This is a genomic window from Streptomyces sp. JLBJ103, assembly GCF_058215575.1.
Genome location: NZ_CM177089.1, coordinates 5,838,083 through 5,893,739, shown reverse-complemented (window position 1 = coordinate 5,893,739; position 55,657 = coordinate 5,838,083). Strand labels below are relative to the sequence as shown.

The 55,657-nt window shown below is 71.5% G+C and carries 54 protein-coding genes and 1 riboswitch (2 of these 55 cut by a window edge); of the genes, 25 read left to right on the top strand and 29 right to left on the bottom strand.

What is annotated here, in order from left to right; all coding sequences use genetic code 11:
• The 4 genes from AC4BEG_RS26050 to rsmH all read right to left on the bottom strand — a co-directional run.
• Positions 1 to 1,220, bottom strand: the 5' portion of a protein-coding gene (locus AC4BEG_RS26050) for a UDP-N-acetylmuramoyl-L-alanyl-D-glutamate--2,6-diaminopimelate ligase (protein ID WP_490702171.1). 541 nt of this gene lie to the left of the window's left edge; 1,220 of the gene's 1,761 nt are visible here — the first part of the coding sequence; its start codon is at positions 1,218 to 1,220; its stop codon lies beyond the left edge, outside the window.
• A gap of 12 nt (positions 1,221 to 1,232) precedes the next feature.
• Entirely contained in the window at positions 1,233 to 3,212 is a 1,980-nt protein-coding gene (locus AC4BEG_RS26045; protein WP_490702170.1) for a peptidoglycan D,D-transpeptidase FtsI family protein, read from the bottom strand.
• Positions 3,213 to 3,324: 112 nt separating this feature from the next.
• Entirely contained in the window at positions 3,325 to 3,810 is a 486-nt protein-coding gene (ftsL, locus tag AC4BEG_RS26040) for a cell division protein FtsL (protein ID WP_490702169.1), read from the bottom strand.
• A 374-nt stretch (positions 3,811 to 4,184) separates the two neighbouring features.
• The gene (rsmH, locus tag AC4BEG_RS26035; RefSeq protein ID WP_490702168.1) at positions 4,185 to 5,144 is read right to left on the bottom strand and encodes a 16S rRNA (cytosine(1402)-N(4))-methyltransferase RsmH; all 960 of its coding nucleotides are present in this window, start codon (positions 5,142 to 5,144) and stop codon (positions 4,185 to 4,187) included.
• Between the two features lie 406 nt (positions 5,145 to 5,550).
• On the opposite strand from rsmH, the gene AC4BEG_RS26030 reads away from it, so the two are divergent.
• The 4 genes from AC4BEG_RS26030 (at position 5,551) to AC4BEG_RS26015 (ending at position 11,291) form a co-directional block, all read left to right on the top strand.
• On the top strand, positions 5,551 to 6,111 hold the full coding sequence (locus tag AC4BEG_RS26030) for a beta-class carbonic anhydrase (protein ID WP_490702167.1): 561 nt from the start codon (positions 5,551 to 5,553) through the stop codon (positions 6,109 to 6,111).
• Between the two features lie 203 nt (positions 6,112 to 6,314).
• On the top strand, positions 6,315 to 7,403 hold the full coding sequence (locus tag AC4BEG_RS26025; RefSeq protein WP_490702166.1) for an AAA family ATPase: 1,089 nt from the start codon (positions 6,315 to 6,317) through the stop codon (positions 7,401 to 7,403).
• Positions 7,403 to 8,788: a DUF58 domain-containing protein gene (locus tag AC4BEG_RS26020; protein ID WP_490702165.1), complete on the top strand. Its 1,386-nt coding sequence runs from the start codon at positions 7,403 to 7,405 to the stop codon at positions 8,786 to 8,788. The genes AC4BEG_RS26025 and AC4BEG_RS26020 overlap by 1 nt, the downstream gene beginning before the upstream one ends.
• Positions 8,789 to 8,873: 85 nt before the next feature.
• Positions 8,874 to 11,291: a transglutaminase TgpA family protein gene (locus AC4BEG_RS26015; RefSeq protein ID WP_490702164.1), complete on the top strand. Its 2,418-nt coding sequence runs from the start codon at positions 8,874 to 8,876 to the stop codon at positions 11,289 to 11,291.
• A gap of 406 nt (positions 11,292 to 11,697) precedes the next feature.
• Here AC4BEG_RS26015 and AC4BEG_RS26010 read toward each other — a convergent pair whose 3' ends face one another.
• The 3 genes from AC4BEG_RS26010 to AC4BEG_RS26000 all read right to left on the bottom strand — a co-directional run bounded on the left by AC4BEG_RS26010 (position 11,698) and on the right by AC4BEG_RS26000 (position 13,831).
• Positions 11,698 to 12,099, bottom strand: coding sequence for an SCO2097 family morphological protein (locus tag AC4BEG_RS26010; RefSeq protein WP_490702163.1), 402 nt, complete (start codon positions 12,097 to 12,099; stop codon positions 11,698 to 11,700).
• A 270-nt stretch (positions 12,100 to 12,369) separates the two neighbouring features.
• Entirely contained in the window at positions 12,370 to 13,128 is a 759-nt protein-coding gene (locus AC4BEG_RS26005) for a methyltransferase (protein ID WP_490702162.1), read from the bottom strand.
• A gap of 190 nt (positions 13,129 to 13,318) precedes the next feature.
• Positions 13,319 to 13,831 (bottom strand): SAV_6107 family HEPN domain-containing protein, encoded by a 513-nt coding sequence (locus tag AC4BEG_RS26000; protein ID WP_490702161.1) that lies wholly within the window; start codon positions 13,829 to 13,831, stop codon positions 13,319 to 13,321.
• A gap of 213 nt (positions 13,832 to 14,044) precedes the next feature.
• Between AC4BEG_RS26000 and AC4BEG_RS25995 the strand changes: the two genes are divergently transcribed.
• The 4 genes from AC4BEG_RS25995 (at position 14,045) to AC4BEG_RS25980 (ending at position 19,667) form a co-directional block, all read left to right on the top strand.
• Positions 14,045 to 14,950 carry an ATP-binding cassette domain-containing protein gene (locus tag AC4BEG_RS25995; RefSeq protein WP_490702160.1) on the top strand — a complete coding sequence of 302 codons (906 nt, stop codon included), beginning with the start codon at positions 14,045 to 14,047 and terminating at the stop codon, positions 14,948 to 14,950.
• On the top strand, positions 14,922 to 17,006 hold the full coding sequence (locus tag AC4BEG_RS25990; RefSeq protein ID WP_490702159.1) for a YhgE/Pip family protein: 2,085 nt from the start codon (positions 14,922 to 14,924) through the stop codon (positions 17,004 to 17,006). Before AC4BEG_RS25995 ends, AC4BEG_RS25990 begins: the two co-directional genes overlap by 29 nt.
• A gap of 35 nt (positions 17,007 to 17,041) precedes the next feature.
• Complete coding sequence (locus AC4BEG_RS25985) at positions 17,042 to 17,677, top strand: TetR/AcrR family transcriptional regulator (RefSeq protein WP_490702158.1); 636 nt, start codon at positions 17,042 to 17,044, stop codon at positions 17,675 to 17,677.
• A 457-nt stretch (positions 17,678 to 18,134) separates the two neighbouring features.
• A complete protein-coding gene (locus AC4BEG_RS25980) occupies positions 18,135 to 19,667 on the top strand; it encodes a phytoene desaturase family protein (protein WP_490702157.1) in 1,533 nt (510 codons plus the stop codon).
• A 149-nt stretch (positions 19,668 to 19,816) separates the two neighbouring features.
• Here AC4BEG_RS25980 and AC4BEG_RS25975 read toward each other — a convergent pair whose 3' ends face one another.
• From AC4BEG_RS25975 to AC4BEG_RS25955, 5 genes are all read right to left on the bottom strand, one after another.
• Positions 19,817 to 20,800 carry a hypothetical protein gene (locus AC4BEG_RS25975; RefSeq protein ID WP_490702156.1) on the bottom strand — a complete coding sequence of 328 codons (984 nt, stop codon included), beginning with the start codon at positions 20,798 to 20,800 and terminating at the stop codon, positions 19,817 to 19,819.
• A gap of 38 nt (positions 20,801 to 20,838) precedes the next feature.
• A complete protein-coding gene (gene metF, locus AC4BEG_RS25970) occupies positions 20,839 to 21,759 on the bottom strand; it encodes a methylenetetrahydrofolate reductase [NAD(P)H] (protein WP_490702155.1) in 921 nt (306 codons plus the stop codon).
• Positions 21,760 to 21,890: 131 nt separating this feature from the next.
• The gene (gene thiE, locus AC4BEG_RS25965; protein ID WP_490702154.1) at positions 21,891 to 22,580 is read right to left on the bottom strand and encodes a thiamine phosphate synthase; all 690 of its coding nucleotides are present in this window, start codon (positions 22,578 to 22,580) and stop codon (positions 21,891 to 21,893) included.
• Positions 22,581 to 22,688: 108 nt separating this feature from the next.
• The gene (locus AC4BEG_RS25960) at positions 22,689 to 23,054 is read right to left on the bottom strand and encodes an Rv2175c family DNA-binding protein (protein ID WP_201874059.1); all 366 of its coding nucleotides are present in this window, start codon (positions 23,052 to 23,054) and stop codon (positions 22,689 to 22,691) included.
• Between the two features lie 123 nt (positions 23,055 to 23,177).
• Positions 23,178 to 24,359, bottom strand: a complete 1,182-nt coding sequence (locus AC4BEG_RS25955; protein ID WP_490707192.1) for an NAD(P)/FAD-dependent oxidoreductase — start codon at positions 24,357 to 24,359, stop codon at positions 23,178 to 23,180.
• 231 nt (positions 24,360 to 24,590) lie between these two features.
• Positions 24,591 to 24,705, top strand: a riboswitch (TPP riboswitch).
• Between AC4BEG_RS25955 and thiO the strand changes: the two genes are divergently transcribed.
• From thiO to AC4BEG_RS25925, 6 genes are all read left to right on the top strand, one after another.
• Complete coding sequence (thiO, locus tag AC4BEG_RS25950; RefSeq protein ID WP_490702153.1) at positions 24,701 to 25,912, top strand: glycine oxidase ThiO; 1,212 nt, start codon at positions 24,701 to 24,703, stop codon at positions 25,910 to 25,912. Its footprint overlaps the riboswitch before it by 5 nt.
• Positions 25,909 to 26,109: a sulfur carrier protein ThiS gene (thiS, locus tag AC4BEG_RS25945; RefSeq protein ID WP_201874056.1), complete on the top strand. Its 201-nt coding sequence runs from the start codon at positions 25,909 to 25,911 to the stop codon at positions 26,107 to 26,109. Before thiO ends, thiS begins: the two co-directional genes overlap by 4 nt.
• Positions 26,110 to 26,223: 114 nt before the next feature.
• The gene (locus AC4BEG_RS25940; protein WP_490707191.1) at positions 26,224 to 26,967 is read left to right on the top strand and encodes a thiazole synthase; all 744 of its coding nucleotides are present in this window, start codon (positions 26,224 to 26,226) and stop codon (positions 26,965 to 26,967) included.
• A gap of 315 nt (positions 26,968 to 27,282) precedes the next feature.
• Positions 27,283 to 27,741, top strand: a complete 459-nt coding sequence (locus AC4BEG_RS25935) for an SRPBCC domain-containing protein (RefSeq protein WP_490702152.1) — start codon at positions 27,283 to 27,285, stop codon at positions 27,739 to 27,741.
• A gap of 89 nt (positions 27,742 to 27,830) precedes the next feature.
• Positions 27,831 to 29,759, top strand: a complete 1,929-nt coding sequence (gene pknB / locus AC4BEG_RS25930) for a Stk1 family PASTA domain-containing Ser/Thr kinase (RefSeq protein WP_490702151.1) — start codon at positions 27,831 to 27,833, stop codon at positions 29,757 to 29,759.
• Between the two features lie 106 nt (positions 29,760 to 29,865).
• Positions 29,866 to 30,735, top strand: a complete 870-nt coding sequence (locus tag AC4BEG_RS25925; protein ID WP_490702150.1) for a deoxyribonuclease IV — start codon at positions 29,866 to 29,868, stop codon at positions 30,733 to 30,735.
• Positions 30,736 to 30,774: 39 nt separating this feature from the next.
• On the opposite strand, the gene AC4BEG_RS25920 is transcribed toward AC4BEG_RS25925, so the two are convergent.
• Positions 30,775 to 31,398: a sulfite oxidase-like oxidoreductase gene (locus tag AC4BEG_RS25920; RefSeq protein ID WP_490702149.1), complete on the bottom strand. Its 624-nt coding sequence runs from the start codon at positions 31,396 to 31,398 to the stop codon at positions 30,775 to 30,777.
• A 159-nt stretch (positions 31,399 to 31,557) separates the two neighbouring features.
• On the opposite strand from AC4BEG_RS25920, the gene bfr reads away from it, so the two are divergent.
• Positions 31,558 to 32,037 carry a bacterioferritin gene (gene bfr / locus AC4BEG_RS25915; protein ID WP_201874047.1) on the top strand — a complete coding sequence of 160 codons (480 nt, stop codon included), beginning with the start codon at positions 31,558 to 31,560 and terminating at the stop codon, positions 32,035 to 32,037.
• Positions 32,038 to 32,062: 25 nt separating this feature from the next.
• On the opposite strand, the gene AC4BEG_RS25910 is transcribed toward bfr, so the two are convergent.
• The 3 genes from AC4BEG_RS25910 to AC4BEG_RS25900 form a co-directional block, all read right to left on the bottom strand.
• Positions 32,063 to 32,308 (bottom strand): (2Fe-2S)-binding protein, encoded by a 246-nt coding sequence (locus AC4BEG_RS25910; RefSeq protein WP_490702148.1) that lies wholly within the window; start codon positions 32,306 to 32,308, stop codon positions 32,063 to 32,065.
• Between the two features lie 164 nt (positions 32,309 to 32,472).
• Positions 32,473 to 33,822, bottom strand: coding sequence for a class II 3-deoxy-7-phosphoheptulonate synthase (locus AC4BEG_RS25905; protein ID WP_490702147.1), 1,350 nt, complete (start codon positions 33,820 to 33,822; stop codon positions 32,473 to 32,475).
• Positions 33,823 to 33,887: 65 nt separating this feature from the next.
• Positions 33,888 to 34,292: an ATP-binding protein gene (locus AC4BEG_RS25900; RefSeq protein ID WP_490702146.1), complete on the bottom strand. Its 405-nt coding sequence runs from the start codon at positions 34,290 to 34,292 to the stop codon at positions 33,888 to 33,890.
• An 89-nt stretch (positions 34,293 to 34,381) separates the two neighbouring features.
• Between AC4BEG_RS25900 and AC4BEG_RS25895 the strand changes: the two genes are divergently transcribed.
• From AC4BEG_RS25895 to AC4BEG_RS25885, 3 genes are read left to right on the top strand one after another with little or no spacing between them, the layout of a single operon-like run.
• The gene (locus AC4BEG_RS25895; protein WP_490702145.1) at positions 34,382 to 35,230 is read left to right on the top strand and encodes a helix-turn-helix domain-containing protein; all 849 of its coding nucleotides are present in this window, start codon (positions 34,382 to 34,384) and stop codon (positions 35,228 to 35,230) included.
• Positions 35,190 to 35,471: a DUF397 domain-containing protein gene (locus AC4BEG_RS25890; protein ID WP_490702144.1), complete on the top strand. Its 282-nt coding sequence runs from the start codon at positions 35,190 to 35,192 to the stop codon at positions 35,469 to 35,471. The genes AC4BEG_RS25895 and AC4BEG_RS25890 overlap by 41 nt, the downstream gene beginning before the upstream one ends.
• A gap of 43 nt (positions 35,472 to 35,514) precedes the next feature.
• A complete protein-coding gene (locus tag AC4BEG_RS25885) occupies positions 35,515 to 36,966 on the top strand; it encodes a hypothetical protein (RefSeq protein ID WP_490702143.1) in 1,452 nt (483 codons plus the stop codon).
• 1 nt (position 36,967) lies between these two features.
• Here AC4BEG_RS25885 and AC4BEG_RS25880 read toward each other — a convergent pair whose 3' ends face one another.
• Positions 36,968 to 37,312 carry an LppU/SCO3897 family protein gene (locus AC4BEG_RS25880; protein ID WP_490702142.1) on the bottom strand — a complete coding sequence of 115 codons (345 nt, stop codon included), beginning with the start codon at positions 37,310 to 37,312 and terminating at the stop codon, positions 36,968 to 36,970.
• Between the two features lie 320 nt (positions 37,313 to 37,632).
• Positions 37,633 to 38,031: a VOC family protein gene (locus AC4BEG_RS25875; protein WP_490702141.1), complete on the bottom strand. Its 399-nt coding sequence runs from the start codon at positions 38,029 to 38,031 to the stop codon at positions 37,633 to 37,635.
• A 93-nt stretch (positions 38,032 to 38,124) separates the two neighbouring features.
• Between AC4BEG_RS25875 and AC4BEG_RS25870 the strand changes: the two genes are divergently transcribed.
• From AC4BEG_RS25870 to AC4BEG_RS25855, 4 genes are all read left to right on the top strand, one after another.
• Complete coding sequence (locus AC4BEG_RS25870; protein WP_490702140.1) at positions 38,125 to 39,114, top strand: helix-turn-helix transcriptional regulator; 990 nt, start codon at positions 38,125 to 38,127, stop codon at positions 39,112 to 39,114.
• Positions 39,115 to 39,395: 281 nt separating this feature from the next.
• Entirely contained in the window at positions 39,396 to 39,734 is a 339-nt protein-coding gene (locus AC4BEG_RS25865) for a Uma2 family endonuclease (protein WP_490707190.1), read from the top strand.
• A gap of 10 nt (positions 39,735 to 39,744) precedes the next feature.
• Positions 39,745 to 39,801 carry a trp operon leader peptide gene (locus tag AC4BEG_RS25860; RefSeq protein ID WP_490707189.1) on the top strand — a complete coding sequence of 19 codons (57 nt, stop codon included), beginning with the start codon at positions 39,745 to 39,747 and terminating at the stop codon, positions 39,799 to 39,801.
• A gap of 96 nt (positions 39,802 to 39,897) precedes the next feature.
• Positions 39,898 to 41,853, top strand: a complete 1,956-nt coding sequence (locus AC4BEG_RS25855) for an anthranilate synthase family protein (RefSeq protein ID WP_490702139.1) — start codon at positions 39,898 to 39,900, stop codon at positions 41,851 to 41,853.
• A gap of 197 nt (positions 41,854 to 42,050) precedes the next feature.
• On the opposite strand, the gene AC4BEG_RS25850 is transcribed toward AC4BEG_RS25855, so the two are convergent.
• The 4 genes from AC4BEG_RS25850 to AC4BEG_RS25835 form a co-directional block, all read right to left on the bottom strand.
• Complete coding sequence (locus AC4BEG_RS25850) at positions 42,051 to 43,079, bottom strand: 6-phosphofructokinase (protein WP_490702138.1); 1,029 nt, start codon at positions 43,077 to 43,079, stop codon at positions 42,051 to 42,053.
• 165 nt (positions 43,080 to 43,244) lie between these two features.
• A complete protein-coding gene (locus AC4BEG_RS25845; RefSeq protein ID WP_490702137.1) occupies positions 43,245 to 43,925 on the bottom strand; it encodes a response regulator in 681 nt (226 codons plus the stop codon).
• The gene (gene macS, locus AC4BEG_RS25840) at positions 43,922 to 45,223 is read right to left on the bottom strand and encodes a MacS family sensor histidine kinase (protein ID WP_490707188.1); all 1,302 of its coding nucleotides are present in this window, start codon (positions 45,221 to 45,223) and stop codon (positions 43,922 to 43,924) included. The genes AC4BEG_RS25845 and macS overlap by 4 nt, the downstream gene beginning before the upstream one ends.
• Positions 45,224 to 45,386: 163 nt before the next feature.
• The gene (locus AC4BEG_RS25835) at positions 45,387 to 46,121 is read right to left on the bottom strand and encodes a lysophospholipid acyltransferase family protein (RefSeq protein WP_490707187.1); all 735 of its coding nucleotides are present in this window, start codon (positions 46,119 to 46,121) and stop codon (positions 45,387 to 45,389) included.
• Positions 46,122 to 46,299: 178 nt separating this feature from the next.
• On the opposite strand from AC4BEG_RS25835, the gene AC4BEG_RS25830 reads away from it, so the two are divergent.
• Entirely contained in the window at positions 46,300 to 47,103 is an 804-nt protein-coding gene (locus AC4BEG_RS25830) for an alpha/beta hydrolase (RefSeq protein WP_490702136.1), read from the top strand.
• A complete protein-coding gene (locus AC4BEG_RS25825) occupies positions 47,096 to 47,758 on the top strand; it encodes a hypothetical protein (RefSeq protein ID WP_490702135.1) in 663 nt (220 codons plus the stop codon). Before AC4BEG_RS25830 ends, AC4BEG_RS25825 begins: the two co-directional genes overlap by 8 nt.
• A gap of 42 nt (positions 47,759 to 47,800) precedes the next feature.
• Here AC4BEG_RS25825 and AC4BEG_RS25820 read toward each other — a convergent pair whose 3' ends face one another.
• The 6 genes from AC4BEG_RS25820 to AC4BEG_RS25795 all read right to left on the bottom strand — a co-directional run bounded on the left by AC4BEG_RS25820 (position 47,801) and on the right by AC4BEG_RS25795 (position 53,145).
• A complete protein-coding gene (locus AC4BEG_RS25820) occupies positions 47,801 to 48,580 on the bottom strand; it encodes an endonuclease/exonuclease/phosphatase family protein (protein ID WP_490702134.1) in 780 nt (259 codons plus the stop codon).
• 14 nt (positions 48,581 to 48,594) lie between these two features.
• Complete coding sequence (locus AC4BEG_RS25815) at positions 48,595 to 49,536, bottom strand: ROK family glucokinase (protein WP_490702133.1); 942 nt, start codon at positions 49,534 to 49,536, stop codon at positions 48,595 to 48,597.
• A 56-nt stretch (positions 49,537 to 49,592) separates the two neighbouring features.
• On the bottom strand, positions 49,593 to 50,066 hold the full coding sequence (locus AC4BEG_RS25810) for a DUF5304 domain-containing protein (RefSeq protein ID WP_490702132.1): 474 nt from the start codon (positions 50,064 to 50,066) through the stop codon (positions 49,593 to 49,595).
• Positions 50,067 to 50,342: 276 nt separating this feature from the next.
• Positions 50,343 to 51,647 carry an ArsA family ATPase gene (locus tag AC4BEG_RS25805; protein ID WP_490702131.1) on the bottom strand — a complete coding sequence of 435 codons (1,305 nt, stop codon included), beginning with the start codon at positions 51,645 to 51,647 and terminating at the stop codon, positions 50,343 to 50,345.
• A 226-nt stretch (positions 51,648 to 51,873) separates the two neighbouring features.
• Entirely contained in the window at positions 51,874 to 52,314 is a 441-nt protein-coding gene (locus AC4BEG_RS25800; protein ID WP_201874000.1) for an SRPBCC family protein, read from the bottom strand.
• Between the two features lie 66 nt (positions 52,315 to 52,380).
• A complete protein-coding gene (locus tag AC4BEG_RS25795) occupies positions 52,381 to 53,145 on the bottom strand; it encodes a metallophosphoesterase family protein (RefSeq protein ID WP_490702130.1) in 765 nt (254 codons plus the stop codon).
• A 256-nt stretch (positions 53,146 to 53,401) separates the two neighbouring features.
• On the opposite strand from AC4BEG_RS25795, the gene AC4BEG_RS25790 reads away from it, so the two are divergent.
• Entirely contained in the window at positions 53,402 to 55,198 is a 1,797-nt protein-coding gene (locus AC4BEG_RS25790) for an AMP-dependent synthetase/ligase (protein ID WP_490702129.1), read from the top strand.
• A gap of 83 nt (positions 55,199 to 55,281) precedes the next feature.
• On the opposite strand, the gene AC4BEG_RS25785 is transcribed toward AC4BEG_RS25790, so the two are convergent.
• Positions 55,282 to 55,657: the final stretch of a glycosyltransferase family 4 protein gene (locus AC4BEG_RS25785; protein WP_490702128.1), read on the bottom strand. Its footprint extends 767 nt past the window's final position; only the last 376 of its 1,143 coding nucleotides appear in the window; the start codon falls outside the window, past its right edge — the gene reads right to left on this strand; the stop codon is at positions 55,282 to 55,284.

The following is a 55,657-nucleotide window of genomic DNA, read 5'->3' as shown; positions in this document are numbered from 1 at the left end:
ACGCGCTCCAGCCGCCCCGGCACCCCGGGGACGGCGGCCACGCCGTCGGCGGCCGTCTGCGGGTCGACCCCGGCGACGACGAGGGCCACGATGGCGGCGAGCGCGTTGGCCACGTTGAAGGGGCCCGGGAGGGGGGCGGCGGCGCGTACGGACTCGCCGTTCGGGCCGAGCGCGGTGAAAGTCGAGCCGAGCGGGCCGACCTCGACGTCGTCAGCGCGCCAGTGGGCGTCGGGGTGGCCCTCGGCGGAGAAGGTGGTGACCGGGACCTCGGCCTGCTCCACCAGCCGCTTGCCGTACTCGTCGTCGTAGTTGATCACCGCGGCCCGGCTGCGGGCCTTGGTGAACAGCTGCGCCTTGGCCTGGAAGTAGTCCTCCATCCCGGAGTGGAACTCCATGTGCTCCGGGCTGAGGTTGTTGAAGACGGCGACGTCGAAGACACAGCCGTCGACCCGGCCGAGGACCAGGGCGTGGCTGGAGACCTCCATGACGACCGAGCGAACGTCGCGCTCGCGCATCACCGCGAACAGCGCCTGGAGGTCGGTGGCCTCCGGGGTGGTGCGCTCGGACTTGATCCGCTCGTCGCCGATCCGCGTCTCGACGGTGCCGATCAGACCGGTGAGGCCGCCGTTGTCCTTCGCGGCGGCCCGGAGGCCGCCCTCGATGAGGTACGCGGTGGTGGTCTTGCCGGAGGTGCCGGTGATGCCCAGCTGCAACAGGGCGCGGCCCGGCTCGTCGTAGATCGTGGCGGCCAGCGCGCCCATCCGGCCGCGCGGGTTGTCCACGACCAGCACCGGCAGACCGGTGGCGGCGGCGCGCTCGGCGCCCGCAGGGTCGGTCAGCACCGCCGCCGCGCCGAGGTCGGCGGCCTGAGCGGCGAAGTCCGCGCCGTGCAGACGGGCGCCGGACAGGGCGGCGTACACATCGCCGGGGCGTACGGCGCGCGAGTCATGGGTGATCCCGGTGACCGCGGCACCGGCCGGCGCTTCGGGGGCATCGACGCCCAGCTGATCCGCCAGCTCCGCCAGGGGGACCGGGCGGACCTGGAAGGGGCGGGGCGCTCCTGGATATTCCACAGAAACGTCCTTCTGAGGGGTTTGCGACTGATCAGCGTGGGGCACGGCGGTGAGCGTACCCGGGACACCCGGTCCCCCGCGAAATTCGGCGGCGAACCGGGCCGGAACCGGACCACGGTTCCCTGGGTCCGGCGTGATCGTCGTCACTGCTGGGCCCGCTCACTGACCCGGGCTGTAGCTCACGGGGAGCTGCTGGGCCTTGGTGCCGGACGGGGCCACCTGGAGGCTCTTGAGCCCGAACTCCATGACTTTCTTGTAGACCGGCCCGCAGACCTGGCCGCCGTAGTAGCTGCCCTTGGTCGGGTTCTGTACCGCGCAGTAGACGGTCAGCCGCGGCTTGTCGGCGGGGGCGAACCCGGCGAACGAGGCGGTGTAGCCGCGGTAGCGCCCGGTCCTGGGGTCCACGCGGTTGGAGGTGCCGGTCTTGCCCGCCACCCGGTAGCCGGGGATCTTGGCCTTGGTGCCGGTGCCCTCCTGGTCGTCGACGACCGACTCGAGCATCCCGGACAGCGTTTTCGCGACATCCTTGCCCACCACCCGGGTCTTCTTCGGCCCGGGTGCGGCGGCGTAGTCGCCGCTGGGGCCCGTGGAGCCGCGGACCAGGGTGGGCGCGATCCGCTCACCGCCGTTGGCGATGGTGGAGTACACCGAGGCCGCCTGGACCGCGTTGAGCGACAGCCCCTGGCCGAACGGGATCGTGTACTGCTGCGAGGCGCTCCACTGGTCCGGCTTGGCCAGAATGCCCCTTGTCTCACCGGGAAGGCCGAGTCCGGTGGGCTGCCCGATCCCGAACTTCCGCAGATAGGAATAGAGAATCCGGTTCGTCTGCCGCTGGGTCTTGCCGAGCTGCTCGGTGGCCAGAATGGTGCCGATGTTGCTGGACTTGGCGAACACGCCGTTGAGCGTCAGGTACCAGGTGGGGTGGTCGATGTCGTCGGCGAAGGCCCGGTCCGCGCGGGGCAGCCGGTTCGGGACCACCACATGGGTGTCCCAGCGCGCCGCGCCCTCCTCTATGACGGCGGCCATGGACATCAGCTTGCTGACGCTGCCCGGCTCGTAGGCGTCCGAGACCGCGGCGTTCCCCAGGACGTCCGCGTTCTGCCGGGAGATGTCGTTGGGGTCGAATCCGGGGGCGTTGGCCAGTGCCAGGATCTCGCCGGTGCGGGTGTCCTGGACGACGACATAGCCGCGGTCGGCCCGGGACTTCTCCACCTGGGAGGCGATGGCGCTCTGGGCCGCCCACTGGAGGTCGCGGTCGATGGTCAGCTCCACATCGCGGCCGGGCACCGCGGGCTGTTCCTCGACGTCGCCGGTGGGCACCTGGTGGCCGCCGGACTGTGCGTAGACGCGCTTGCCGTCCTGGCCGGCCAGCTCCTTGTTCAGGTGCTGCTCCAGGCCCGCGGCGCCCCGGCCGTCGGCTCCCACGAAGCCCAGCAGCCCGGCGGCGAGGTCCCCGTTGGGATAGATCCGCTTGCTGTGGGCCTCACGGTTGACCCCGGCGAGCACATTGGTGCCCTTGCCCTTCTCGGCCGCCTCGTCCAGGGCGTTCTTCAGGTCCTTGATCTGCTTCCAGACCTGCGGGCTCTGCTGCCGGGCCAGGACCACGTACTTCGACTTGGGGTTGTCGGTGAGCTTCTTCTCCAGATCCGCCTGATCCTTGCCGAGGATCGGCGCGAGCAGGGAGGCGGCCTGCCGGGGCGCGCCGTCCATCCGGGCCGTCTGCGGCGTGAGCAGATCGGGGGCCGCGGTGATGTCGTACGCGTCCACGGTGGTGGCCAGATCCACGCCGTCGCGGTCGGTGATGGAGCCGCGCGGGGCGGCCAGCGTCACCGGGATGTAGCGGTTGACGTTGGCCTTGGCGGCGTACGCGTCGGCGTCGACGGCCTGCACCTGGAGCAGCCGTACGACGAAGACCAGCATCACGAGGCTGAGGCCGAGGCTGATCAGCCGCAGCCGGGGGCGCGGACTGCCGAGCCGCAGCTGCTGCGACGCCCCGGGGCGGGGGCGCCCGCCCGGCCGGCGGCCGGACGGCCCCGGACGGTCGCCGGGCCGCCGGGGCGCCCCCTGGCGCGGGCGATCGGCGCGCGGACCCGCCGGGCCGGGCACCCGACGGCGGCGCGGGTCCTGGGGCGCGGTCACGCGGCGGCCGCCCTCGTCGGCTCCGCGGGGCGGGGGTCCGCCGCCGCGGGGCGGGAGCGGTGCGCGGACGGGCGGGGCCGGGCGCAGGCAAGGGATCGCGTCACCGTGTCACCTACTGGGGAGCCGGGGCGGAGTTCGCGGAGGCGGAGGGGGTCGCGGAGCCGGTGGTGGAGGCGGCCGCCGAGGGGGACGGGGTGGCCGGGGTGGGGATCACCGGGGCCGGGGCCGGGGTCCGAGCCAGTTGGGGCGGCACCCAGACGCCGGTGGTGCCGAGTGGTGCGGGCTGCGCCGTGGCGGGGGCGGGCACCCCCCTGACGGTGCCGTCCGGCCTGAGGAACGCCGGGCTGCCGCCTGGCACCATGCCCAGCTCGCGGGCGCGCCGCTCCAGGGCGCCGGGGGCGGAGAGGCGGTCGACGTCCTGCTCGAGCGCCTGGCGGTCGTCGGTGAGCTCGTCGGTCTGCTTCTCCAGTCTGCTCAGCTCGAACGAGCCCTGGTTGAGGGAGGAGTTCAGCACCAGCAGACCGATCAGGCCGGAGCCGAGCAGGACGACGACGAGCAGGACGAAGGGCGCACGCCGTGCCGTCGTGGCCCCCGGCACCGGCCGCCCTTTAGGCGCCGACCCTTTGGACGCCGGTCCTTTAGGGCCCGTTCCTTTGGACGCCGATCCTTTGGACGCCGATCCGGCCCCGGCTCCGCTCACGTCCCCTCCCCGTTCGCTTCTCCGCCCGCGCGGCGCAGCAGCGCGCCACACCTCACCAGCCACAGCCCGGCGGCCACACGCGCGTCGCTCACACTGCCTCCCCGTTCGCTTCTCCGCCCGCGCGGCGCAGCAGCGCGCCACACCTCACCAGCCACAGCCCGGCGGCCACACGCGCGTCGCTCACACTGCCTCCCCGTTCGCTTCTCCGCCCGCGCGGCGCAGCAGCGCGCCACACCTCACCAGCCACAGCCCGGCGGCCACACGCGCGTCGCTCACACTGCCTCCTCGCGGATGCGTTCCGCGCCGCGCAGCCGCGCGGGGGCCGCGCGGCGATTCTCCGCGATCTCCTCCTCGGTGGGCAGCTCCGCGCCGCGGGTGAGCAGCTTCAGCCGGGGCTGGTACCGCTCGGGGACGACCGGAAGGCCCGGCGGGGCGGTGTTGCGCGCACCCGCCGCGAACACCTGCTTGACCAAGCGGTCCTCGAGCGAGTGGTACGACAGCACGGCGATCCGGCCGCTGACCGCGAGCGCCGCGACGGCCGCCGGAATGGCCCGCTCCAGGATCGCCAGCTCGCCGTTGACCTCGATGCGCAGTGCCTGGAAGGTGCGCTTGGCGGGGTTGCCGCCGGTGCGCTTGGCGGCCTGCGGCAGCGCCTCGCGGATCAGCTCCACGAGCCGGGCACTGTTGGTGAACGGCTCCTTCGCGCGCTCCCGCACCACCGCGTCCACGATCTTCTTGGCGAACTTCTCCTCGCCGTAGCTGCGCAGGATGCGCACCAGGTCACCCGGCGGGTAGGTGTTGAGCACCTCGGCGGCACTCACGCCGGTCGTCTGGTCCATCCGCATGTCCAGCGGGGCGTCCTGCGCGTAGGCGAAGCCGCGTTCGGCCTCGTCCAGCTGCATGGACGACACACCGAGGTCGAAGAGAACGCCCTGGACGCGCGGTACGCCGAGCCGGTCGAGCACTTCGGGCAGTTCGTCGTAGACGGCGTGCACGAGCGTCGCCCGATCGCCGTAAGGGGCCAGCCGTTCACCGGCGAGCCGGAGGGCTTCCGGGTCGCGGTCGAGGGCGATGAGCCGGGCCGCCGGGAAGCTGCTCAGCAGCGCCTCGCTGTGGCCGCCAAGGCCGAGGGTGCAGTCGACCACGACCGCGCCGGGCTGGGCGAGAGCGGGGGCCAGCATGTCCAGACAGCGCTGGAGCATGACGGGAACATGGAGAGCGTTGCTGCTCATTGCGCTGCTCGTGCGCCCTTCTGAGGGTCGGGCGAGGAGGGTACGCACCTCCGGGTCCCCGCCCGCTCTGAAGGGGAAGCGGCCTACTGGCGCCGGGGAAGTGACGTCAGGCGACCGGAGCGGGAGGAGGCCGAGGGGTACGTACACACCACGCTCACGCGAAAATCCGGAATCCAAGGGGAGCGTCACGCCTCCCACTTCGCGCCACTTTAGTCCACTCGTCCCTTCGGTCAATCAACCGGTCAGCGCGTCCCGTCACCGGTGCGCGCGCCGTCCGCGGCAGGGCGCCAGGAGGCGGCGCGGGCGTGTGGATCGCATCACAATCACTCCTTCAGCGCACCCGATGCCCTCGTTTGAGCAAGCTAAAGAAAAGACAAAATCCCCTGGTGGGCTTAACGTCGTCATCATGTCGATAGCCGCGCCGCAGCCGCACCCTCAGAACTCCACCGACCGCGACGCTCACCAGGGAGGTACGGTCACCGACCGCCTTGTCGAAGCCAATCGCCAGTACGCCGACACGTTCACCGACCCCGGTATGGACGCCCGCCCCGTACAGCGGGTCGCCGTGGTCGCCTGTATGGACGCACGCCTCGATCTGCACCAGGCGCTCGGCCTGGAGCTGGGCGACTGCCACACCATCAGGAACGCGGGCGGTGTGGTGACCGACGACGTCATCCGTTCCCTGACCATCAGCCAGCGCGCGCTGGGCACCCGCAGTGTGGTGCTCATCCACCACACCGGCTGCGGTCTGCTGAGCCTGACCGAGGACTTCCGGCACGACCTGGAGGACGAGGTGGGCCAGCGGCCGTCGTGGGCGGTCGAGGCGTTCAAGGACCTCGACGGCGATGTACGCCAGTCGATGCAGCGGGTGCGCACTTCTCCGTTCCTGCTCCACACCGACGACGTCCGCGGCTTCGTGTTCGACGTCAAGACGGGTCTGCTGCGGGAGATCGAGCCGCGCGACTGAGGGGGATTTACCTCCCGAACTCGTGCAGAGGTGACAAATAACCCCGGGTTATCCACAGCCGAGTGACGCGAGGCCGCGAAGACCGCAAGAATGCGTATGTGACATCGTCCCCCGCAGTCCGGCGGGGGATCGATGCCAGCGTATGCGGTGGGCCGGTCCGTTTCCGAGGGCAGCGGCCCTGAGAACGGGCCGAGGAGGGCCGGGTGACGACCTATGACGAGCGAGCGAGCCTCAGCGATCTGACCACCACAGCGGACCGGATCCGCCAGTCGGTGGAAGGTGTGATCGAGGGCAAGCCCGAGGTCGTGCGGCTTTCGCTGACCGTGCTGCTCGCCGAGGGGCATCTGCTGATCGAGGATGTCCCGGGCGTGGGCAAGACCATGCTCGCCAAGACACTGGCGCGGTCCATCGACTGCTCGGTGCGCAGGATCCAGTTCACACCGGATCTGCTGCCTTCGGACGTCACCGGGGTGAGCATCTTCGATCAGCAGCGCAAGGAGTTCGAGTTCAAGCCGGGCGCGATCTTCGCGCAGATCGTGATCGGTGACGAGATCAACCGCGCCTCGCCCAAGACCCAGTCGGCGCTGCTGGAGTCCATGGAGGAGCGCCAGGTCACCATCGACGGGAAGAGCTACGAGCTGCCCAGCCCCTTCATGGTGGTGGCCACGCAGAACCCGGTCGAGATGGAGGGCACCTATCCGCTGCCCGAGGCACAGCGCGACCGCTTCATGGCGCGGGTGTCCATCGGCTATCCCAGCCCGCAGGCCGAGCTGGAGATGCTGGACATCCACGGCGGTGTCTCCCCGCTCGACGACCTGCAACCGGTCGCCCACGCCCATGACATCGTCAAGCTGGTCGAGGCGGTGCGCTCGGTGCATGTGGCCGAGCCGGTGCGGCGGTATGCGGTGGAGTTGGTCTCCGCCACACGTAACCACCCCGATCTGCGGCTGGGTGCCTCACCCCGCGCCACCCTGCATCTGCTGCGGGCCGCCAAGGCGTCGGCCGCGCTGGCCGGGCGGGATTACGCGCTGCCGGACGATGTGCAGGCGCTGGCGGTCGCGGTGCTGGCGCACCGGCTGCTGCCCACCGCGCAGGCCCAGCTGAACCGCCGTACCTCCGAGCAGGTGGTCACGGAGATCGTGCAGCGCACCCCGGTGCCCACGGCTGCCCCGCGCGGTCCGGGCGCGATGCCGCAGCCGGGTGCCGTGCCGCCCTCCGGCCCCATGCCGCCGGTGCCGCCCATGCCGCCGGCCGGTTATAGCCAGCAGCAGCCGGGCGCGCGGAGGCTGTGATGACGGCAGGGGGGATGGACGCGGATCCCGACGGCTCCGGTGAGGAGGACAAGGGAGCGCTGCGCACCGCGCTCGCCGGGCTGACGACCCGCGGCCGCTCCTTCCTGGCCGCCGGGGTCGCCGCCGCGGTGTGCAGCTATGTCCTGGGGCAGGCGGATCTGCTGCGGGTGGGACTGCTGCTCGCCTCGCTGCCCCTGGTGTGCGTGGCCGTGGTCTACCGCACCCGGTACCGGGTGGCGGGCAGCAGACGGCTGTCGCCCGCCCGGGTCCCGGCGGGCTCCGAAGCCCGGGTGCATCTGCGGATCGACAATGTCTCGCGGCTGCCCACCGGGCTGCTGATGCTCCAGGACCGCGTTCCGTATGTGCTGGGGCCGCGCCCCCGTTTTGTGCTGGACCGGGTGGAGCCGGGCGGGCGCCGTGAGGTGTCCTACCGGGTCCGTTCGGATCTGCGGGGCCGCTATCCGCTGGGCCCGCTCCAGCTCCGGCTGAACGACCCGTTCGGGATGTGCGAGCTGACCCGCGCCTTCAGCGCCCATGACACGCTCACCGTGGTGCCGCGGGTCGAACCGCTGCCCGCGGTGCGGCTCACGGGCGAGGCCGCGGGATTCGGGGACGGGCGCCATCGCTCGCTGGCGCTGGCCGGTGAGGACGATGTGATCCCGCGCGGCTATCGGCACGGCGACGATCTGCGCCGGGTCCACTGGCGCTCCACCGCGCGCTACGGCGAGCTGATGGTCCGCCGGGAGGAGCAGCCGCGGCGTGCCCACTGCACCGTGCTGCTGGACACCCGGTATCTGGCCCACCAGGGCTCGGGGCCGGATTCCGGATTCGAGTGGGCGGTCTCCGGCGCGGCCTCGGCCGCGGTGCATCTGCTGGAGCGCGGCTATGCGGTGCGGCTGCTGACCGACACCGGAAGCTCGGTGCCCGGCCCGGACGGCGGAGGCGGTTTCACCGGTTCCACGCATGACTCGGCGGAGACGGCCGGGCTGATGCTGGACACCCTCGCGGTGGTGGACCACTCCGACGGCGTCGGGCTCTCCGCCGCCTATGACGTGCTGCGCGGCGGCAGTGAAGGGCTGCTGGTGGCCTTCTTCGGCGACCTGGACGAGGAGCAGGCGGCGCTGGCCGCTCGGATGCGGCAGCGCGCCACCGCGGCGGTGGCCTTTGTGCTGGACGGCGCGGCGTGGGCGCGCGGGGTGCCGGGCGCGGGGCAGCATCTGCTGGAGGAGCGGCTGCGGCGGCTGCGGGAGGCGGGCTGGACGGCCCTGCCGGTGGGCCCCGGCGCCTCGCTGGCGCACCTGTGGCGGCAGGCCGACACTCTGGGCACGTCCGGCGCCGATGCCGGACCGCCGGTGGTGGGCGGTATGACAGGGAGCTGGGCATGAGTGACACAGGCGCGGCCGCGCGCACGGGCAGCCGCCCCACGGGCAGCCGCCCAGGCGCGGCACAGGCGACGGAGGGGGGCGCGGGATGAGTGGAAGTGTTCGGCTCGCGATATGCGCGACCGTCGCCACGGTGGCGGCCGGCTGTGCGCTGCTGCCCCTGGTGGACGCGTCCGGATGGCTGGTGCAGGCGGTGCTGCTGCTGACGGTCCAGAGCGCGGTGGGCGTGGCCGCCCGCCGGGTGCCGCTGGCCCGTCCGCTGACCCTGGTCGCCCAGGCCCTGACCACGCTGGTGCTGCTCACACTGGTCTTCGCGCGGGGTCAGGCGCTCGGCGGGCTGCTGCCGAGCCCGCAGGCCCTCCATGAGTTCTCGCTGCTGCTGCGCTCGGGTGCGGACGACGTCGGGCGGTACGCCATCCCGGCCCCGCTCACCGACGGCATCCGGCTGCTGCTGGTCGGCGGGGTGCTGGCGATCGGCCTGGTGGTCGACGCGCTGGCGGTGACGTACCGCAGCGCGGCCCCGGCCGGGCTGCCGCTGCTGGCGCTGTACTCGGTCGCCGCCGGGCTGTCGGACGACAGCGGCGACTGGCTGTGGTTCCTGGTGGCCGCGGCCGGATATCTGTTGCTGCTGCTGGCCGAGGGCCGGGACCGGCTGTCCCAGTGGGGCCGGGTGTTCAGCGGTGGGGCCCGCCATCCCGGGGGCGCTCCGCCGTCCGGTCTGGCCGGGGCCGGTGGCGGTCAGGCGCTCGCCCCGGTGCGCAACGGCCGCCGGATCGGTGCGCTGGCGCTGGGCATCGCGCTGGCGGTGCCCGCGGCGCTGCCCTCGCTGGACGGCGGGTTGCTGGACCAGAAGAACGGCGGCAGCGGCGCGGGCAGCGGCGGCGGCACCATCTCCGCGGTCAATCCGCTGGTGTCGCTCCAGGACAGCCTGAACCAGCCGGAGAACAAGGAGGTGCTGCGGTACCGCACCTCCTCGCAGACCACCCAGGACCTCTATCTGCGGATCGTCGCGCTGGACAAGTTCGACGGCACCTCGTGGAAGTCCTCTGAGCGGCATGTCACGGATGTGCCCGACCAGATGCCGGCACCGGCCGGGCTCGGCCCCTCGGTGCGGGTCTCCTCCATCGACACCTCCATCAAGGCCGCCGGGTGGTACGCGCAGAACTGGCTGCCCCTCCCCTACCCCGCGTCCCGGGTCGAGATCGACGGGCGCTGGCGCTACGAGCCGGAGGGCCGCACGCTGGTCGGCGACCGCGGCCAGACCACCCGGGGCGCGCGCTACCGGGTCACCAGCCTGCTGGTGGAGCCCACGGCCGAGCAGTTGGCCGCGGCCCCGGCACCGTCCAAGCGGCTGCTGCGCGAGTACACCCAGGTGCCCCGCTCACTGCCGTCCGTGGTCTCGCAGACGGCGCGGCGGGTGACGTCGGGTGCGGACAGCGCGTACCGGAAGGCGGTCAAGCTCCAGGACTGGTTCGCGGTGAACGGCGGCTTCCGCTACGACACCCAGGTGCAGTCCGGCAGTGGCTCGGCCGCCATCGCCCGGTTCCTGAAGCAGAAGGAGGGCTTCTGCGTCCACTTCTCGTTCTCGATGGCGGCGATGGCCCGGACGCTGGGCATCCCGGCCCGGGTCGCCGTCGGCTTCACCCCCGGCACCACCCAGGCGGACGGCTCGGTGTCGGTCGGGCTCAAGGACGCCCACGCCTGGCCCGAGCTGTACTTCGAGGGCGTCGGCTGGACCCGCTTCGAGCCCACCCCGAGCCGGGGCACCCAGCCCGACTACACGATGGAGCAGACGCCCTCGAACGAGCCGAGCGACGAGCCCTCGGACGAGCCCAGCGCCTCTTCCGAGCCGTCCTCCGCGCCGACCGCCTCGGACACCTGCCCCCCGCAGATGAAGAAGGAGGGCGCCTGCGGAGGCGCCGCGGCCCAGCAGCCGGACAGCGGCTCCTCAGGTGGCGGCTGGTCCGCGTCCAAGGTCACCAGCTGGAGTTCACTGGCGGTACTGCTGGTCGTGGTTCCCCTGCTGCCGATGGTGTGGCGGCGCCGGGTCCGGTCCCGCAGGCTGGGCGGCTCAGGTGGCCGCACCGAGCAGGACGCGGCCGACCGCACCCTTGCCGCCTGGCGCGAACTGATCGACTCTGCCTGGGACTTCGGCGTGATGCCGGACGACTCACTGACCTCGCGGAACGCGGTGGCCCGCATCGTACGGATCACCGGGCTCGAGGGTGAGGCGGCGGAGGCGGCCCGCCGGGCGGCCACGGCGGTGGAGCAGGTGCTCTACGCACCGCATCCGCGCCCGAGCGCGAGCGTCGCGGACGATGTCCGCCAGGTGCTGGCCGGTCTCCGGTCCCGCGCCACCCGCTGGGAGCGCCTGCGCGCGCTCCTGTTCCCGCGCTCCGGTGCCCGTCTGCTCTGGGCGGCCGCCGACCGCCGGTCCAGGCTGGTCAACCGCTGGAGCACCGCCCGCTGGTCCCGCTGGGCCTCCCAGCTCCGCACCCGAGGCTGATCCTCGGGGTCTCTCACGGATCCCGGGCCTGCGGGCCCTGGGACTCCCGGCAGGGCCTCAGGGCAAGGAGACAGGCGGCTCCCCCGCGCGGTGGGGCTTCCCGAGCGGGCGCTCCCCCTCGCGGTGGGGGCGGGCCACGTCGGGGTTCGCGAGCGAGCGCTCACGCGGTGGGCCGCGCCCCGCACCGGGACCGGCCACGACCGGCGTTTCAGCCGGTCAGTGAGCGATGTGGTCGCCCCCCGTGCGCCGGGGCCCGCGTCCCGGGACAGCGCGCGGCTCCGGGGCCGTGGCCCCGGGACTGCGGCCCGGAGCCGGGGCCCGGCATCGGAGGCGGACGGCGGGGTAGCGCATGCGTAAGGGGCGGCCACCGGATGGTGGCCGCCCCTTGGGGTCTCAGGGGTGCTGCTCAGTGGCCCTGTTCATCGCGGCGGCGCTGCCACCGCTCCTCGATACGGTCCATCATCGAACGGCGTTGACGGCTCTGACGGCTCTGACGTCGGGGAGCTGCCGCGCCGGGGCGCTGTGCCTCACCGGGCTTGGGCGCCTTGCGCCAGCCCGTTACCGCAAGCACCGCGCAGCCCAGCATGATCAGGAATCCCACCACGCTGATCCACGTCTTCGGGAGGATCACTCCGACCATCAGAAGCGCGATGCCCAGCAGAAAACCCGCGACCGCCAGGTAGACCCGTCGCCGGGTGTACGTGCGCAGGCCGCTTCCCTCAAGCGCTGTCGCGAACTTGGGATCTTCGGCGTACAGCGCTCGCTCCATTTGCTCGAGCATGCGCTGCTCGTGCTCCGAGAGCGGCACGGAGTCCTCCTACTCGTCGGTCGCGGGGGGCGACCGGGTGCGACCCTTTCAGGATAGGCAGGGAATCGTCCCCGTGAAACCCGCCCCTCAGCGCCAATTCGCCCACCGTTCCGTGAGTAGCGAAAGTTGACGCTGAGACGTCCATTCCCCTCCCGCCGATCCGCCATGCCGGACGGTGTACCCCGATCATACGGGGCCGCGGGGCCTCTCGGGGGGCCTGTGGCCTACTCCACCTGCGCCGTCTCTCCTGCGGCGGTGCAGGTGGAAGGGTCAGTCACGCTCGGCGAGCACATGCAGCTGGGTCGCGACCGAGTGGAAGGCGGGCAGCTCGGCGGCGGCGGCCTCCAGCTGCAACAGCGCGTCCATGGCCCCGGGCTCGGTGTCCACCAGCACCCCGGGCACCAGGTCGGCGAAGACCCGCACACCGTGCACCGCACCGACCTCCAGCCCCGCCTCCGCCACCAGCTCGGTCAGCTGGTCGGCGGTGAAGCGGCGCGGCATCGGGTCCCCGGCGCCCCAGCGGCCCTCCGGGTCCGTCAGCGCCTGCCGGGCCTCGGTGAAGTGTCCGGCCAGCGCGCGGGCCAGCACGGCGCCGCCCAGGCCCGCGGCGAGGACGCTCAGCGTCCCGGCCGGGCGCAGTGCGGCAACCGCGTTCCGCAGGCCCTCGGCGGGGTCGTCCACGTACTCCAGGACGCCATGGCACAGGACAGCGTCGTAGCCGCCCCGCTCGACGACGTCGAACAGACCGTGGGCATCGCCCTGCACACCGCGCACCCGCTCGGCGACCCCGGCCTCGGCGGCCCGCCGCTCCAGCGCGAACAGCGCGTTGGGGCTCGGGTCGACCACCGTGACGCGGTGGCCGAGGCGGGCGGCCGGGACGGCGAAGTTACCGCTGCCGCCGCCGGTGTCCAGCACATCCAGCGCCCCGTCCCGACCGGTGGCCTTGGCCCGCCGGTCCAGGGCGTCTTCCAGGACCTCCCACACCACGGCGGTACGGAGGGACGCTCGCGGGCGCTGCGGGTCTGACACGGCGGGTGGCTCCTCGGCGCGGTGCCGCCACCGCCCGGGGGCGATGACGACGACTTACTGACGTCGGCACCAGCCTATTGCCTCCGGAGCCCCGGGCGGCTCCCAGGCACTGGCGCATCCCTCTCCCGGGCATCGGACGCACCCCCGCACGCACAGCCCCTCACCCCTGCCGACCCCGTGCACAGCGCGCTCACCGCCTCGGTGGCGGCTGCTGGGGCAGTGCGGGCTGGAGCTGGAGCATCCGCTCCACCAGCCGCAGAAACATGGCCGCGTCGCGCAGCAGATCATCGGCGTCCCGGCACGTGGCCGCGTCGCGTATGCCCGCCTCCGCGCGGGCCCGGCGCTCGGCGCCGGAGGCAAACAGCGCGGACCACTCGGTGAGTTCGGGAGCGACTTCCGGCAGCACCTCCCAGGCGCTGCGGATACGGGCCCGGCGGCGGGCGGAGGACTCGGGCCGGCCGCGCACCGCGAGCACGGCCGCGGCCGTGCGCAGGGCGGCCAGATGGGCGGTGGCGAAGCGCTCGTTGGCGGTCTCGAGCCCGGCGGCCTCCTCCAGCCCCTGATGGGCCTGGCCGAGCAGGTCGAGAGCGGCGGGCGGGGCCGCCGCGCGGCGCAGCACGGGGTGGACATCGCCGGCGGGGCCGGTTGACGAAGGGGCAGGGGCAGCGGCTCGGTGCCGGCGCGCTGCGGCGGTACTGGCCATGACGAACCTCCTGTCGTCGCGTGGCGGCCGGTCATGTGGTAGAGCGACCGCCGTATGGGGCCATCGTGGGGCACACCACTGACAATCGGCCCTGACCTGCACGCATGCCCCCGGCGCGACAGCCGGCTCGAGCCTCCCCTATTCTTGGAATTGAACTGACCGGTCAGTTTAATTTCGTACAGACTCCAGGATGCGCAGTGAGGAGTGGTTCTCGTGGAGGGCACCCCGGACCGGGAGACCGGGGCGGCGGTGACGGCCGTAGGACTCGGCGTCAAGGGATCGCGGGGCTGGGCGTTCCGCGATGTCGGCCTCACCGCCGACCCCGGCTCACTGATCGCGGTCGAGGGCCCCTCCGGCTCCGGCCGCACCTGTCTGCTCCTCACCCTCACCGGGCGGATGCGCCCCGCCGCGGGGCAGGGCAGCGTCGGTGGCTTCCGGGTTCCCCAACAGATGGCGCGCATACGCCGGATCAGCGCACTCGCCCAGGTGCCCGGCGTCAGCGAGCTGGATCCGGTGCTCACCGTCGCCGAGCATCTGCGTGAACGCGCCCTGTTGCAGCGCCGGTTCGGTGACACCCCGCGCGGACTGCTGCGACCCCGCCGCGAACGGGCCGCCGCCTCCCGGGCCGCGATCGACACCGCCGTACGGACCGCGGGGCTCGACCTGGACACGCTGCCCAAGGGGCCGCGCACGGCCGTACGGGACCTGGAGCGGCTGGAGGCGCTGCGCCTGTCGATCGCGCTCGCGCTGATCTCCCGGCCGCGGCTGCTGGCCGTCGACGACACCGACATGAAGCTCTCGGACGCCGAACGCGCCCTGGCCTGGGCGCTGCTGCGGGAGATCGCGGAGGGTGGCACCACCGTCCTCGCGGTGTGCAGCCAGGCCCCCGAGGACGCCGTTGTGGTCCCGACCCGCCCGGCCGAGGCGAGCGATTCCGACTCCGACACCCGCACCGGCACCGGCACCGGCACCGGCACCGAGCAGGAGACCGGCACAGCGGCCGACAGCAACACCGGAACCAAGAACGACGACCAGGCCGAGGACGAGGCCGACGACCAGGCCGAGGACAAGAGCAAGAAGGGGGCGGAGGATGCGCTCGCCGAAACTGGCCGCGCTTGAGCTGAAGCGCTTCGGCAGGGGAAAGATGCCCCGGGCGGCGCTCGCCGCCCTGCTTCTGCTCCCCCTGCTCTACGGCGCGCTCTATCTGTGGTCGTTCTGGGACCCCTACGGCAAGCTCGACAAGATCCCGGTCGCGCTGGTCAACGCCGACGACGGCGCCACCGTAAAGGGCAAGAGCCTGCACGCCGGTGACGACATCACCAAGAAGCTGCTCGACAGCGAGACCTTCGACTGGCACACCACCAGCGCCGCCGACGCCCACGACGGCGTGGCGAACGGCCGGTACTACCTCTCGCTGACCGTGCCCTCGGACTTCAGCGAGCGGATCGCCTCCAGCTCCGGGAAGTCCCCGGAGACCGGCGCCCTCCAGGTGCACACCAACGACGCCAACAACTACATCGTCGGCCAGATCTCCCGCTCCGTCTTCACCGAGGTGCGGGCCGCGGCGTCCACCAAGGCGTCCCGCGGCTTCTACGACAACATCTTCGTCTCCTTCTCCGACATCCACGGCAAGACGAAGAAGGCCGCCCAGGGCGCCGACAACCTGGGCAAGGGCATCTCCAAGGCCAAGAAGGGCACGGGCGACCTCGCCAAGGGCCTCACCAAGGCGAAGAAGGGCAGCAAGGACCTCAAATCCGGGCTCGGCAAGCTCAACAAGGGCGCCGGCACACTGGAGACGGGCTCGAGCAAGGTCGCCGAAGGCACCCAGACCCTCTCCGACAAGGTCAACGACGTCTCGGTCAAGGTCGGTCCGTTCCTCAAGAAGAACGGTGCGGAGATCGGCCGAGTCTCCCGGCTGGTCGCGAGCGCCGCCCAGAAGGCGTCCGACCACCTCGACACCCTCCCGGAGACCACCTCCAGCGCGGCCACCAAAGCCCGTAAGGCGTCCGACGACCTGGCCACCGACTACCGGACGCGCTGCAAGGGCGTGGTGACCCTCGATCCGGACTGCCCGGCCCTGAAGAAGTCGGCGGCCGCCGCCGATACCGCCGCCGATGTGGCCGAGCAGGTCAACAAGCTGGTCCAGGACAACACCGATCAGCTCGACACCCTCGGCACCCGGCTGGACGATCTGCACACGAAGGCGACCTGGCTCGCCGACAACGCCCCGCACCTCGGCACGGACCTCGACTCCGCCGTACGGAAGATCAACGCGCTCAACTCCGGGGCGCACAAGGTCGCCACGGGCGCCGACAAGCTCCACACCGGCCTGACCACCGCCAAGACCGGCGCGTCCCACCTCGACACCGGTGTCGGCAAGCTGCACACCGGCGCGAACACGCTCAACGGCGGAATGTTCAAACTGGTCGACGGCTCCGGCAAGCTCTCCGACGGACTGCACGACGGCGCCGCGAAGATCCCCGACTACGACAAGCACGACCGTGACGCGCGTACCGAGGTGATGTCGGACCCGGTCCAGCTCGTCAACCAGGCGATGCACAAGGCACCCAACTACGGCACGGGTTTCGCCCCGTACTTCATCCCGCTCTCCCTCTGGGTGGGCGCGATGGTGGCCTACATGCTGATCCAGCCGCTCAACAGGCGCGCGCTCGCCGCGGGCGCCGGCTCCTGGCGAGTGGCGCTCGCGGGCTGGCTGCCGGTCGCCGCGATCGGGATGCTCCAGACGGTGGCCCTGATGGCCGTACTGCACTGGGCGATCGGCCTCCAGATGGCCCGCGCGGCGGGCACCATCGGCTTCCTGCTGCTGGTGACGGCGTGCTTCGCGGCGATCGTGCAATGGCTCAACGCCCGCTTCGGACCGGCCGGGAGGATCCTCGTCCTGGCCCTGCTGATGCTCCAGTTGACTTCGGCGGGCGGCACCTATCCGGTGCAGACCAGTCCGCACTTCTTCAACGCCATCCACCCGTTCCTGCCGATGAGCTACGTCGTGGACGGGCTGCGCAGGCTGATCACCGGCGGCGGGCTCGGCCCGGTGTGGACGGCCGGTGCGGTGCTGGTCGGCTACACCGCGGCCGCCCTCGCCCTCACCGCGTGGTCGGCCCGGCGCAAGCAGGTGTGGTCGGTCGACCGGCTGCATCCGGAGCTGAGCCTGTGAGCGGGACCACGTCGGCAACGGGCACAATCGGCGCCATGGACAGCAGCAACACACGCCGCCAGGCCACCCGTCAGAAACTCTTCGAGGCAGCGGTCACCCTCATCGCGGAACAGGGCTTCTCCTCCACCACCGTGGACGAGATCGCCGAGCGGGCCGGGGTGGCCAAGGGCACGGTCTACTACAACTTCGCGAGCAAGACCGTCCTCTTCGAAGAGTTGCTGCGGCACGGTGTCGAGCTGCTCACCGCCTCGCTCCAGCACGCCTCCGACGAGAACGCCGAACGCGGCGGCAGCCATGTGGACGGGCTGGACGCGATGGTCCGGGCCGGGCTCGGTTTCATCTCCCGCTATCCGGCGCTCACCCAGCTGTACGTGGCCGAGCTGTGGCGCACCAACCGCGCCTGGCAGTCCACCCTGATGATGGTCCGGCAGCGCGCCATAGCGGTGATCGAGGCCGAGTTGCGGGACGGTGTGGCCGCGGGCGAGCTGAGCGAGGACATCGATATCCCGCTGACCGCCTCGGCGCTGTTCGGGATGGTCCTGGTGGCCGCGCTCGACTGGCAGTCGTACCAGCCCGAGCGGTCGTTGGACGATGTGCACGCGGCGCTCTCACTGCTGCTCCAGGGGCGGGTGGGCGGCGCCATGGCCAACGGCAGCCCCGCCTCCGGCTGACCTCCCGGTCCCCGGCGGGCGGCGGTACGGACCGGACAGCTCCGAGGGATACGCGGACACAGCAGAAGCGGACACAGCAGAAGCGGACACAGCACGAGGACGCGGCAGAGGACACAGCAGAAGGCGCTGTCCCGGCGCGGTTCGACCCCCATCGAGCCCGCGCCGGAACAGCGCCTCCCCCCGTAACTCCCCCGTAGAAGCCACCGTGGCAGCGGCGGCTCCCCCGTACGCCCCCGGTATGTCCGGGCCATCCCGCCGTTCCGCCGCCCCGTGTCGGCGGTCCGGCGAGCGGCCCTTCCGTGTGCTCCACTCTCCCGTCCGGACGGGATCCGCCCCATCCGCGCGGCTACTCATCTCCCCGTCTGAGTACGCGTACTCAGACGCCCCGCGCTCCTCCCCACGCCCCCGCCCCGGCCGCACTCCGTGACTGTCGGTGGCGGCGGATAGAGTCGCGGTCATGGCACGGATTGCGGTGATCGGCGCGGGGATGGGCGCCATGGCGACGGCGGCCCGACTGGCCGTCGCGGGCCACCGGGTGGTGGTGTACGAGCGCGGCGGGACCCACGGCGGCGGCGTCGGGCGCTTCGAGCGGGACGGCTTCTCCTTCGACACCGGCCCGGGGCTGCTCCAGCTGCCCGCGGTCTACCGGGATCTGTTCGTGAAGACCGGCAAGGAGACGCTGGAGCGGAGCGTCGAGCTCATCCAGGTCGATCCCGCCGCCCGCCATCTCTTCCCCGGCGGCACCGAGGTGCTGCTGCCCAACGCCTCCCACGGCGGGGTGAGCCAGGCCCTGGACGGGGCCTTCGGCGCGGGCGCGGGCGAGCGCTGGAGCGCTCTGGTCAACCGGGCCCGTGAGGTGTGGGACGCCACCCGCAGACCGCTGCTCGAGGAGCCGCTGCGCTCCGACTGGCAGGTGCTGGGCCGCGATCCCTATCCGGCCGCCGCGGTGCGGCGCTGGTTCGGCGGCCGTCGCCCGGCCACGCTCGCCGAGGTGGCGCGGCGCGAGCTCAAGGATCCGCGGGCGGTGACCCTGCTGGAGAGCCACGCCCTGGCCCATGGCCTCGACCCGCGCTCCGCCCCGGCCGCGGCCACCGTGCTGCCCTATATGGAGCAGACCTTCGGCACCTGGTACGTGCGCGGCGGGATGCGCGCGCTGGCCGACGCGCTGTACGAGCGCTGCCGTCAGCGGCGCGTGGAGTTCCGGTTCGACGCCGCGGTCACCGGCATCACCGAGAAGGACGGCCGCGCGGCGGGCCTGGAGCTGGCCGACGGCACCACCGTCGAGGCGGACGCGGTGGTCGCGGCCGTCGACCCCGCGCTGCTGCCCCCGCTGCTCGGCGGGCGGCGCCCCTGGGACGACGGCGATGTCACGCCCGACCATGGCCCCGGGAGCGACGTCCCGGGGCGTCTCACCGTCCATCTGGGGCTGCGCGGAGCCCGCCCCGAGGGCACCGCACACCGGACCGTGGTCCACGCCCCGGACCGGGACGCGGAGTTGGCCGGTGTCTTCGGCGACGGCCGCGGCACGCGTCGGCCCTGTCGGCGCCCCACCGTGACCGTGCTCCGGCCGGACGACCCCACGGTGTGCCCGGACGCGAACCACGAGGCCGTCACACTCACGGCGGTGGTCGCCCCGCACGGCCCGGTGGACTGGGCCCACCCCGAGGGCGTCGAGGACGACGCGGACGGGCTGATGGAGGCGGCCAAGCTGGTGATCCCGGATCTGGGGGACCGGCTGCTGTGGCGCGAGATCCGTACGCCCGTCGACACCGCCGCGGCCACCGGTGCCCGCGGCGGCGCGGTCCCCGCCCCGGCCCTCGCGGGCGCCGGGGGCCGCCTGCTCCATCCGGCCAACCTCACCCGGCTGCCCGGTCTGTACCTGGCGGGCGGCTGGGCCCACCCGGGCGGCGGTCTGGCCCACGCCGGGATGTCGGGCGCGCTGGTCGCCGGCCTGATCGTCGAGGGCGAGGACTTCCGCGGCTCGCAGTAGTACGGCGTACGGCGTGCGCCCCGCGCGGCGGACGGCGTGGCCCCGGCCCGACGGCGTCAGCCGATCAGCCAGGCGCACATCGGACGGCCCGCCGCGCGGACACGCGCCTCAACGAGGCGTCCGGCGGCACCAACGACAGGTCTCAGACCTCAGTAGCGGTACTGCTCGTCGTAGCCCTGCTGAAAGCCCTGCTGCTGGTACGGGTACGGCTGCTCGGCCGGGGGCTGGGCCTCGCCATCGCGCTGCTGGGGCACCCAGGTGCCGCCCGGCTGCATCGCGTCGCCCCCCGGGGGGTACTGCGCCTGACCGGGGTACGAGGCGCCCGCCGCATAGTGGTCGCCGCCCTGTCCGCCGCCGAACGGATCGGCGGCGTACGGGTCCTGCCCGTAGGCGGCGTACGGATCGGCGTACTGCTGCTGGCCGTAGGGCTGCTGCGGCTGTGCGTACGGATCGGCCTGGGGCTGCGGCTGGGCACCGCCGTACGGATCGCCGTACGCCGCGTACGCCTCGTTGCCGTAGCCGTAGCCGGCCTGCTGGCCCGCCTGACCCGCGTCGGCGTAGGCGTCCTGGCCGTAGGCGTGGCCGTGGCCCTGGCTGCTGTCCTGCGAGCCGTAGCCGCCATAGGTCTCGTACGCGCTGTAGCCGTCATCCGCGCCCCCGCCGTACGCCGCCGCCCCGGCGGGCTGGGAGGGCGTGAAGGGCGAGCTGTCGTCGTAGACGCCGTACTCACCGGTGTCGTCGGGCATCGGCTCGGGCTGGTAGGTGGGCGGTTCGGCCGGGGCGGTCGGGACGTCCTCCAGATCCGAGACCTGAAGGATCGGCTCCGGCTGGGGCGGCGCGGTGCGCTTCTCGTCCCGGCCTCGTCCGAGCCCCGGCAGTCCCTCGCGCAGCGCCCATCCGGCGGCGAAGCCGCGCCGGAAGGAGAGCGTCACATACGTCTGGCCGACCGCGAAGGCGACCGCGCCGATCACGATCACCAGCACGGACGGCACGACTACCCCGGCCACCACGCCGAGGAAGCCGACGAACGCCAACAGCCGCCAGCGCAGGCGCGCCTTGTATTGCAGCAGGACCTCACCCAGCAGCCACAGCGCGACGACGCCGAAAGCGATGTAGAGGACCGTCCAGCCCATGCCCGCCCCTCTCAGTGCGGCCGCCCGTCGGCTGCCGTTTACGAGGACCGCTGATGCAGTCCCAGATTCTCGTAGATTTCCAGCGTGGCCGTGGAGTGGTTCAGCGTAATGAAGTGCAGCCCGGGGATCTCCTCGGCCATCAACCGCGCACACAGCTCAGTGGCGTAGTCGATCCCGATCGAGCGTACAGCGGCCGCGTCATCCTTCACCGCCAGGATCCTCTCCGCGAGCTCGGGCGGGAACGCGGCATTGCTGAGCTTGGCAAACCGCTCGATCTGCCGCACGTTCGTCACGGGCATGATTTCAGGGATGATCGGCGTCGTACAGCCCGCTGCCGCCACCCGGTCGCGCAGCCGCAGATAGTCCTCCGGGTAGAAGAACATCTGCGTGATGGCGAAATCGGCGCCCGCGCGGCACTTGTCCACGAAGTGGCGGATGTCGCTGTCCCAGTCCGCCGAGCGGGGATGCATCTCGGGGAAGGCGGCGACGCCGACGCAGAAGTCGCCCGACTCCTTGATCAGCTGGACCAGTTCGATGGCGTAGTCGAGTCCTGCGGGGTGCCGGATCCACTCCCCCATCGGGTCGCCCGGCGGATCACCGCGCAGTGCGAGCATGTTCCGGATCCCGGCTCCGGCGTACTGGCCGATGATGTTGCGCAGCTCGGCCCGGGAGTGGTTGACCGCGGTCAGATGGGCGACGGGGGTCAGGGTGGTGTCCGTCGCGATGCGCTCGGTGGCCCGCACCGTGCCCTCACGGGACGAGCCGCCGGCGCCGTACGTCACGGAGACGAAGGTCGGCGAGACGGCCTCCAGCCGGCGGATGGCGTTCCACAGCGTGTGCTCGCCCTTCTCCGTTTTGGGGGCGAAGAACTCGAAGGAGTACGACTGCTCGCCCGATGCGAGCAGATCACGCACGGTACGCGCGCGATCGGTCCTGGTGGAAGCGGTGCCTAGGGCCATATTGGGAAGGTTAGCCAGCGGGGTGGTCCGCGCCCACCCAGGCGGCCGAAATTTACCTTTTGCCGGTGTCGCGTCCCGCAGTGCGGACACCTCCGGCCGATTGCCGGTGGCTCGACGGGCCCCAACCGGGCCTAGGCCGACCGGACCCGCTTGGCCAGGCTCGCCGTCGCCTCCGCCGGGTCGTCGGCGTCCGTGATCGCCCGGACCACCACGATCCGGCGCGCTCCCGCCTCCAGCACCTCGTCCAGGTTGGACGCGTCGATACCGCCGATGGCGAACCAGGGGCGGGCGGGTCGCAGCGCGGCCGTGTACCGCACCAGGGACAGCCCGGGGGCGTGGCGGCCGGGCTTGGTGGGGGTGGGCCAGCAGGGGCCGGTGCAGAAGTAGTCGACGCCGGGCTCGGCGAGCGCCGCGTCCACCTCCGCCTCCGCGTGGGTGGAACGCCCGATCAACACGTCCTGGCCAAGGATCGCGCGGGCCGCCGGGACGGGAAGGTCGCCCTGGCCCAGATGGAGCACGTCGGAGCCGATGGCATGGGCGACGTCCGCGCGGTCGTTGACCGCCAGCAGCTTGCCGTGGCGGCGGCACGCATCGGCGAAGACGGCCAGGTGGTCCAGCTCCTCGGCCGCCTCCATGCCCTTGTCGCGGAGCTGGACGATGTCCACCCCGGAGGCCAGCACGGCGTCCAGGAACTCCGGCAGATCGCCCTGTCGCTTACGGGCGTCGGTGCACAGATACAGCCGGGCGTCGGCCAGCTTCTCGCGAGCGGACCGAGCGGACCGAGCGGACAAACCGGCGGACGGGCTGGTGGTGGCGGCCATGGTGCGGCGGTCCCCCCGGGTCGGCGGCGTACGGGCACGGGACGATACCCCTTGCCCGTACGCCGAGGTGATGGTGCTGAGTGCGCGATGCGGGCTGCGCGAGCGGTGTCAGACGGCGAGTGCCTGCGCCCTGCGCTTCACTTCCGTGCCGCGATTCTCGCGCAGGGCCCGCGCCGGGGTGCCGGGCAGGCTTGGGTCGGGGGTGAAAAGCCACTCCAGCATCTCTTCATCGCTGAAGCCGTCGTCCTTCAGAAGCGTCAAGGTCCCCACGAGGCCCTTGACGACCTTGCCGTCACCGATGAACTCCTCGGGCACCTGGAGGACCCGGTTCTCGCCACGGCGCACCGCGATCAGCTGGCCCTCCTTGACCAGCTGCCGGACGCGGGTCACCTCGACGCCGAGCCTCTCGGCGGCGTCGGGGAGCGTGAGCCAGGCGGGGACGAGAGCATCGATCTTTGCGTCAATCTCGGTCACGGCACAAGCCTGCCATCTGGGACTGACAGTGGGTAGCCGGGCGTCCGCCACGCGGGCCACCCGCCCCGCCCGCGGGCCCCCGCCCCCGCGTCCCGCCGCGTCGGCCCAGCGGTCGGGAAGGGGTCAGGAAACGGCGGACTTCAGCGGAACCGAGGGGTCCGTGGCCCGTGCCCGGTCCAGCCGGGCACCGCGTTCGATCAGCTTGCGGCCCTGGGCCAGATCGCGCGGACGGCCGACGGCCAGCAGGGCGACCAGGGCCCCTTCGCGCAGCCAGCAGACCGCCCAGGACGCCCCGGCCGGATCGCCCCGCCACACCAGTTCGTCCTCCGCCGAGTGGTGCCCGGCGTACTGGATGAACCGCCCGAACTGCTCGGACCAGAAGTACGGCACCGGGTCGTAGACCGAGAAGCCGGTGTGCGCGGCCGTCCGGCTGCCCACGACGTTGGCGGCCACCGTGCGCGGCCCCTGGAGTGCGTTGTCCCAGTGGTGCACCAGCAGCCGGGTGCCGTACCGCGCGGAGGGGAAGGACGCGCAGTCGCCGACCGCGTAGACGTCCGGCACCGAGGTGCGCAGCCGCTCGTCGGCGACGATGGACCGGTCGTCGGCCAGGTCCACGCCGGAGCCCGCCAGCCAGTCCGTGGCGGGCCGCGCCCCGATGCCGACGACCACCGCGCCCGCCCGCAGCCGGGTGCCGTCGCCGAGCAGCAGCCCGTTCTCGTCCACCGCGTCCACCCGGGCGCCGGTGACCAGGGTGGCGCCGTAGTCCGCGTACCAGTCGGCCATGGGGGCGGCGACCTCGGCCGGGAGGGCACCCGCCAGCGGCCGGTCGGCGGCCTCCACGACGGTCACCGCACAGCCCGCCTCCCGCGCGGCCGTGGCGAACTCCGCGCCGATCCAGCCCGCCCCCACCACCACGATCTCGTGCTGCCGGGCGAGCACCGGGCGCAGCCGCTCGGCGTCGTCCAGGGTGCGCAGCAGATGGACGCCGGGGACACCCTCACTGCCGGGCAGGGGGATGGGCTCGGCGCCGGTGGCGATCACCAGGACGTCGTAGGGCACCGGCCCGGATTCGGTCTCCAGCCGCCGTTCGCCGCTGTCCAGCGCGGAAACCGTGACACCGAGCCGCAGCTCGATGCCGAGCGCGCCGAAGTCCACGTCGAACGCCGACCCTTCGGCCTTGCCGAGCAGTACGGCCTTGGACAGCGGCGGGCGGTCGTACGGCTGGTGGGGTTCCGCGCCCAGCAGCAGAATCTCCCCGGCCCAGCCCTCCTCGCGCAGCACGACGGCGGTCTGCACCCCCGCCATGCCCGCGCCGACGATCACCACGCGCTGTCCGCTGCCCACCGTGGAGGCCGTCTTCGTCGTCTCATCGCTCACACGATCACTGTATTGCGGTGCGCGGGACGGACCGCAGAGCGCGGGACGAGATCTACTGCACAAGATCGATTCAAGGCATACGGCAGGTTGTTGCCGTGATTCCCGGATCGCCCCGTTCTCCCTTCCGGGCTGTTCGAGGCTCGTACTAGGGTGGCGCCTCAGAGCACTCGCGGGAGTTCGGACGCACCGGGCTGAGAGGGAGGCTGGGGCGGCCTCCGACCGTATGAACCTGATCCGGGTCATGCCGGCGAAGGGAGGGGCGCATACTCATGCGCACATCGGGGATCCATGCGAGCACCGAGAGGACTGAACCGTACGACGCCCTCGTGATCGGGGGCGGCATCATCGGCCTGGTCACGGCCTGGCGGGCAGCCCAGCGGGGGCTGCGGACCGCGCTGACCGACCCGGCGCCGGGCGGCGGGGCGGCCATGGTGGCGGCCGGGATGCTGGGCTCCGTCGGGGAGTTCCAGTACGGCGAGCACGCACTGCTCGATCTCAATCTCGCGTCCGCGGCCCGCTATCCGGAATTCGTGGCGGAGGTGGAGGAGGCGGGCGGCCAGGAGGTCGGCTACCGCGACTGCGGCACCCTCATGGTGGCGCTCGACGCCGACGACCGCGCCCATCTGCGCGACCTCCATGAGCGGCACCAGCGCCACGGGCTGGAGGTGGAGTGGCTGACCGGGCGCGAATGCCGCCGTCTGGAGCCGATGCTGGCACCGGGCGTCCGCGGCGGGATGCGCATCGACGGTGATCACCAGGTCGATCCGCGGCGGCTGACGGCGGCCCTGCTGCGCGCCTGCGAGCGGGCGGGGGTGGTCATCCACCGCGCCCTCGCCGAGCGGCTGACGGTCACCGGGGACCGGGCCACGGGTGCGGAGCTGGCCGACGGCACCCGGGTGTCCGCCGGGCAGACCGTCCTGGCCGCCGGAAGTCTCAGCGCGCGGCTGGCGGGGGTGCCCCCGGACGTGCTGCCGCCGGTGCGCCCGGTCAAGGGCCAGGTGCTGCGGCTGACCGTGCCCGCCTCCTACCGGCCGTTCCTGTCCCGGGTGATACGGGCCGTGGTACGCGGCACGGATGTCTATCTCGTCCCGCGCGTCGACGGCGAGCTGGTGATCGGCGCCACCTCCGAGGAGCGCGGCTGGGACACCACGGTCACCGCGAGCGGGGTGTACGAGCTGCTGCGCGACGCCCATGAGCTGATCCCCGGCATCACCGAACTGCCGCTCGTCGAGACCTGCGCGGGCCTGCGCCCCGGCTCCCCCGACAACGGCCCCTTCCTCGGGCCGACGGCGCTGCCGGGGCTCCAGATGGCCACCGGCCACTTCCGCAACGGCGTCCTTCTCACCCCGATCACGGGCGATGTCATGGCCGAGGCGCTGACCGGCGGAGAACTCCCGTCGGTGGCCCGCGCGTTCACCCCGCACCGGCTCGACGGCGCCGCCCGCACTTCGTTCAACGCACCACAGGAGCAGCCCGCATGACCGTCTCCGTAAACGGGGAGCCCCGCGAGATCGTCGAGGGCACCACCCTCGACCGGCTGGTGGCCACCCTCACCCAGGCGTCCTCGGGCGTCGCCGCGGCCGTCAACGAGACGGTCGTACCGCGCGGCCAGTGGCCGGTGACGGCGCTGGGCGAGGGCGACCGCGTCGAGGTCCTCACCGCGGTCCAGGGAGGCTGACCGATGGCTCCCACGACGACGGACACCACAAGGGCCGGGGCCGGAACCGCCGGGGCCGGAACCGCCGCCGATCCGCTGACCATCGCCGGGACCGACTTCGGCTCCCGTCTGATCATGGGCACCGGCGGGGCGCCCAGCCTGGAGATCCTGGAGCACGCCCTGCTCGCCTCCGGCACCGAGCTGACGACCGTCGCCATGCGGCGGCTGGACCCCACGGTGCAGGGCTCGGTGCTCTCCGTGCTCGACCGGCACGGCATCCGCGCCCTGCCCAACACCGCGGGCTGTTTCACCGCCGGTGAGGCCGTGCTGACCGCGCGGCTGGCCCGTGAGGCGCTGGGCACGGAATGGGTGAAGCTGGAGGTGGTGGCCGATGAGCGCACCCTGCTCCCCGACCCCGTGGAGCTGCTGGACGCCGCCGAGATCCTGGTGGACGACGGTTTCACGGTGCTGCCGTACACCAATGACGACCCGGTCCTCGCCCGCAAGCTGGAGGACGTGGGCTGTGCCGCGATCATGCCGCTGGGCTCACCCATCGGCTCCGGCCTCGGTATCCGCAATCCGCACAACTTCGAGCTGATCGTCGAGCGGGCCACCGTGCCGGTGATCCTCGACGCGGGCGCGGGCACCGCCTCGGACGCCTCGCTCGCGATGGAGCTGGGCTGTGCCGCGGTGATGCTCGCCTCGGCCGTCACCCGGGCGCGGGAGCCGGTGCTGATGGCGGCGGCCATGCGGCATGCGGTGGAGGCGGGGCGGCTGGCCCGCCGGGCCGGCCGGATCCCGCGCCGCCACTTCGCGGAGGCGTCGTCCCCCGTGGAGGGCCGCGCGGCGCTGGACCCGGAGCGGCCCGCCTTCGGCTGAGCGGACTCGCCGGAGTCCGGTGCGGTTCGGGTGCGCCCCCAAGGGGCGCGGGGCTGTGTCGATGTGCGGCTCCGCCGCGTGGGCGCGACCAGCCACGACGCAACCGCAGACGGATGACGGCACCTCGCGGCACTTCCCGCGGCGCGCTTGGCCCGGCACGCCCGGCCAGCCCGGCATCCTCGGGCAGCCCGGCGCCCCCGGGCAGCAGCCCCGCCCAAGCCGCGAGCCCCCCGCGCCCGCCTCCACGGCCGTACCGGCCGTAGGCGGGGCATCCCGGAGACGCCCCGCCTACCGTGGAAGCCGGAGGTGGTCGCCGTGACCGTGACCGTGGCCGACCGGATCGAGCGCGAGGTGTATGTCCCCGCCCCCATCGACCGGGTGTGGCGGGTGCTGACGACGCCCGAGCACATCCGCGTCTGGTACGCCTTCGGGGGCTGTGAGCTGGAGCTGCGCCCCGGCGGCACGCTCCGCTTCCGCTGGGACGAACACGGGGAGTTCCACGGCCGGGTGGAGAAGGCGGTCCCGGACGCCCTCTTCCGCTTCCGGCTGGCCCATGAGCCGGACCGCCCCGGCACCGAGGCGGGCACGGCCACCCTGGTGGAGTTCCGGATCTCTCCGGAGGGCGCGGGCACCCGCCTCCGCCTGACGGAATCCGGTATCCGCGCCCTGGAAGTCTCCGACGAGGCCAAGGCCCAGCACGCCGAGTACGCCGCCCTGGCCTGGACCTCCGCCCTCGAGGAGCTGGCCGCCCTGGCCGCCGCGTCGCACAACTGACCCGCAGCTGTCACCGTTCGGCTTCAACTCCACTCCCACCTGGGGCTGGCGGTCGGAGCGGCCCGTACCGGTCCGTAAAATGCCCTCTCGTGGATACGACGCTCCAGGACCCCCTTGTCGGGCAGGTGCTCGACGGCCGCTACAGCGTGGAGGCACGCATCGCCGTGGGCGGGATGGCGACGGTCTACCGCGCCGTCGACACCCGGCTCGACCGCGTCATCGCCCTGAAGGTGATGCACCAGAGCCTCGCCTCCGACGCCGCCTTCGTCGAGCGCTTCATCCGCGAGGCGAAGTCCATCGCCAGACTCGCCCACTCCAATGTGGTCGGCGTCTACGACCAGGGCACCGACGGTGTACATGTCTATCTGGCGATGGAGTACGTCGCCGGCTGCACCCTGCGTGATGTGCTGCGCGAGCGCGGCGCCCTCCAGCCGCGTGCCGCGCTCGACATCCTGGAACCGGTGCTCGCCGCGCTCGGCGCGGCCCACCGGGCCGGTTTTGTGCACCGCGACATGAAGCCGGAGAACGTGCTGATCGGGGACGACGGCCGGGTCAAGGTCGCCGACTTCGGCCTGGTGCGGGCGGTGGACACCAACACCAGCGCCTCCACCGGCAGCGTCCTCGGCACCGTCTCCTATCTCGCGCCCGAGCAGATAGAGAACGGCACGGCCGACCCGCGGGCCGATGTGTACGCCTGCGGAGTGGTGCTCTACGAGATGCTGACCGGCTCCAAGCCGCACGTCGGCAGCACCCCGGCCCAGATCCTCTACCAGCACCTCAACGAGGACGTTCCGCCGCCGTCCGTCCTGGCCCCCGATGTGGCGGGCCCACTGGACGCCCTGGTCGCCTCCGCCACCGCCCGCGAGATCTCGCTGCGCCCCGCCGACGCCGTCGCACTGTTCGGCCAGGCCCGTTCGGCCCGCGCCGCGCTGACCGACGCCCAGCTGGACGCGGTGCCGCCGGAGGCCAGGGACGCGGGCGAGGACAGCGGCTCGGAGGACCGTACGACGGTGATCCCGCGGCCCGCCGCCGCGGCGGACGATCAGGACCGGCTCAACCGCACCAGCCGTCTGGAGCTGCCGCAGGACCCGCCCGCGCGGCGGGGGCGCGGCCGTGGTCGCGAACGCGGCGGCCGGATGCCGCGACGCGGGATCGTGACGATCGTCGCCGCCGTGCTGCTGGCCCTCGGGATCGGCGTCGGCGTCTGGTACATCAACTCCGGGCAGTTCACCAAGGTCCCGGCGGTGCTGAAGATGAGCCAGGCGAAGGCCGAGAAGAAGCTGCACGACACCGGGCTGGACGTGAAGGTCGTCCGCGAGTACAGCGATGTGGTCGACAAGGGCCATGTCATCAGCACCAAGCCCGGCGTCGGTGCGCGCATCCGCGACACCGGCACCGTGACGATCAGCGTCTCCCAGGGGCCGGAACGGGCCGAGATGCCCAATGTGGTCGGCACCCGGCTCTCCGAGGCGAAGAAGAAGATCGCCGACCAGGGGCTCACGGTGGGCCGGATCACCAAGAGGTTCAGCGATGAGACGCCCCAGGGGTCGGTGCTCTCCACCAGCCCCCGTGAGGGCGCCGTGCGCCGCCCCGACACCCCCGTGTCGCTCGTGGTCAGCAAGGGCCCCGAGATCGACATCCCGGACGTGGTCGGCGACACCCTCGACGACGCCCGCTCGGAGCTGCTCGACGAGGGCTTCAAGGTGAAGATCGACAAGCAGCGGGTCTTCTCCGACGAGGACAAGGGCGCGGTCGCCAAGCAGTCGCCTGCGGACACGGGCGCCAAGGGCGACACCGTGACCCTGACGCTCTCCAAGGGCCAGGAGATGATCGAGGTGCCGGATGTCGAGGGCATGAGTGTCGACGACGCCACCGCCGCGCTGGAGGACAAGGGCTTCCAGGTCGACGTCGACAAGCCGCTGTTCGGCGGGGACACGATCAAGGACCAGTCGGTGGACGCCGGGGACAAGGCCCCCAAGGGCAGCACCATCACGATCGAGGTGAAGGGCGTCTTCTAGACAGTCTTCTCGACAGTCTTCTGGACGACGCCCCCGGCCAACCGCCGGACGACGCCCGGGACCCCTGTGGTCCCGGGCGTCCGCCGCGCCTGGGACCCTTGGACCCGTGAGTACGCACCGCACCCGCAACCCCGTCGGCGGCCATATCCGCGTCGCGGGCGGCCTTGCCACCGTCGGGCTCGCCCACGCCCGGGACATCGGCGCCGAGACCGTCCAGGTCTTCGTCGCCAATCCGCGCGGCTGGGCCACCCCGACCGGCACCCCCGCCCAGGACGAGGCGTTCCGCACCGGCTGCGCCGAGCAGTCGATGCCGGTCTACGTCCACGCCCCGTACCTGATCAACTTCGGCTCGCACACCGAGGCCACGGCCGAGCGCTCGGTGGACTCCCTGCGCCATTCGCTGCGCCGCGGCCGGGAGATCGGGGCACGCGGCGTTGTCGTCCACACCGGCTCGGCCACCGGCGGCCGGGAGCGCGTCCAGGCGCTCGCCCAGGTGCGGGAGCGGGTGCTGCCGCTGCTGGACGAGCTGACGCACGACGACGACCCCTGGCTGCTGCTGGAACCGACCGCCGGACAGGGCGCCTCGCTGTGCGCGCTGGTGGAGGACCTCGGGCCGTACTTCGACGCCCTGGACCGCCATCCGCGGCTGGGCGTCTGCCTGGACACCTGCCATGTCTTCGCCGCGGGCCACGATCTGGCCGCCTCCGGCGGGATGAAGCAGACCCTCGACGAGCTGGTGACGGTCACCGGGCCGGGGCGGCTGAAGCTGATCCACGCCAATGACTCCAAGGACGTGGTCGGCGCCCACAAGGACCGGCACGCCAACATCGGGGCCGGGCACATCGGCGCGGAGCCGTTCCGCGAGCTGTTCGGCCATCCGGCGACGGAGGGGGTGCCGCTGGTGATCGAGACCCCCGGCGGCACGGAGGGCCATGCGGGCGATGTGGCGCGGCTGAAGGAGCTACGGGACGGCTGAGCCTCATGTGAGCCCACTCGGGAGTACCCCGGGCCCCGGCTACAGCTCGGGCCCGTCCCCCGGCTCCTCCTGATAGGAGTAGCGCTGCTCCTTCCAGGGGTCGCCGAGATTGTGGTATCCCCGCTCCTCCCAGAAGCCCCGGCGATCGGCCCTCATGTACTCCACGCCCCGGACCCATTTGGGCCCTTTCCACGCGTAGAGATGCGGAACGACCAGACGGACCGGAAATCCATGCTCCGCCGTCAGCAGTTCGCCGTCCTTGTGCGTGGCGAAAATCGACGTCGAGGAAGCGAAGTCCGACAACCGCATATTTGAGCTGAAGCCGTATTCCGCCCACACCATCACATGGGTGACATCCGGCGCGGGTGGCGCCAGATCCATGACCACCCCCGTCGAGACCCCGCCCCATTCGGCGCCGAGCATGCTGAATTTGGTGACGCAGTGGAGGTCGGCCTCGACCGTGGAGTACGGCAGCGCCGAGAACTCCTCATGCGTCCAGCAGTGCTTTTCGCCGTCCGCCGTCGCACCGAAGACGCGGAACTCCCAGCGCTCCGGCCTGAACTTCGGCACCGGCCCGTAGTGCGTAACCGGCCAACCGCGTTGCAGTCGCTGACCCGGAGGCAGCTGCGCGAGCTCCCCCTCGCGGCTTTCCGACTGCCCCATGGACTCCATGGTCTCAGACCGCCGGGGGTGGTCGTGACCAGGGGATCATCCATGGGGGCAACTCGTACTAAGCGTGCACTTACTGGACGCCCCACCAGGGGCGATGCGACGATGCGCGCAACCTGGCATTCCCCGTTCTGATGGGAAGGAGCCCCTTCGATGCAGGGTGACCCCGAGGTCCTCGAGTTCCTGAACGAGCAGCTGACCGGTGAGCTGACCGCGATCAATCAGTACTTTCTGCACTCGAAGATGCAGGACAACTTTGGCTGGACACGGCTTGCCAAATACACCCGGGCCGAGTCCTTCGACGAGATGAAGCACGCCGAGCTGCTCACCGACCGGATCCTTCTCCTCGACGGTCTCCCCAATTACCAGCGGCTCTTCCACGTTCGTGTGGGGCAGACCCTCACCGAGATGTTCCAGGCCGACCGGCAGGTGGAGGTCGAGGCCATCGACCGCCTCAAGCGGGGCATCAAACTGATGCGCGCCAAGGACGACATCACGTCGGCCAATATCTTCGAGGACATCCTCGCCGACGAGGAGCAGCACATCGACTATCTCGACACCCAGCTCGCGCTGATCGAGAAGCTCGGTGAGGCCCTCTACATCGCCCAGCAGATCGAGCAGCCCAGCGACTGACCGCCCACCCGGGCTCCGCCCGCGCTCAGGCGGCCTCGGCCGCGGGCACTACCCCCGCGGCCTCGACGGCGGAGGCCAGCACCACCGGATCGAGGTTCTCGCGCCGCGGGCACGAACCGCGCCCCAGCAGCGCCTGGATCTTGCGGACGCAGGAGCCGCAGTCGGTGCCCGCCTTGCAGGCGCCGGCGATCTGGCGCGGTGTGCAAGCACCCGTTTCCGCGTGCTCGCGCACCTGCTTCTCGGTGATGCCGAAGCATGAGCAGACGTACACGCGAACTCTCCAGCGTTGACCAGCATGATCAGTGAGGTAACCCTTACCTTACCCGCCTTGAGGGAGACCCACAATGCCGAGGGGCACGGATCGATGTGATCCGTGCCCCATTCATCTTTCAGCGATCTTGCGGTGGCCTCACCGGCCCCGCCGACCCGCCGGTCTCACTGGTCCCGGTACATCTCCGCCACCAGGAACGCCAGGTCAAGCGACTGGCTGCGGTTCAGCCGCGGGTCACAGGCCGTCTCGTAGCGCTGGTGCAGATCGTCGACGAAGATCTCGTCGCCGCCGCCCACGCACTCCGTGACGTCGTCCCCGGTCAGCTCCACATGGATACCGCCCGGGTGGGTGCCCAGCTCCTTGTGGACCTCGAAGAAGCCCTTGACCTCGTCCAGCACATCGTCGAAGCGCCGGGTCTTGTGCCCGGACGCCGCCTCGAAGGTGTTGCCGTGCATCGGGTCGCAGACCCACGCGACCTGCGCCCCGGACGCCGTCACCTTCTCCACCAGGTTGGGCAGCTTGTCGCGGACCTTGTCCGCGCCCATCCGCGTGATGAAGGTCAGCCGGCCCGGCTCGCGGTCCGGGTCGATCCGGTCGATCAGCGTCAGGGCCTCTTCCGGCGTGGTCGTCGGACCGAGCTTCACACCCACCGGGTTACGGATCTTGGAGGCGAACTCGATATGCGCCCCGTCCAGCTGCCGGGTGCGCTCACCGATCCAGACCATGTGCCCGGACACGTCGTACAGATCGCCGGTCCGCGAGTCCGTACGCGTCAGCGCCGACTCGTAGTCCAGGATCAGCGCCTCGTGCGAGGAGAAGAACTCCACCGTCTTGAACTCCTCCGGGTCCACCCCGCAGGCGTTCATGAAGTTCAGCGCCCGGTCGATCTCGCGCGCCAGCGCCTCGTAGCGCTGACCCGACGGCGAGGACTTCACGAAGTCCTGGTTCCACGCGTGCACCTGGCGCAGGTCCGCGTAGCCACCGGTAGTGAAGGCGCGCACCAGGTTCAGCGTCGACGCCGACGCGTGGTACATGCGCTTGAGGCGCTGCGGATCGGGGATCCGCGCCTCCTCGGTGAACTCGAAGCCGTTGACCGAGTCACCCCGGTACGTCGGCAGGGTCACCCCGTCCCGGGTCTCGGTCGGCTTCGAGCGCGGCTTGCTGTACTGCCCGGCGATCCGGCCGACCTTCACCACCGGGACGGACCCGGCGTAGGTCAGCACGGCGCCCATCTGGAGGAGCGTCTTCAGCTTGTTACGGATCTGGTCGGCACCCACGGCGTCGAACGCCTCGGCGCAGTCCCCGCCCTGGAGCAGAAACGCCTCACCCCGCGCCACGGCCCCCAGGCGGTGCCGCAGCGCATCGCACTCGCCCGCGAAGACGAGCGGCGGATAGGACTCGAGCTCAGCGATCGCATCGCGCAGAGCCGCTTGGTCCGGCCAGTCAGGCTGCTGCGCCGCGGGAAGAGACTGCCAGGTGTGGCCACCGGCGTGGGTTTCAGCGTTCACGGTCACCTCGCCAAGGTTACGGGGTCTTGTCAGCAGTCCATCCCGATGCCCACAGGGTGAGACATCTCCGGTCATGCCTTGAGCTCGAACCACACCCGCTTCCCGGACCGGGCCGGGGTCTGGTCGATGCCCCACGCGTCCGTGATCAGATCCACCAGGCCCAGCCCCCGCCCGCTCTCGTCCCACGGCCCGGCCGTCCGCCTGACCGGTAACACCGGCGAGTTGTCCCCCACCTCGACCCGCAACCGTCCCTCCTCCGCGATCAGCAGCACGGCGCAGGAGCAGTCGGGTACGTGCTTGATCACGTTCGCCAGCAGCTCGGTTACGGCCAGCCCGGCGGCGTCGGCAACGTGACCCATCTCCCACATCTCGGCATAGATGCGCACGATGCGGCGGATATGACGGACGGCGTGCGGGGACATGGCGGCCAGGATGAGGTGGTACTGCGGCGGGGGGTACGCGATGTCTTTGTTCACGCCACAAGGGTGGATCCAGTCGATTACTCTCGGCTATGTGACGAACACAACGCGTCCGGGCGTTGCTGGAGTTGAGGAGGGGCACACCTGTGGCGAACATCAGCGAACTGGACCCGAGTGCATCCCCGCTGAACTACTACGGTTACGAGCTGCGACGGCTGCGTGAGTCCGCATGCCTCACGCTGAACCAGCTCGGCAAGATCATCTTCTGTACGGGCTCACTGATCGGCCAGATCGAGACGGCCCGCAAGGCCCCGACCCGCGAGCTGACGGAACGGGCGGACGCGGCGCTGGGGGCGGATGGGGCGCTGCTGCGGTTATGGCCGCTGGTGGCGCGGAGCCAGTTGCCGGGGTGGTTCCAGCCCTATGCGGAGATGGAGGCCATCTCGACCTACATCTCGACGTACCAGACGCAGCTCGTACACGGTCTGCTTCAGACCGAGGAGTACGCACGTGCTGTTCTGAGCGCACCCCTACAGGAACGCGTCGAAGAACAGGTCGACGCGCGAATGGAACGACAGCGCATCCTGAGCCGTTCGAACCCGCCGGTGCTGTGGGTCGTCCTGGACGAGGCGGTGCTGCACTGGAACATCGGCGAACCGGACGTGATGCGCAGGCAACTCGCCCACCTGTTGAGTTTCCGAGATCGGGAGGATGTGAACGTGCAGGTGCTGCCGTTCACGGCAGGGGCTCACGCAGGACTCATGGGCCCGTTCACCTTGCTCCGCTTCAAGGATGAACCAGACATCGCTTACTCCCCGGGCTACAACTCAGGCCACATGACCTTCAATCCGCAAGACGTCAGGGACCGTTCGCTCCGTTACGATCACCTGCAAGCCGCCGCCTTGTCCGTCGAGGACTCGGCGCAGCGGATCGCCCAGGTGATGGAGGAGCGCAATGGGGAGCACCCCAGAACTGACCGTCGCGCAGTGGCGTAAGTCCAGCTACAGCGGATCGGACGGCGGCGAATGCGTGGAGTGCGCCGCACTCGGCGGCGCAACGTGGCGTAAGTCCAGCTACAGCGGATCCGACGGAGGAGACTGCGTAGAGGTGGCGGAGATAGCCACCCAGCAGCAGGTGGCCGTGCGCGACTCGAAGAATTCCCACGGCCCCACCTTGCTGCTCTCCCTCACCGCCTTCGCCGACTTCGTCGTCGCCGCCGCGACCGGCAAGCTCTGAAGTGGTCGAGGGCTTCCACAGTTTTCACTGGCAGGACTGCGAGTTGGGCGACGCGGAGCTGAACCGCGCGCTCGACGAGCTGACGGCCCCGACCGAACCCACCGCGCATCTGCGCGCCTTCCGCACCCTGCTGCACAGCGAGAACACCGCCGCCGCGGGCATCGCGCTCGACCACTTCCAGTACTCCGGCGCGATGACCCGGTGGGGTGGGGAGAGCGCGCTCGATCTGCACGAGGCCGACGTACTCACCGTGGCCCGCAAGTTGCTTCGGCAGCCGCCCATGGCCAACGGCGCCAACCACGCGAGTGCTCTGAACGCGATGATGAACATCGCCCAGCCGGAGGACGCCGACCTGATAGCCGACGCCCTGGCACTCGCGACCGACGTGAACGTGCGCTCGGCGGCTTGTACGGCGGCGGGCGCGGCCCTCTACGGGAGTGAGGAACCGAGCCTGCGGTTGCTCACGGCTCTCGGGGATCTGGTCTTCGACGAGCACCTCGATATCCGGGAGCGGACCCAGGCCCTCTCCAACGTGGGCGACGCCGACTGTCCCGAGGCGACCGACCTGCTGGTGCGTGCCACCGAGTCCACCGAACTCGACCTCCAGACCCAGGGGGCGATCGAACTCACCACCCGTGGCCGCCTTCCCGCACACCGCGAGCGCCTCGAACGTCTCGTAGCGACCTGGCCCGAGGACGCGGGATCCCAGGCAAACGACGTACGAAAGGCACTGAGCGGGTTCCACAGCCTCTACTGGACCGACGCCGCATGGGACGATCCGGAGCTCGGGCGTGCCCATCAGGAGCTGATGTTCCCGTCGGGGAGGCCGGACGACTACCACCGCGCGTTCCGGACGCTGCTGCGCAGCGAGCATCCGATGGCGGTGGGCATCGCACTCGACCACTTCACCAGCTATGACGGCCTGCGCGAAGTCCTCGATCCGGACGAGGTCGACGCCTACGAGCCCGAGGTGATCGCTCAGGCCCGGGACGTAATACAGCGGCACGGCGCTGCCGCCCTCCATCTGAGCGCGTTGAACACGCTCGGAAGCGGCAACGCCGAAGCCTCGGACGCCGAGCCGATCATGGACCTGCTGGAGCGCACGACCTCGGGCGAGGTCCGCGACAAGGCGCTGTGGGTTGCCCTCGGGGTGCTCAAGGGGATCGAGACCCCGGACCCGCGCTTCATCGACCTGGTCGGCCGCTGCGTAGTCGACCCGGCTCTCTCCGGCCACGAGGCGACCGCGCTGCGCGTCCTCGGCGAAGCGTTCGGGCCCGAGGCGAATCCCTTCCTCGTCCGCGCCCTGGACAGCGACGACGTCGACCTCCAGATCAGCGCGGCGTGGCAGTTGTCCCACCCTCAGCGCGTCGAAGAGCACCGCGAATTGCTCACGGGAGTCGTCGGGAACTGGCCCGCTCTGACCGGCCGTTCGGGATTCCTCGCGAGACAGATACGCACGAGGGTGCTGGGGCCCGCCGCGAGCGGCGGGCGCTGACTCAGCCGTTCAGCTTCTCCATGCACAGGGTGTACTGCGGGCGGCCGTTCCGGGTGACCTGGTACGTGCTCAGGCCCGGCTCGCACTCGTGGTTCAGCGGCCAGTCCTCCTTGACCTTGTAGTCGGCCGTCGCTCCGCCGCAGTCGACCTTCTTCAGGTCCGGGTCGCCCTCGGTGCCCTTGTTCTGCACGCAGTCGCCCGCGTTGATGGTCTGGCTGGCCACCTTCTTCTGCTGCTCGGGACCGGTGGTGTTGCCACGGCTGTTGTAGTACCAGACGCCCGCGATGATGAGCGCGAGCGGGACCGCGATCATCCGGATCTTGGTCTGACGGCTGAGTGTGGACATGCTGCATTCCCCCGTGGTGGTGGTGAGCTGGGCACATCAATTCGATGTGCGGCCCTGAAAGTTAGCCCGCGTCTCTGACATCGCAAAACGCGCTTCGCGGCCGCCGCGCCGCACAAGAACGACGATCTTGGGCAACCTGGGACCGCTGGCGACTGTCCTGTGAAGAACCCCTCACCCAACCGTGACACCGCGACCGCCGGCCGACCAGGTCGGCGGCGAGCTGGGCCGGCCCGTGCTTGGTCTGCCGCCGCAGCGCGGCGGCCGCGTTCACCGGGAGCCCTGGGGTCTCAGGGCTCCCGGGTGAGCGGCTGTGCGTGGCGTCAGCGTGCGAACTTTTCGATGGCCGCTGGGGTGACGGGGGTGAAGAAGTTGACGAGGTTGCCGTCGGGGTCACGGAACAGCAGCGACCGGTTGCCCCAGGGCATCGTGGTGGGCTCGTTGACGAAGTCGGTGACGAAGCCGGTCAGGTTCTGGTGAACGCGGTCCACGTCGTCGACGAGGAACTCGGTGATCACGCTGTGGTTGTCCGCCGGGCGGGCAGAGCCCGGGGCGAACAGCGGGACGGTGCGGGTGTGGGCGATCGCGAGGGTGGCGCCCGCGGTCTTGAGTTCGGCGAAGTCCTCGGTGGCCCACGTCGCCCGCGCCCCTGTGGCTCGCTCGTAGAACTCGACGAGGAGCGCTACGTCGCCGGTGATGATGCGGATCGAGACGAAGTCCATGGGGATCTCCTTGGTTGTGCCGGAGGCGTGCACGTCGCAGGCTAGGAGAAATAGTGGACAGAATCGGTCCTCTATTCGCGTTAGGCTGCGAACATGCCTCGACCCACCGGCCGCGTGCTGACACTCCTGGAGCTGCTGCAGTCGGGTGGCACCCGGACGGTGGCCGAACTCGCCGACCGGCTCGGCGTCGAAGGGCGCACCGTGCGGCGGTATGTGGACCAGCTGATCGACCTGGACGTGCCCGTGGAATCGGTGCGCGGCCGCTACGGCGGGTACCGGCTCGCCCCCGGGTACCGCTTGCCTCCGCTCATGCTCAGCGACGACGAGGCGCTGGCCGTACTGCTCGGCCTGGTCGCCGGCCGCCGAGCAGGGTTGACGACGACGGAGCGCACGGCGAGCGAGACGGCATCGGCGAAGATCCGGCGGGTGCTGCCCAAGCGCATCGCCCGTCGGCTCGACACACTCCTGGAAGCTCTCGCCTTCACGGATCAGCCGGATGATTTCGACACCCCCGACGCCGAGGTCCTGCTCACCATCGCCGATGCGGTGCGCCACCGCCGACCGGTCTCGATCCGCTACACCGACCGCGACGGACGGCGCAGCGAACGCACGCTGCACGCGTACGGGATCGTCGCCCATGCGGGCCGGTGGTACGTCACGGGCAAGGACGCCCAGATCGGCGCGGACCGAACCTTCCGGCTCGATCGCATCGCAGACGCGCGCACCCTGCCCGGCTCATTCGAAGCGCCTGTGGGTCCCGATCCGGCACATCGCCTGTTGTCAGCCTTCGCCACGGCCGAGTACCGGCACGAGGTGACCGTGCGGATCCACGGGACGGTTGAGCAGATCCGCGCCCGCCTTCCCGCCAGCGTCGCGAACCTGGAGGAGTACGCGCCCGTGGCAGGCGAGGACCGGGCGACCGAGCGCTGGCTGCGCGTCGAGCTGCGGGCGGAGCGGCTCGATTGGTTGCCTCCGGTACTCGCCTCACTTGACCGGCCGTTCGTCATCGAGCGTCCGGATGAACTGCGCGACCTCGTCATCGCGCTCGCCGATCGCCTCGCGTCCTACGCCCGCCAAGCCTGACCGCGAGTAACCAATGTCATGGGATGGCACAGCTAGGTCCTGTCCTGTCGATCTTCGTGGATCAGCCCGCGGCGTCTGGTGCCGTGGATCGCAAGGCGGAGGGTCGTCCTCGTACTGGGCGTACTCGGATGATCCCGACAACGCGGCGAGGCGCGGTGCCAGGCGTCGCGGGCCCGCGAAGATCGGCAGGACAGGGCCTAGGGGCTGGCCCCGCCCCACCGGGCGACGAACGGCCCGTACCGCCCCACGGTGCCCCTTCAGCACCTATGCTGACCCCATAGCTGCGGCTACCCGGCCTTCCTCCCCACACCGAACTCATCGACGGATGCTTCGTCTTCGGGAGCCCGCAAGAGAAATGGCACAGCCGGGTGATCAATCTGCTGGTCGCGGAACTGGATCGGCAGGCACCGGCCGGGCTGCGGGCCGATCGGGAGATGACCGTCCGGCTCGCCAAGCGACAGGCTCCCGAGCCGGATGTCGTGGTGGTGACCGCCGAGGCGTACGACCGCGACGCCATGGTGGCCACCGCTGTTGGGACCGTCGGTGTGACTGCCGCTGGGCGGTTAGCGCTCCGGATGACGAGCAGCACAGGGCGGTCGGGCGGCCCCGGGCTCGTGTAGGGTTTTCGCCATGCACGCGCGACTGAACATGAACTGGTGGTGGACCGCTCATCCGGCGGCCCACTGATCGCGCGTACATCCAGACACCACGCGAAGGCCGCCCGAGGGGCGGCCTTCGGCGTTTGCGCGGGTCGTTCCTCCTCCTCGGAAGGAACACACCGCCATGCGGAACGACACACAGGCCACGGCACGCGACGTCATCGCGCGGCTGCTCTCGGCCGACTCCCCCTTCGCCCTGATCCACCGCCGTACCCCCGGGCACGCCCAGGACACCGTGGAGGTGCTGGCCGGGCCGGTGAGCGAGGTGGAGCGGCTGACCGACATCCCGTTGCCGACCGGGATCCCGGAGGGCGGGGCGGCGGTCGCGGACGCGCTGGCGCTGGTGCCTTTCCGGCAGATCAGGGAGCGGGGGTTCGACGTACGGGACGACGGGACGCCGCTGGCCGTACTGCGGCCGGAGGAGACGTACGAACTGCCGCTCGGCGAGGTGCTGGACGCGCTGCCCGCGCACCGGGTGAACGTCGAGGACGGGGCCTTCGACGTCGAGGACGATGCGTACGCCGAGATCGTACGGCGGGTCATCACGGACGAGATCGGCACCGGCGAGGGCGCCAACTTCGTGATCCGAAGGACCTTCCGGGGGGAGATCCCGGGCTTCGGGAGTACCGACGCGCTCGCGCTCTTCCGGCGGCTGCTGGCCGGGGAGCGGGGCGCGTACTGGACGTATGTGGTGCGTCTCGCGGACGGGCGGACGCTGGTGGGGGCCAGCCCCGAGGTGCATGTGCGGATGTCCGGGGGCACGGTCGTGATGAACCCGATCAGCGGGACCTACCGCTACCCGGCCGACGGAGCCGACGCCGACGGGCTGCTGGCCTTCCTCCACGACCGCAAGGAGGTGGAGGAGCTGTCCATGGTCGTGGACGAGGAGCTGAAGATGATGTGCACCGTCGGCGACCGGGGCGGTGTGGTGATCGGCCCCCGGCTGCGGGAGATGGCGCACCTCGCGCACACCGAGTACGAGCTGCGCGGGCGGTCCTCGCTGGACGTACGGGACGTCCTGCGGGAGACGATGTTCGCGGCGACGGTCACCGGGTCGCCGGTGCAGAACGCCTGCCGGGTGATCGAGCGCTACGAGCCCGAGGGGCGGGGTTACTACGCCGGGGCGCTGGCCCTCATCGGCCGGGACGGCGGCGGAGCGCAGACGCTGGACTCACCGATCCTGATCCGGACCGCCGACATCGACGCGGCGGGCGCGCTGAAGGTCGAGGTCGGCGCGACGCTGGTGCGGCACTCCGACCCGCGGGGTGAGGTGGCGGAGACGCATGCGAAGGCGGCGGGCGTGCTGGCGGCACTGGGCGTGCGGCCGGGGCCGGGGGCGGTGGAGGGGAACGAGGGCGTTGCACGGCCGCGGTTCTCGGAGGATCCGCGGGTGCGGGCGGCGCTCGACGCGCGGCGGGCGGATCTCGCGCCGTTCTGGCTGCGGATGCAGAACCTTGAGGAGCCGGTGGAGGTGGGCGGGGGGCTGGGGCTGTCGGGCCATGCGCTGGTCATCGACGGCGAGGACACCTTCACCGCGATGCTCGCCCATCTGCTCCGGACGTCCGGACTGACCGTCACCGTGCGGCGGTACGACGAACCGGGCGTACGGGAGGCGGCGCTCGCGCACCAGGGCCCGGTGGTGCTGGGCCCCGGCCCCGGCGATCCGGGCGACACCGCCGACCCGAAGATGCGGTTCCTGCGGCGGCTGGCCGCGGACCTGGTGGCCGGGCACCGGCATGGCCTGCTGGGGGTGTGTCTGGGGCACGAGCTGATCGCGGCGGAACTGGGGCTGGAGATCGTGCGGAAAAAGGTGCCGTTCCAGGGGGCGCAGGAGCGGATCGACTTCTTCGGGCGGGAGGAGACGGTGGGCTTCTACAACACGTTCACCGCGCGGTGTGAGGAGGCGGCGGAGACGGAGTTGGCGATGCACCGGGTGGAGCTGAGCCGGGACGCGGTGAGCGGGGATGTGCATGCGGTGCGGGGGCCGGGGTTCGCGGGGGTGCAGTTCCATCCGGAGTCGGTGCTGACGATGAATGGGGCGGTGCTGGTGGCGGAGCTGTTGGCGGCTGTGCGGGTGTGAGGGTCCCCCACCCCGCCCCTTCCCGAAACCGGGGCTCGACCCCGGACCCCGACCCCCGGGGGCTCCGCCCCCCAGGCCCCCGGTTTTCGGGGGCTCCGCCCCCAGACCCCCGCTCCTCAAACGCCGGAGGGGCTGGGTTTTGGGGCTCCGCCCCCGGCCGGTGCGGGGCCGGGGGCGGGGGCCCGGGGGCCTCGGGGTCAGCCGAAGAAGACCTGGGCTTCGGCGTAGAGCGACGGGTCGACCGTCTTGAGGCGGGCCGTCGCGTCGGCCAGAGGGACGCGGACGATGTCCGTGCCGCGCAGGGCGACCATCGTGCCGAAGTCCTGGTCCCGCACGGCGTCGATCGCGTGCAGCCCGAAGCGGGTGGCGAGCCAGCGGTCGAAGGCGCTGGGGGTGCCGCCGCGCTGGACGTGGCCGAGGACGGTCGTACGCGCCTCCTTGCCCGTACGGCGCTCGATCTCCTTGGCCAGCCATTCGCCGATCCCGGAGAGCCGGACGTGTCCGAAGGAGTCGAGCGAGTCGTCCTTCAGCACGGCATCGCCTCCCTTCGGCATGGCGCCCTCCGCGACGACCACGATCGGCGCGTAGCGGATCTTGAAGCGGGATTCGACCCAGGCGCAGATCTGGTCGACGTCGAAGCGCTGCTCGGGGATGAGGATGACGTTGGCGCCGCCCGCCAGGCCCGAGTGGAGGGCGATCCAGCCCGCGTGGCGGCCCATCACCTCGACGACGAGGACGCGCATATGGGACTCAGCGGTGGTGTGCAGCCGGTCGATCGCCTCGGTGGCGATGTTGACGGCGGTGTCGAAGCCGAAGGTGTAGTCCGTGGCGGAGAGGTCGTTGTCGATGGTCTTGGGGACGCCGACGCAGCGGATGCCGTACTCGCCGGAGAGGCTCGCGGCGACGCCGAGGGTGTCCTCGCCGCCGATCGCGATCAGCGCGTCGACCTCCTGCTTGGCGAGGGTGTCCTTGACCCGGCGGATGCCGTCCTCGCTCTTGAGGGGGTTGGTGCGGGACGAGCCGAGGATGGTGCCGCCGCGCGGCAGGATGCCGCGCACCGCGCGGATGTCGAGGGGGATGGTGTCGTTCTCGAGAGGGCCTCGCCAGCCGTCCCGGAAGCCGACGAAGTCATAGCCGTATTCCTGTACGCCCTTGCGGACGACGGCGCGGATGACCGCGTTGAGCCCGGGGCAGTCGCCGCCGCCGGTCAGCACTCCGACCCGCATCGTTTCTTCCCTTCTCCCGTGGAATCCCGTGCTTGGGCCCGGTACGGAGGGCCACGCTAACGGTGATCCAGGTCACAGGGGATGGGGTCTTGGTCGATTTCCGCACACGCCTGGGGAGTTGCTTGTGAACTTCACCCTTACGAGGGGATCGGAGCTGCCCAAACCTCAGGCGCCGTCCAGGCCCCGTTCGATCGCGTACCGCACCAGCTCCACGCGGTTGTGCAGTTGCAGCTTGCCGAGGGTGTTCTGCACATGGTTCTGCACGGTGCGGTGGGAGATCACCAGCCGCTCGGCGATCTGCTTGTACGAGAGCCCCTTGGCCACCAGCCGCAGCACCTCCGTCTCGCGCTCGGTCAGCTGCGGGGCGACCGGCTGGTCGGCGGCGGTGGGGGCGGGTTCGCCGGCGAGCCGGCGGTACTCGCCGAGCACCAGGCCCGCGAGGCCGGGGGTGAAGACGGGGTCCCCGGCGGCGGTGCGGCGCACCGCGTCGAGCAGGTCCTCCGTACTGGCCGACTTCAGCAGATAGCCGGTGGCGCCGGACTTCACGGCCTCCAGGACATCGGCGTGCTCACCGCTCGCGGAGAGCACCAGCACCCGCAGCTGAGGGTCGGCGGCCACGACCTCCTTGCAGACCTCGACCCCGGGCAGCCCGGGGAGGTTGAGGTCGAGCACCAGGACATCGGGTTCGGCGGCCTTGGCCCGGCGGACGGCCTGCGGGCCGTCCCCGGCCGTGGCCACCACGTCGAACCCGGCCTCGGACAGATCGCGGGCCACCGCGTCGCGCCACATCGGATGGTCGTCCACCACCATCACCGTCACCGGCCGCTCCTCGTGGTGATCGGTCATCGTGCTGCCTTCCCCTTGCCGTCCGTCGATGTCTTGCCGTCCGTGGACGCTTTGTCGTCCGTGGACGCTTTGTCGTCCGTCGACGCCTTGTCGTCCGTCGAAGTCCCCGACGGCACGGGCGCCTTCGGGACCGTGAGTTCCACTTCGGTGCCCTGGCCCAGGGCCGAGATCCACTCGGCCGTACCGCCGAGGTCGCGCAGCCGTCCCCGGATCGACAGGGCCACCCCGAGACGTCCCTCGCGCTCGGCGTCGGCGAGCCGTCCGTCCGGGATACCGGGGCCGTCGTCCCGTACGGTCACCATCACGGCGTCCGGTTCGTCCTCCACCAGGATCCAGGCGCGGGCCTCCTCACCCGCGTGGACCCGCACATTGTCCAGCGCGGCGCCGACAGCGGCCGCCAACTCCCCCGCCGCGTGGGCCGGGAGGACCACAGGGGCGCCGGGTTCGGAGAGGGTGACCCGGGATCCGGTGTGCGGCGCCAGCAGGGCGCGCAGATCGCACGGCTCGGTGCCGGACGCCCCGTCGGGGTCGTCGTCCGGGACGGGAGCCGGGGCGTGGCCCACGGTGCGCTGTCCGGGGACGCCGCGCGGTGGGGTCACCAGACCCGTGGAGACCAGGGTGCGCAGCGCGATCTCCTGTTCACCGGCCATCCGGCCCAGTTCGGCCGCCTCGCCGCCGATCGCGGCGCCGCGCCGCTGCACCATGGCGAGCACCTGGAGCACGCTGTCGTGGATGTCGCGGGCCAGCCGCTCCCGTTCGCGGGTCGCGGCCTCGATGCGCAGGGCGCGTGCGAGGGTGCGCTCACTGGCGCGGGCGACCTCGACGATGTAGCCGATAGCCACGCTCGCCACCCAGACGAGCATCAGCATGTGGATGGTGTCCTGGGCGAAGCCGCCGCGCTCGATGATGTTGGCGGCGCAGACGACGGTCGAGGCCCAAGCCGCCCAGCGCCAGCCGCCCTTGATGGCGAACCCGAGGACGGCGCCCGCGGTCCATATGGACGGCAGGGTGGGCGTGCCGTCGGCGATCCGGTCGTGGGTGTCGACGAGCGGGGTGAGCAGGATGCCCACCACTGCCACACTGAGGTCGCCGACCAGGAAGCGCCGGGTGCAGCTCTCGGCCGAGGAGACCATGCGGTAGGTCAGCGCCGTCCACACGGTCAGTACGGCCATGTAGGCGCCCGCGCCCAGCGGGCGGTCGTAGTCGTGGAACGACACGACGTAGAGGGTGAGGGCGTAGAGGAGGGTGAGGACGCGGTAGGCGGTCAACGCCTGCCACAGCGGCTGCTCGACGGACATCCGCACCACGCGCTCGCGCTTCGGACGGCGAGCCCGCCGCTCACGCTCCGGCTGCTCCGACCGCTCCGGCCGCTCGGCCGCGTCCTCCTGCGTGTGCTCCTGCCTGTGCTCCTGCTCGGGCTGCTGCGCCACGATCCCCCCGCCCCCGGGCCCGGACGGCGGCTTACGCCCCGGCCGTGTTCTTGTGCTTCTCCTTCTCGGCCTTCTCCGCCTGCTTCCTGGCCGCCTCCGCCTCCGCGATCTGCCGCTTGGCGGCCGTCGCGTAGATGTCGACGTACTCCTGGCCGGAGAGCTTCATGATCTCGTACATGACCTCGTCGGTCACCGAGCGCAGGATGAAGCGGTCGCCGTCCATGCCGTGGTAGCGGCTGAAGTCCAGTGGCTTGCCGATCTTGATGCCGGGCCGCATCAGCTTGGGCATGACCTTGCCCGGCGGCTGGATCTTCTCGGTGTCGATCATGGCGACGGGGATCACCGGTGCGCCGGTGGCCAGCGCCACCCGGGCCAGACCGCCCGGCTTGCCCCGGTAGAGACGGCCGTCGGGCGAGCGGGTGCCCTCGGGGTAGATACCGAACAGCTCACCGCGCTTGATCACCTCGATGCCCGCCTTGATCGCGGCCTCACCGGCACCGCGCGAGCCCGAGCGGTCCACCGGGAGCTGACCGACGCCCTTGAAGAAGGCCGCCGTCAGCCGCCCCTTGACGCCCGGGGTGGTGAAGTACTCCTGCTTGGCGATGAAGGTGACCTTGCGGTCCAGCATCGCGGGGAGGAAGAAGGAGTCGGAGAAAGAGAGGTGGTTGCTGGCCAGAATGGCCGGTCCCTCGGCGGGAATGTGCTCAAGTCCCTCCACCCAGGGCCGGAAGGCAAGCTTCAGTGACCCACCCACCGACAGCTTCATCGCACCGTAGAACAACCGAGACTCCTCCTGTATCCGACGAGTAGACCTTAACTTGCCTACCCCGGCCGCGGCGCGCCGCGTAGGCTGAGATGCCGGGCCGCCCGGCCCCGAACACCGGTTCCGTCACCCCTGCCCGACTTCACCACCTCACCACTTCACCACCGAACGGAGATCCGTGGTGCCGCTCTTTCCCGGAGCCGAGCCGTTCCGCCATGACGGCGGGCAGATCGGCGTCCTTGTCTCACACGGCTTCACCGGTTCCCCGCAGTCGGTGCGACCGTGGGCCGATCATCTCGCGGCGCAGGGCTTCACCGTCTCGCTGCCACTGCTTCCCGGCCATGGCACCCGATGGCAGGATCTCGCGGTCACCGGCTGGCAGGACTGGTACGCCGAGGTGGACCGTGAACTGCGGGCGCTCACCGAGCGCTGTGAGCGGGTCTTCGTCTGCGGTCTTTCGATGGGCGGGGCGCTCGCGTTGCGGCTGGCCGCCCAGCACGGTCCGGCGATCAGCGGGCTGGCCCTGGTCAACCCGGCGAACAAGATCGATGACCCGCTGGCGGTGGCGCTGCCAGTGATCCGCCATCTGGTGCCGTCCGTGAAGGGCATCGCCAGCGACATCGCCAAGCCGGGCTCGTACGAGCTGGGCTACGACCGGACCCCGCTGCACGCGGTGCACTCGCTGCGGCGCTTCCTGCGGCTGGTGGACGCCGAGCTGCCGCAGGTCACCCAGCCGCTGCTGGTGATGCACAGCGCTCAGGACCATGTGGTGTCGCCCGCCGACTCCGAGCGCATCCTGAGTCAGGTGTCCTCCCGGGACACCACCGAGCGGCTGCTCGAGCGCAGTTATCACGTGGCGACCCTGGACTACGACGCCGAGCTCATCTTCGACGAGACGGTCGCGTTCATCACCCGCCTGACGGCGGGTGCGGGGGACGGCATCGGGACGGACACCGGAAGGGAGGGCGCGGCGGCCAGTGGCTGAGCGCGACTCGAACGAGAACGAGGCGGATGCGCGGCGCGACGACGACGCCGCCTTCGCCGAGATCGTCGCAGCGTACGGGGAGGAGCCGCCAGACCCGCCGGAGGCGGAGCGCTGGCCCGTCGCGGAGAACCTCATCGAGCGGTGGGGCCGGGACGGCGCACCGGGGTCCGCGGACCCGGCCCGCGAGGACGGCACACCAGGCAGGGCTGCCGACGGCGGCCCGGACGGTGCGGGCCGCGACGGTGGGGACGGTGACAACGCAGACGATGTCACCAAGCCGGCCACCGGCGGTGCGGGCGACAGCGACAAACCGGTCGGCAGCTTCATCGTCTACGCGCCGGGCGTCGGCCCGCGCGACTGGGAGCCCGAGGAGCCGTCCGAGGACGACTTCGACGAGAGCGACGAGGGCCATTTCGTCCCGCCCGAGCCGCCTCCGCTGCCCGAGTCCGACACCACCTCCCGGTTCGCCTGGCTGGGCGTGCTGGGCGGGCCGCTGCTGCTGATCGGTGTGGTGGTGTTCCGGGTCGAGATGACCTGGTGGATCACCACGCTGGGCGTCGGTGGCTTCCTGGGCGGCTTCGCCACCCTGGTGATGCGGATGAAGGACAGCGGCGACGAGGAGGACGAGGACCCGGGGCGCGGGGCGGTCGTCTGACCCCGGCATCCGCCTCGGCGGCGGCCCGTTTGAAGACGGGCCCTAGGAGGGAGAGCGCCGGGGAAGCCTGAGGGCGGCGAGGACCGGGAGATGGTCCGTGGCGGCCCTCAGGTCCGCGTCGGTGACGCCGGGCAGTCCGACGGGGACCCCACAGCCGAGGATCTCCACCCCCTCGGAGGCGAAGACCGCGTCGATACGGCGTCGGGGCTCACCCGGCGAGAAGGTGGCCTCGCTCCCCCAGGGCCGGGTGGCCCAGCCGTCCCGCAGCCCTCCGGCGATCCTGCGGAAGGCCCGGCCGTCGGGGCGGTCGTTGATGTCACCGGCCGCGACCGCGTACGGGACATCGAGCGCGGCGACCCGGTCCAGCAGCATCCCGGCCTGGTCGTAGCGTTCGGCGGCGGCCAGGCTCAGATGGCAGCTGACCACGCCGAGCCGGATGCCGTCGGTGTCGCGGTGGCCGGTCCCGAAGCGCAGTACGGCGGTCGCGAAGCCGCGCCGGTGCAGCCCGGGGACACGGGGCAGCAGGATGTCCTCGGTCCGCTCCACCTGGGCGCGCAGCGAGGTGAGGATCATCGGTCCGGTCGCGGTGGCCCCGCCCGTGGTGTACACGAGGCCGGTCTCCCGGGCGAGCCAGGCCGCGGCCTTGCGCCAGCGGAAGAAGCGCGGCGCCTCCTGCACGCACAGCACATCGGGGGCGCAGGCCCGGATGACCCGGGCCAGCGCCTCGCGGTCGTCGCGCATCGAGCGGATGTTGTAGCTGAGCACACGCACCACCGCCGCGTCCGGGCCGGTGGTGGATCCGGGCAGGTCCGCGACGGCCACGGCGGCGGCCGGGGTCAGCCCTGGCGGGCCAGGTCGGCGGCTCCGACGAGCCCGGCCTTGCCGCCGAGCTGGGCGGCGAGCACCTGGGCGTGCGGGCGCCAACGGTTGCCGACGAGCCAGCGGCGGAAGGACTTGCGGATCGGCTCCAGGACGAGGTCGCCCTCGTCGGAGACGCCGCCGCCGACGATGAACGCCGAGGGGTCGAAGAGCGAGGCGAGGTCGGCGAGACCGGCCCCGGCCCAGCGGGCCAGCTCGCGGAAGGAGTCGATGGCCACCGGGTCGCCCTGGCGGGCGGCGTCACTGATGTGCTTGCCCTGGATGCCCTCGGCGGTGCCGTCGCCGAGGCCGAGCAGCACCGTGGCGTTCTCGGGGGTGGCGGCGGCGCGCTGCTTGGCGTAGCGGACCAAAGCGCGGCCGGAGGCGTACTGCTCCCAGCAGCCCTGGCTGCCGCAGCCGCACAGCAGACCGTCCGGGACGACCCTGAGGTGGCCGAACTCGGCGGCGACGCCGAACCGGCCGCGGTGCAGCTTGCCGCCGATGATGATGCCGCCGCCCAGACCGGTGCCGAGGGTGATGCACACGACGTCGTCATGACCGGCGCCGGCGCCGAAGCGGTACTCGCCCCAGGCCGCCGCGTTCGCGTCGTTCTCCACCACCACGGGCAGGCCGACGCGCTGCTCGACCTTGTCCTTGAGCGCCTCATGGCGCCAGTTGATGTTGGGCGCGAAGAGCACCGTGGCGCGCTTGTCGTCCACGTAACCGGCGGCGCCGATGCCGACGGCCTCGACGTCATGCCCGGTGCTCACCTTGCGCACCGCCTCCGCGATGGCGTCGACGACCCCCTCCGGGGTCGGTGGGGTCGATACCGTGCTCGTTTCGAGAATCGAGCCCTCTTCGTCGACCACGCCAGCCGCGATTTTCGTGCCGCCGATGTCGACGCCGATGGTGAGTCCCATGAGTCCCTCAGTTATTTGGTCGAACCCCGCCGTGGCCAACGGTACCGGAGAAGGGCTCAATCGAGGTCGATGTGTTCACTACTCGAACTCTCGCCTCCATCATCACGGCCCTTGCCGCCACTCTCCGTACCCTTGGTCCAGCGCCCCTCCTGGCCCGCAACAGCGGCGCGATAGGCGGCCAGCAGCTCTGTCCCCGCGCTGGCGAGATGGTCAAATACGTCCGGATTGCGCTCGATGACCGGTTCTACGGCCGCCTTGGCCTGTGCGATCAATTGTTGTACGGCCCCGTGGACAGGGGTTCCGGCGAGCGGAGACTCGGTCCCGGTGAACCGGTCGGCCAGCGCCTCGGCCAGCTTGCGCAGCTCCTCGGCGGCGCTGCCGGGCTCCTCCTCCGCCGACTCCCGGGCCCGGCGGGCCCGCTCGGCGGCGAGATCCTCGGCGCAGGCCCGCTCCCAGGCGTCGGGGTCGATCTCGGAGACCGGGATCTCGGTGTCCGGGGTGTCTGCGGGGCGCTCGGTGGCATCGCTCATGGCGAACTCCTGCGGCGGGGAGGCTGGCTGTCCGGTGTGTTCATCAGGGCTTGCCACCGACGTTACCGGAACGGCGGGGCCCGGTCAGAGCCGCAGGACCAGGGTCCGTCTTCACAGGGGGCGTCCGGCCGCGAGCGGCGTCCGGTGCGGTAGATCGCAAGGCGGAGGATCGCCCTCGTACTGGGCGTACTCGGGCGCCTTTCGACAACGCGGCGAGGTGCCGTGCCAGGCGTCGGGAGCAGGGCGGCCCCTGTGAAGACGGGCCCCAGGGCCCGGTCAGAGCCGCTTGGGCCACAGATCGGGGTCGGGGGTGAAGCGGACCTGGAGCCAGCCGTCGCGCAGTCCAGCGCCGGAGACGGTGCAGCGGCGCAGCGCCGACGGCAGGGGCAGCATCCGGTGGAAGGGGCCGACGGTGACGATCAGTTCATCGCCGCGGCGGACCAGGGTGAGGGCGTCCCGGTCGGCGCCGGGCAGCGGCAGCCGCCACAGCAGGATGCCGTCGTCGGCGAGCCGGTCCTCCACGGTCCAGGGGTCGGCGGCGGGCCGGTCGGGGCGGAGCCGCGGTGCCCCGATGACCTCGGCGAGGGCGGCGAGCCCGGCGGGGCGGGGGCCTGCCGCGGTGTCGGGGCCGGGCCCGTCGCCGGTGGCGGGCTGGTCGCCGACGCCCTGCGGATCGCGGCCCAGATGCGGCAGCTCACACACCGGCACCGCGGGCGCCCACTGCTCGTACAGCTCCTTGAGCGCGGCCTGCTGCTGGCCGGAGAGGGCGGCGAGCCAGGGGTCGGCGGCGCCGGTCGGCAGCAGCCGGTTGGCGATGACCGCCTCCACCCGGCAACCGTGCAGCGCGAGTCCGGCGCGGGCGGTGCGCAGCGCGCGGTCGGCGAGCGGACCGGGGTCCACCACCAGCCGTACCGTCGTGGCCTCGGACTCGATGACGCCCTGGACCGCCGCGAGTTCGCGCTCCCAGCGCTCGGCCGTCTCGTAGAGCTTCTGCGCGGGCATCGGCACCCCGGCGAGCTGGGCGAGCATCGGGCGCAGCGCGCGGGCCGCCTGGCGCTCGGCGGGCAGCAGCCGCCGCAGATAGCGCCGCAGTTGCTCGGGCAGCGCCAGCACCCCGATGGTCTCGGGGGCGGGCGGCATGTCGACCACGAGGACGTCCCACCCGGCGCCGGGCGGGGCGGACTGGGCCATCCGCAGGGCGCGCAGCAGCGCGAAGGATTCCATCCCGGGGAGGGCGGTCAGCTCCTCACCGTCCAGCGGGGCGGCGCCCAGCATGTCGAGGGCGCCGCGGCCGCGCTCCTGGAGCGCGGTCAGCTCATCGCGGAACCAGTGGTCGGTGACGATCCGGGCGGCCCACAGCCCCGGGGTGACCTCGACGGGGACGGACCAGGGCAGCCGGTCGGCGGCCCGGCCGGGGACCGAGCGCAGCGCGCCGATGCCGAGCAGGGTCTCGGGGGTGCCGTCCGGGTCGGCGGTCAGCAGCAGCGCCCGCTGTCCCGCACGCGCGGCGGCCAGGGCGGTCGCGGCGGCCACGGTGGTGCGGCCCGCGCCGCCGGTACCGGTGACGAGGACCGTACGCATGAAAGAAGCCTCCGGGCGGGGTGGTACGGGGTGCGTGGGCGAGGGTGCGGGGTGCGCGGGTCGCACCCGGGGTGCGCGGGTCGCACCACCGTGGCCGCCTGGGACGGCCCCGGCCGGAGCGTACCCCGGCGGCCGGGGCGGCCCCGGTCATCCGGTGCCGCGTCCCGCCCCCGCCGCTCCTGGCTCAGGACCCTGGCTCAGGACATGCGACATGCCCTGGCCGGTGTCAGACGTTCTCGACGCGCTTCTTCAGGCCCGCCAGGGCGCGGTCGATGATGACCTTCTCGGCCTTGCGCTTGATCATGCCGAGCATGGGGATCTTGACGTCCACGGTCAGCTGGTACGTCACCTCGGTGCGCTTGCCGCCGTCGACCGGGGCGAGCCGGTAGGAACCGTCGAGGGTGCGCAGCATCTGGGACTTGACCAGGGACCAGCTCACCTCGTCGGCACCGGTCCAGGTGTAGGCGAGGGTGTAGTCGTCCTTGATCGCCCCGGCGTCGAGCACCATCCGCACCTGCTCGGCGCGGCCGCGGTCGTCCTTGGTGAGGATGTCGGCCTCCTTCACCTCTCCGGACCACTCGGGGTAACGGTCGAAGTCGGCGATCACCTCCATCACGTCGGCCGGTGCCGCATCGATCGTGATGCTCGAGCTGGTGTGTTCCGCCATCGCCGTGGCTCCTCCGTACCGGTCCGCCGCATGGGGTGTCTGCCGGTGAAGGCTACCGCGCGCGGCTCACCACTCCAGGGCCCAGGGGGTGCCCGAGGAGGCGAAGTGTCCGACGTTGACGCACTCGGTGGCGCCGATCCGCATCCGGCGGGCGAGCGGCTGATGGACATGGCCGAAGAGGGCGTACCTGGGGCGGACCTCGTGAATCGCCTCGAGCAGGGCGGAACTTCCCCGCTCGAAGCGGCGGGCCACGGTGTCGTAGCAAAGCTCGGGAACGTCCGGCGGGATATGGGTGCACAACACGTCCACCCCGTCGCCGAGGGCCGCGATCTTGGCGGCGTAGGTCTCGTCGTCGATCTCGTACGGCGTGCGCATCGGACTGCGCAGACCACCGCCGACGAAGCCGAAGACCAGTCCGCCGATCCGCACGCGCTCACCGTCGAGGACGGTGAGCCCGGGACGGGCGTACTCCGGCCACAGAGACGGTATGTCGACATTGCCGTAGGTGGCGTACGTCGGGCTGGGAAACGCGGCGAACAGCTCGGCGTACTGGCGGCGGACGGCGGACTCGATCGCGGCGCGGCGGTCGATGCCCTCCCACAGCCGGTTGCCGAACTCCCGCGCCTCCTCGAAGCGGCGGGCGGTGCGCAGCGCGACGATGCGGTCGGCGTTCTCGACGCCGAACAGATCGGGGAAGATCCCGCGGGAGTGATCCGCGTAGTCGAGGAAGAGGACGAGGTCACCGAGGCAGATCAGGGCGTCCGCTCCGTCACCGGCCTTCCCCAGGTCCTCGCTGTTGCCGTGCACGTCGCTCACCACGTGGACTCGCATGCGTGTCACCCTAAGACCTGCGACCACCGGGCCGTAAGGTGTCCTGGCGCCGCAGCCCCGCGTCTACCTGCGGTTACTTACCAGTCGTCGGTCCGGTCGACTAGTCTGCGGGCAGGATGAAGGCGGTGTGTGACGCATAGAACATCTGGGCAGAAACCCCTATCCCGGAGGCAGTACCGATGGGTAACGTCCGGGCCGTCCAACCACACCCCCCATGCCCTGTAGCGGGTCCGGCGCCCCACGAGGAGCAGCAGTCTTGCGCGAGTTCAGCCTTCCGGCCCTGTACGAGGTTCCGGCCGACGGAAATCTGACGGACCTCATCCGACGCAATGCCGCCCAGCACCCGGATGTCGCTGTGGTCGGCCGCAAGGTCAACGGCCGGTGGGAGGACGTCACCGCGACCGAATTCCTGGCCGAGGTGCGCGCCGCCGCCAAGGGTCTGATCGCGGCCGGTGTGCAGCCGGGCGACCGGGTGGGGCTGATGTCGCGCACCCGCTACGAGTGGACGCTGCTGGACTTCGCCATCTGGAGCGCGGGCGGCGTCACCGTGCCGGTGTACGAGACGAGTTCACCGGAGCAGATCCAGTGGATCCTGAGCGACTCGGGCGCGGTCGCCGCGCTGGTCGAGAGCGGGGCGCACGAGGCGGCCGTGGAGTCCGTCCGGGACTCGCTGCCCGCGCTGGAGAACGTCTGGCGGATCGAGGGCGACGCCATCGAGGCGCTGCGCAAGCTGGGCGCGGACGTATCCGACGAGGTGGTCGACGAGCGCTCCTCGGACGCCAACGCGGACTCCCCCGCCACCATCGTCTACACCTCGGGCACCACGGGCCGCCCCAAGGGCTGTGTGCTCTCCCACCGCAGCTTCTTCGCCGAGTGCGGCAACGCAGTGGCCCGGATGAAGCCGATCTTCAACACCGGTGAGTCCTCGGTACTGCTGTTCCTCCCCGAGGCCCATGTCCTCGGACGGCTGGTGGAGATCGCGGCGGTGCTGGCGCCGATCAAGCTGGGCCATGTCCCGGACATCAAGACGCTCACCGATGAACTCGCCGGATTCCGGCCCACCTTGGTGCTGGGGGTGCCGCGGGTCTTCGAGAAGGTCTTCAACTCGGCGCGGGCCAAGGCACAGGCCGAGGGCAAGGGCAAGATCTTCGACAAGGCGGCCGAGACCGCCATCGCCTACAGCAAGGCGCTGGACACCCCCTCCGGGCCGTCCCTCCGGCTGAAGTTCACGCACAAGGTCTTCGACCGGCTCGTCTACGGCAAGCTGCGGAACGTCCTCGGCGGCCGGGCCACTCACGCGATCTCCGGCGGCGCCCCGCTGGGCGCGCGGCTGGGCCACTTCTACCGGGGCATCGGCTTCACCGTGCTGGAGGGCTACGGCCTCACCGAGACCTGCGCCGCGACCACCTTCAACCCCTGGGACCGGCAGAAGATCGGCTCGGTGGGCCAGCCGATGCCGGGCTCGGTGGTGCGGATCGCGGACGACGGCGAGGTGCTGCTCCACGGCGACCACCTGTTCACCGAGTACTGGAACAACGAGGCGGCGACCGTCGAGGCGCTGTCCGACGGCTGGTTCCACACCGGCGACCTCGGCACCCTCGACGAGGACGGCTATCTCACCATCACCGGCCGCAAGAAGGAGATCATCATCACCGCGGGCGGAAAGAACGTCGCCCCGGCGGTGATCGAGGACCGGATCCGCGCCCATGCCCTGGTCGCCGAGTGCATGGTGGTCGGCGACGGCCGTCCGTTCGTCGGCGCGCTGGTCACCGTGGACGAGGAGTTCCTGCCCCGGTGGGCCGCCGAACACGGCAAGCCGGAGGGTGTCACGGTGGCCGAGCTGCGGGACGACGCGGATCTGCTGGCCGAGATCCAGGCCGCGGTGGACGACGGGAACGCGGCGGTGTCCAAGGCGGAGTCGGTGCGCAAGTTCCGTGTCCTGCCGACCCAGTTCACCGAGGACTCCGGACATGTCACCCCGTCGCTGAAGCTGAAGCGAAACGTGGTGGCGAAGGACTTCGCGTCCGAGATCGAGGCGATCTACCAGGGCTGAGGCCCCGTGTGCGCTGTGTTCTCACGGCTGTCCGCGGGGCGGCCGTGAGAACTGTTCGGAGCGGACCGAGCGGGCTCGGCGCCTCACAGCAGTGACGTCAGCCGCTCGGCCAGCAGATCCCAGCGCCAGCGCTCCTCGACCCACTCCCGGCCCCGCTCCCCCATACGGCGCCGCAGCTCCGGATCCTCCAGCAGGGCCACGATCCGCTCCGCGCACGCCTCGGCGGAGCCGCCGGGGACCACCCAGCCGGTCTCCCCGTCCAGCACCGCGTCCGGCGCACCGCCGGAGTCCCCGGCGACCACCGGGAGTCCGGTCGCGGACGCCTCCAGATAGACGATGCCGAGCCCTTCCACGTCAAGACCGCCGCGGCGGGTGCGGCAGGGCATGGCGAACACATCGCCCGCACCGTAGTGGGCGGGCAGTTCCTCCCAGGGCACGGCGCCGGTGAAGCGCACCGAG

What these genes read in the sequence shown, in the direction of transcription:
- rsmH (WP_490702168.1), bottom strand. Translation starts at nt 5,144, where the DNA reads ATGAGCAGCAACGCTCTCCATGTTCCCGTCATGCTCCAGCGCTGTCTG.
- AC4BEG_RS26030 (WP_490702167.1), top strand. Translation starts at nt 5,551, where the DNA reads ATGTCGATAGCCGCGCCGCAGCCGCACCCTCAGAACTCCACCGACCGC.
- AC4BEG_RS26020 (WP_490702165.1), top strand. Translation starts at nt 7,403, where the DNA reads ATGACGGCAGGGGGGATGGACGCGGATCCCGACGGCTCCGGTGAGGAG.
- AC4BEG_RS26015 (WP_490702164.1), top strand. Translation starts at nt 8,874, where the DNA reads ATGAGTGGAAGTGTTCGGCTCGCGATATGCGCGACCGTCGCCACGGTG.
- AC4BEG_RS26000 (WP_490702161.1), bottom strand. Translation starts at nt 13,831, where the DNA reads ATGGCCAGTACCGCCGCAGCGCGCCGGCACCGAGCCGCTGCCCCTGCC.
- AC4BEG_RS25990 (WP_490702159.1), top strand. Translation starts at nt 14,922, where the DNA reads ATGCGCTCGCCGAAACTGGCCGCGCTTGAGCTGAAGCGCTTCGGCAGG.
- AC4BEG_RS25985 (WP_490702158.1), top strand. Translation starts at nt 17,042, where the DNA reads ATGGACAGCAGCAACACACGCCGCCAGGCCACCCGTCAGAAACTCTTC.
- AC4BEG_RS25980 (WP_490702157.1), top strand. Translation starts at nt 18,135, where the DNA reads ATGGCACGGATTGCGGTGATCGGCGCGGGGATGGGCGCCATGGCGACG.
- AC4BEG_RS25975 (WP_490702156.1), bottom strand. Translation starts at nt 20,800, where the DNA reads ATGGGCTGGACGGTCCTCTACATCGCTTTCGGCGTCGTCGCGCTGTGG.
- metF (WP_490702155.1), bottom strand. Translation starts at nt 21,759, where the DNA reads ATGGCCCTAGGCACCGCTTCCACCAGGACCGATCGCGCGCGTACCGTG.
- thiE (WP_490702154.1), bottom strand. Translation starts at nt 22,580, where the DNA reads ATGGCCGCCACCACCAGCCCGTCCGCCGGTTTGTCCGCTCGGTCCGCT.
- AC4BEG_RS25955 (WP_490707192.1), bottom strand. Translation starts at nt 24,359, where the DNA reads ATGGCGGGGGTGCAGACCGCCGTCGTGCTGCGCGAGGAGGGCTGGGCC.
- thiO (WP_490702153.1), top strand. Translation starts at nt 24,701, where the DNA reads ATGCGCACATCGGGGATCCATGCGAGCACCGAGAGGACTGAACCGTAC.
- thiS (WP_201874056.1), top strand. Translation starts at nt 25,909, where the DNA reads ATGACCGTCTCCGTAAACGGGGAGCCCCGCGAGATCGTCGAGGGCACC.
- AC4BEG_RS25940 (WP_490707191.1), top strand. Translation starts at nt 26,224, where the DNA reads ATGGGCACCGGCGGGGCGCCCAGCCTGGAGATCCTGGAGCACGCCCTG.
- AC4BEG_RS25920 (WP_490702149.1), bottom strand. Translation starts at nt 31,398, where the DNA reads ATGGGGCAGTCGGAAAGCCGCGAGGGGGAGCTCGCGCAGCTGCCTCCG.
- bfr (WP_201874047.1), top strand. Translation starts at nt 31,558, where the DNA reads ATGCAGGGTGACCCCGAGGTCCTCGAGTTCCTGAACGAGCAGCTGACC.
- AC4BEG_RS25890 (WP_490702144.1), top strand. Translation starts at nt 35,190, where the DNA reads ATGGGGAGCACCCCAGAACTGACCGTCGCGCAGTGGCGTAAGTCCAGC.
- AC4BEG_RS25880 (WP_490702142.1), bottom strand. Translation starts at nt 37,312, where the DNA reads ATGTCCACACTCAGCCGTCAGACCAAGATCCGGATGATCGCGGTCCCG.
- AC4BEG_RS25875 (WP_490702141.1), bottom strand. Translation starts at nt 38,031, where the DNA reads ATGGACTTCGTCTCGATCCGCATCATCACCGGCGACGTAGCGCTCCTC.
- AC4BEG_RS25870 (WP_490702140.1), top strand. Translation starts at nt 38,125, where the DNA reads ATGCCTCGACCCACCGGCCGCGTGCTGACACTCCTGGAGCTGCTGCAG.
- AC4BEG_RS25855 (WP_490702139.1), top strand. Translation starts at nt 39,898, where the DNA reads ATGCGGAACGACACACAGGCCACGGCACGCGACGTCATCGCGCGGCTG.
- AC4BEG_RS25850 (WP_490702138.1), bottom strand. Translation starts at nt 43,079, where the DNA reads ATGCGGGTCGGAGTGCTGACCGGCGGCGGCGACTGCCCCGGGCTCAAC.
- AC4BEG_RS25845 (WP_490702137.1), bottom strand. Translation starts at nt 43,925, where the DNA reads ATGACCGATCACCACGAGGAGCGGCCGGTGACGGTGATGGTGGTGGAC.
- macS (WP_490707188.1), bottom strand. Translation starts at nt 45,223, where the DNA reads ATGTCCGTCGAGCAGCCGCTGTGGCAGGCGTTGACCGCCTACCGCGTC.
- AC4BEG_RS25835 (WP_490707187.1), bottom strand. Translation starts at nt 46,121, where the DNA reads ATGAAGCTGTCGGTGGGTGGGTCACTGAAGCTTGCCTTCCGGCCCTGG.
- AC4BEG_RS25815 (WP_490702133.1), bottom strand. Translation starts at nt 49,536, where the DNA reads ATGGGACTCACCATCGGCGTCGACATCGGCGGCACGAAAATCGCGGCT.
- AC4BEG_RS25810 (WP_490702132.1), bottom strand. Translation starts at nt 50,066, where the DNA reads ATGAGCGATGCCACCGAGCGCCCCGCAGACACCCCGGACACCGAGATC.
- AC4BEG_RS25805 (WP_490702131.1), bottom strand. Translation starts at nt 51,647, where the DNA reads ATGCGTACGGTCCTCGTCACCGGTACCGGCGGCGCGGGCCGCACCACC.
- AC4BEG_RS25800 (WP_201874000.1), bottom strand. Translation starts at nt 52,314, where the DNA reads ATGGCGGAACACACCAGCTCGAGCATCACGATCGATGCGGCACCGGCC.
- AC4BEG_RS25795 (WP_490702130.1), bottom strand. Translation starts at nt 53,145, where the DNA reads ATGCGAGTCCACGTGGTGAGCGACGTGCACGGCAACAGCGAGGACCTG.